General features: G+C 72.3%; 50 protein-coding genes and 1 riboswitch (2 of these 51 only partly in view). Of the genes, 19 read left to right on the top strand and 31 right to left on the bottom strand.

Annotated features, from left to right (window positions below):
- The 5 genes from D3P35_RS12235 to D3P35_RS12215 all read right to left on the bottom strand — a co-directional run.
- A protein-coding gene (locus D3P35_RS12235) for an HWE histidine kinase domain-containing protein (RefSeq protein ID WP_118135017.1) crosses the window boundary here: on the bottom strand, positions 1-2162 show its 5' portion. The gene continues 406 nt to the left of window position 1, outside the view; 2162 of the gene's 2568 nt are visible here — the first part of the coding sequence; the start codon lies at positions 2160-2162; its stop codon lies off the left edge, out of view.
- Positions 2159-2716, bottom strand: a complete 558-nt coding sequence (locus tag D3P35_RS12230) for a biliverdin-producing heme oxygenase (RefSeq protein WP_118135016.1) — start codon at positions 2714-2716, stop codon at positions 2159-2161. Before D3P35_RS12230 ends, D3P35_RS12235 begins: the two co-directional genes overlap by 4 nt.
- Before the next feature lie 217 nt (positions 2717-2933).
- Positions 2934-3668: a Crp/Fnr family transcriptional regulator gene (locus D3P35_RS12225; protein WP_118135015.1), complete on the bottom strand. Its 735-nt coding sequence runs from the start codon at positions 3666-3668 to the stop codon at positions 2934-2936.
- Between the two features lie 133 nt (positions 3669-3801).
- Entirely contained in the window at positions 3802-4224 is a 423-nt protein-coding gene (locus D3P35_RS12220; RefSeq protein ID WP_118135014.1) for a heme-binding protein, read from the bottom strand.
- Between the two features lie 145 nt (positions 4225-4369).
- Positions 4370-6940, bottom strand: a complete 2571-nt coding sequence (locus D3P35_RS12215; protein WP_198670598.1) for an EAL domain-containing protein — start codon at positions 6938-6940, stop codon at positions 4370-4372.
- 307 nt (positions 6941-7247) lie between these two features.
- Here D3P35_RS12215 and D3P35_RS12210 point away from each other — a divergent pair, with 307 nt between their 5' ends.
- From D3P35_RS12210 to D3P35_RS12200, 3 genes are all read left to right on the top strand, one after another.
- Positions 7248-9917 (top strand): cation:proton antiporter, encoded by a 2670-nt coding sequence (locus D3P35_RS12210; RefSeq protein WP_118135012.1) that lies wholly within the window; start codon positions 7248-7250, stop codon positions 9915-9917.
- Between the two features lie 134 nt (positions 9918-10051).
- On the top strand, positions 10052-11626 hold the full coding sequence (locus D3P35_RS12205; protein WP_198670597.1) for a DUF3300 domain-containing protein: 1575 nt from the start codon (positions 10052-10054) through the stop codon (positions 11624-11626).
- A complete protein-coding gene (locus D3P35_RS12200) occupies positions 11623-12642 on the top strand; it encodes a DUF2950 family protein (protein WP_198670596.1) in 1020 nt (339 codons plus the stop codon). Before D3P35_RS12205 ends, D3P35_RS12200 begins: the two co-directional genes overlap by 4 nt.
- Positions 12643-12861: 219 nt before the next feature.
- On the opposite strand, the gene D3P35_RS12195 is transcribed toward D3P35_RS12200, so the two are convergent.
- From D3P35_RS12195 to D3P35_RS12170, 6 genes are all read right to left on the bottom strand, one after another.
- Positions 12862-15120 (bottom strand): mechanosensitive ion channel family protein, encoded by a 2259-nt coding sequence (locus D3P35_RS12195; RefSeq protein WP_118135009.1) that lies wholly within the window; start codon positions 15118-15120, stop codon positions 12862-12864.
- Positions 15121-15181: 61 nt separating this feature from the next.
- Positions 15182-15445, bottom strand: coding sequence for a glycine zipper family protein (locus D3P35_RS12190; protein ID WP_118135008.1), 264 nt, complete (start codon positions 15443-15445; stop codon positions 15182-15184).
- 14 nt (positions 15446-15459) lie between these two features.
- Positions 15460-15879, bottom strand: a complete 420-nt coding sequence (locus D3P35_RS12185) for a Rap1a/Tai family immunity protein (protein WP_157982123.1) — start codon at positions 15877-15879, stop codon at positions 15460-15462.
- Between the two features lie 260 nt (positions 15880-16139).
- Positions 16140-16553: a Rieske 2Fe-2S domain-containing protein gene (locus tag D3P35_RS12180; protein WP_118135006.1), complete on the bottom strand. Its 414-nt coding sequence runs from the start codon at positions 16551-16553 to the stop codon at positions 16140-16142.
- Complete coding sequence (locus D3P35_RS12175; RefSeq protein WP_118135005.1) at positions 16550-17647, bottom strand: amidohydrolase family protein; 1098 nt, start codon at positions 17645-17647, stop codon at positions 16550-16552. Before D3P35_RS12175 ends, D3P35_RS12180 begins: the two co-directional genes overlap by 4 nt.
- Positions 17647-18726: an amidohydrolase family protein gene (locus D3P35_RS12170; protein WP_118135004.1), complete on the bottom strand. Its 1080-nt coding sequence runs from the start codon at positions 18724-18726 to the stop codon at positions 17647-17649. The genes D3P35_RS12175 and D3P35_RS12170 overlap by 1 nt, the downstream gene beginning before the upstream one ends.
- Positions 18727-19100: 374 nt before the next feature.
- On the opposite strand from D3P35_RS12170, the gene D3P35_RS12165 reads away from it, so the two are divergent.
- The 5 genes from D3P35_RS12165 to D3P35_RS12145 all read left to right on the top strand — a co-directional run bounded on the left by D3P35_RS12165 (position 19101) and on the right by D3P35_RS12145 (position 23840).
- Positions 19101-20213, top strand: coding sequence for a C4-dicarboxylate TRAP transporter substrate-binding protein (locus D3P35_RS12165; RefSeq protein ID WP_118135003.1), 1113 nt, complete (start codon positions 19101-19103; stop codon positions 20211-20213).
- Between the two features lie 71 nt (positions 20214-20284).
- Entirely contained in the window at positions 20285-20908 is a 624-nt protein-coding gene (locus tag D3P35_RS12160; protein WP_157982122.1) for a TRAP transporter small permease, read from the top strand.
- Positions 20905-22224, top strand: a complete 1320-nt coding sequence (locus D3P35_RS12155) for a TRAP transporter large permease (RefSeq protein ID WP_118135001.1) — start codon at positions 20905-20907, stop codon at positions 22222-22224. The genes D3P35_RS12160 and D3P35_RS12155 overlap by 4 nt, the downstream gene beginning before the upstream one ends.
- A 132-nt stretch (positions 22225-22356) precedes the next feature.
- Positions 22357-22935 carry a helix-turn-helix domain-containing protein gene (locus tag D3P35_RS12150; RefSeq protein ID WP_118135000.1) on the top strand — a complete coding sequence of 193 codons (579 nt, stop codon included), beginning with the start codon at positions 22357-22359 and terminating at the stop codon, positions 22933-22935.
- 329 nt (positions 22936-23264) lie between these two features.
- On the top strand, positions 23265-23840 hold the full coding sequence (locus tag D3P35_RS12145; RefSeq protein WP_118134999.1) for an HD domain-containing protein: 576 nt from the start codon (positions 23265-23267) through the stop codon (positions 23838-23840).
- A gap of 339 nt (positions 23841-24179) precedes the next feature.
- Here D3P35_RS12145 and D3P35_RS12140 read toward each other — a convergent pair whose 3' ends face one another.
- From D3P35_RS12140 to D3P35_RS12120, 5 genes are all read right to left on the bottom strand, one after another.
- Positions 24180-24593 carry an aconitase X swivel domain-containing protein gene (locus D3P35_RS12140; protein WP_232830481.1) on the bottom strand — a complete coding sequence of 138 codons (414 nt, stop codon included), beginning with the start codon at positions 24591-24593 and terminating at the stop codon, positions 24180-24182.
- On the bottom strand, positions 24590-25864 hold the full coding sequence (locus D3P35_RS12135) for an aconitase X catalytic domain-containing protein (protein ID WP_118134997.1): 1275 nt from the start codon (positions 25862-25864) through the stop codon (positions 24590-24592). The genes D3P35_RS12140 and D3P35_RS12135 overlap by 4 nt, the downstream gene beginning before the upstream one ends.
- Positions 25861-27174, bottom strand: a complete 1314-nt coding sequence (locus tag D3P35_RS12130) for an FAD-dependent oxidoreductase (protein WP_198670594.1) — start codon at positions 27172-27174, stop codon at positions 25861-25863. Before D3P35_RS12130 ends, D3P35_RS12135 begins: the two co-directional genes overlap by 4 nt.
- 12 nt (positions 27175-27186) lie before the next feature.
- Positions 27187-28878, bottom strand: a complete 1692-nt coding sequence (locus tag D3P35_RS12125) for a dihydroxy-acid dehydratase (protein WP_198670593.1) — start codon at positions 28876-28878, stop codon at positions 27187-27189.
- Between the two features lie 153 nt (positions 28879-29031).
- Positions 29032-29940, bottom strand: a complete 909-nt coding sequence (locus D3P35_RS12120; RefSeq protein ID WP_118134995.1) for a LysR family transcriptional regulator — start codon at positions 29938-29940, stop codon at positions 29032-29034.
- 89 nt (positions 29941-30029) lie between these two features.
- Positions 30030-30218, top strand: a riboswitch (cobalamin riboswitch).
- 49 nt (positions 30219-30267) lie between these two features.
- Here D3P35_RS12120 and bluB point away from each other — a divergent pair.
- The gene (gene bluB, locus D3P35_RS12115; protein WP_118134994.1) at positions 30268-30981 is read left to right on the top strand and encodes a 5,6-dimethylbenzimidazole synthase; all 714 of its coding nucleotides are present in this window, start codon (positions 30268-30270) and stop codon (positions 30979-30981) included.
- Positions 30982-30988: 7 nt separating this feature from the next.
- On the opposite strand, the gene queF is transcribed toward bluB, so the two are convergent.
- The gene (gene queF / locus D3P35_RS12110) at positions 30989-31456 is read right to left on the bottom strand and encodes a preQ(1) synthase (RefSeq protein ID WP_118134993.1); all 468 of its coding nucleotides are present in this window, start codon (positions 31454-31456) and stop codon (positions 30989-30991) included.
- Positions 31457-31854: 398 nt separating this feature from the next.
- On the opposite strand from queF, the gene D3P35_RS12105 reads away from it, so the two are divergent.
- Positions 31855-32622 carry a fumarylacetoacetate hydrolase family protein gene (locus D3P35_RS12105; RefSeq protein ID WP_118134992.1) on the top strand — a complete coding sequence of 256 codons (768 nt, stop codon included), beginning with the start codon at positions 31855-31857 and terminating at the stop codon, positions 32620-32622.
- Positions 32623-33085: 463 nt separating this feature from the next.
- On the opposite strand, the gene D3P35_RS12100 is transcribed toward D3P35_RS12105, so the two are convergent.
- A complete protein-coding gene (locus tag D3P35_RS12100; protein ID WP_118134991.1) occupies positions 33086-34057 on the bottom strand; it encodes a homocysteine S-methyltransferase family protein in 972 nt (323 codons plus the stop codon).
- A 409-nt stretch (positions 34058-34466) separates the two neighbouring features.
- Here D3P35_RS12100 and D3P35_RS12095 point away from each other — a divergent pair, with 409 nt between their 5' ends.
- From D3P35_RS12095 to D3P35_RS12085, 3 genes are read left to right on the top strand one after another with little or no spacing between them, the layout of a single operon-like run.
- A complete protein-coding gene (locus D3P35_RS12095; protein WP_118134990.1) occupies positions 34467-35144 on the top strand; it encodes a Crp/Fnr family transcriptional regulator in 678 nt (225 codons plus the stop codon).
- Positions 35141-35716 carry a FecR family protein gene (locus D3P35_RS12090; protein WP_118134989.1) on the top strand — a complete coding sequence of 192 codons (576 nt, stop codon included), beginning with the start codon at positions 35141-35143 and terminating at the stop codon, positions 35714-35716. The genes D3P35_RS12095 and D3P35_RS12090 overlap by 4 nt, the downstream gene beginning before the upstream one ends.
- Entirely contained in the window at positions 35713-37602 is a 1890-nt protein-coding gene (locus D3P35_RS12085) for a CHASE2 domain-containing protein (RefSeq protein WP_118134988.1), read from the top strand. The genes D3P35_RS12090 and D3P35_RS12085 overlap by 4 nt, the downstream gene beginning before the upstream one ends.
- A gap of 39 nt (positions 37603-37641) precedes the next feature.
- On the opposite strand, the gene D3P35_RS12080 is transcribed toward D3P35_RS12085, so the two are convergent.
- Entirely contained in the window at positions 37642-38850 is a 1209-nt protein-coding gene (locus tag D3P35_RS12080; protein WP_118134987.1) for an MFS transporter, read from the bottom strand.
- A 117-nt stretch (positions 38851-38967) separates the two neighbouring features.
- Between D3P35_RS12080 and D3P35_RS12075 the strand changes: the two genes are divergently transcribed.
- Positions 38968-39531 carry a TetR/AcrR family transcriptional regulator gene (locus D3P35_RS12075; protein WP_118134986.1) on the top strand — a complete coding sequence of 188 codons (564 nt, stop codon included), beginning with the start codon at positions 38968-38970 and terminating at the stop codon, positions 39529-39531.
- Here the strand turns inward: D3P35_RS12075 and D3P35_RS12070 are convergent.
- Positions 39443-40264 (bottom strand): 4'-phosphopantetheinyl transferase, encoded by an 822-nt coding sequence (locus D3P35_RS12070; protein WP_157982121.1) that lies wholly within the window; start codon positions 40262-40264, stop codon positions 39443-39445. The two genes, D3P35_RS12075 and D3P35_RS12070, sit on opposite strands and share 89 nt — an antisense overlap.
- Before the next feature lie 101 nt (positions 40265-40365).
- Here D3P35_RS12070 and D3P35_RS12065 point away from each other — a divergent pair, with 101 nt between their 5' ends.
- Positions 40366-41136, top strand: a complete 771-nt coding sequence (locus D3P35_RS12065; protein ID WP_118134984.1) for a sulfotransferase family protein — start codon at positions 40366-40368, stop codon at positions 41134-41136.
- Here the strand turns inward: D3P35_RS12065 and D3P35_RS12060 are convergent.
- The 5 genes from D3P35_RS12060 to ytfQ form a co-directional block, all read right to left on the bottom strand.
- On the bottom strand, positions 41118-41903 hold the full coding sequence (locus D3P35_RS12060; protein WP_118134983.1) for a FadR/GntR family transcriptional regulator: 786 nt from the start codon (positions 41901-41903) through the stop codon (positions 41118-41120). The two genes, D3P35_RS12065 and D3P35_RS12060, sit on opposite strands and share 19 nt — an antisense overlap.
- Before the next feature lie 6 nt (positions 41904-41909).
- Complete coding sequence (gene yjfF / locus D3P35_RS12055) at positions 41910-42890, bottom strand: galactofuranose ABC transporter, permease protein YjfF (RefSeq protein ID WP_118134982.1); 981 nt, start codon at positions 42888-42890, stop codon at positions 41910-41912.
- The gene (locus D3P35_RS12050; RefSeq protein WP_118134981.1) at positions 42887-43924 is read right to left on the bottom strand and encodes an ABC transporter permease; all 1038 of its coding nucleotides are present in this window, start codon (positions 43922-43924) and stop codon (positions 42887-42889) included. Before D3P35_RS12050 ends, yjfF begins: the two co-directional genes overlap by 4 nt.
- Positions 43921-45441 carry a sugar ABC transporter ATP-binding protein gene (locus D3P35_RS12045; RefSeq protein ID WP_118134980.1) on the bottom strand — a complete coding sequence of 507 codons (1521 nt, stop codon included), beginning with the start codon at positions 45439-45441 and terminating at the stop codon, positions 43921-43923. Before D3P35_RS12045 ends, D3P35_RS12050 begins: the two co-directional genes overlap by 4 nt.
- Positions 45442-45544: 103 nt before the next feature.
- Positions 45545-46501: a galactofuranose ABC transporter, galactofuranose-binding protein YtfQ gene (ytfQ, locus tag D3P35_RS12040; protein WP_118134979.1), complete on the bottom strand. Its 957-nt coding sequence runs from the start codon at positions 46499-46501 to the stop codon at positions 45545-45547.
- Positions 46502-46681: 180 nt separating this feature from the next.
- Between ytfQ and D3P35_RS12035 the strand changes: the two genes are divergently transcribed.
- Positions 46682-47584 carry a LysR substrate-binding domain-containing protein gene (locus D3P35_RS12035; RefSeq protein ID WP_118135046.1) on the top strand — a complete coding sequence of 301 codons (903 nt, stop codon included), beginning with the start codon at positions 46682-46684 and terminating at the stop codon, positions 47582-47584.
- Positions 47585-47627: 43 nt separating this feature from the next.
- Here the strand turns inward: D3P35_RS12035 and D3P35_RS12030 are convergent, their stop codons facing one another.
- From D3P35_RS12030 to D3P35_RS12005, 6 genes are all read right to left on the bottom strand, one after another.
- Positions 47628-48470 carry a universal stress protein gene (locus tag D3P35_RS12030; protein ID WP_118134978.1) on the bottom strand — a complete coding sequence of 281 codons (843 nt, stop codon included), beginning with the start codon at positions 48468-48470 and terminating at the stop codon, positions 47628-47630.
- Between the two features lie 79 nt (positions 48471-48549).
- A complete protein-coding gene (locus tag D3P35_RS12025; RefSeq protein ID WP_118134977.1) occupies positions 48550-48888 on the bottom strand; it encodes a chaperone modulator CbpM in 339 nt (112 codons plus the stop codon).
- The gene (locus tag D3P35_RS12020; RefSeq protein ID WP_118134976.1) at positions 48888-49808 is read right to left on the bottom strand and encodes a DnaJ C-terminal domain-containing protein; all 921 of its coding nucleotides are present in this window, start codon (positions 49806-49808) and stop codon (positions 48888-48890) included. Before D3P35_RS12020 ends, D3P35_RS12025 begins: the two co-directional genes overlap by 1 nt.
- 430 nt (positions 49809-50238) lie before the next feature.
- On the bottom strand, positions 50239-51321 hold the full coding sequence (locus tag D3P35_RS12015) for a helix-turn-helix domain-containing protein (RefSeq protein ID WP_118134975.1): 1083 nt from the start codon (positions 51319-51321) through the stop codon (positions 50239-50241).
- A 159-nt stretch (positions 51322-51480) separates the two neighbouring features.
- The gene (locus tag D3P35_RS12010) at positions 51481-52632 is read right to left on the bottom strand and encodes a ParB/RepB/Spo0J family partition protein (protein ID WP_118134974.1); all 1152 of its coding nucleotides are present in this window, start codon (positions 52630-52632) and stop codon (positions 51481-51483) included.
- Positions 52629-53945, bottom strand: coding sequence for an AAA family ATPase (locus D3P35_RS12005; RefSeq protein WP_118134973.1), 1317 nt, complete (start codon positions 53943-53945; stop codon positions 52629-52631). The genes D3P35_RS12010 and D3P35_RS12005 overlap by 4 nt, the downstream gene beginning before the upstream one ends.
- A gap of 581 nt (positions 53946-54526) precedes the next feature.
- Here D3P35_RS12005 and D3P35_RS12000 point away from each other — a divergent pair.
- The 3 genes from D3P35_RS12000 to D3P35_RS11990 all read left to right on the top strand — a co-directional run.
- A complete protein-coding gene (locus D3P35_RS12000) occupies positions 54527-55234 on the top strand; it encodes a hypothetical protein (RefSeq protein ID WP_118134972.1) in 708 nt (235 codons plus the stop codon).
- Positions 55235-55484: 250 nt separating this feature from the next.
- The gene (locus D3P35_RS11995; protein ID WP_118134971.1) at positions 55485-55928 is read left to right on the top strand and encodes a PAS domain S-box protein; all 444 of its coding nucleotides are present in this window, start codon (positions 55485-55487) and stop codon (positions 55926-55928) included.
- Between the two features lie 12 nt (positions 55929-55940).
- Positions 55941-56405, top strand: the start of a protein-coding gene (locus D3P35_RS11990) for a bifunctional diguanylate cyclase/phosphodiesterase (RefSeq protein WP_118134970.1). The gene runs 1152 nt beyond the window's last position; only the first 465 of its 1617 coding nucleotides appear in the window; it begins with the start codon at positions 55941-55943; the stop codon falls past the right edge of the window.

Genomic DNA, 56405 nt, shown 5'->3' with positions numbered 1-56405 from the left:
AGCCGGGCCACCTCGCCGGAGGGCAGGCCGGGGCGCACGTGCACGGCCGGGATCCAGAACCGCGCGCAGAGCCCCTCGGGGCGATAGGCCACCTCGGCCTCGCCCTGCAGCTCGAAGGGCACCGAGCGCTCGATGATGGTCGAGCCGAAACCGCGGCGCTCGGGCTCGCGCACCTCGGGGCCGCCGCGCTCGGTCCAGCACAGGATGAGCGCATCGTCCGGGTCGCTCTCGATGGTGAGCTGCACGTCGCCGCCCGGCACCGAGAGGGAGCCGTACTTGGCCGAGTTGGTCATCAGCTCGTGCACCACCAGCGCCACGGCCGAGAAGGCGGTGGGCATCAGCAGCACGTCCGCGCCGGAAACCGCCACCCGGTCCTGCCGGTCGAGCAGGTAGCACTCGGCCTCCACCCGCACCAGCTCGCGCAGCGAGGCGGGGGCCCAGTTGTCGCGGGTGATCTGGTCATGCGCGCGGGCCAGCGCCTGGATGCGGCTCTCGAGCACGGCCACCATCTCGGCGGTGCTGATCTCGGACACCGAGGTCTGCGACACCAGCCCGCGCACCAGCCCGAGAATGTTGCGCACCCGGTGGTTGAGCTCGGAAATCAGCAGCTCCTGCTTCTCGCCGGCGGTCTTGCGCAGGCGCGAGGCCTCGTCGGTGAGGCGCAGCACCACCTCGAGCAGACTCACCCGGAGCTGGCCGGCGATGCGGCGCTGCGCGCGGCTCCACTCGTCGGAGCGGCCGCGCACCTCCTCGGCCCAGGCGGCGAAGCTCTCGCGCGGCGAGAGCTGGCCGCCGGGCAGGCCGGCGGTGGCCGGCTTGTCCGGGTTGCCGGCCCAGGTGACCTTGCGCGGCAGCTCGCGGCGGAAGAACAGGATGTAGTCGCGCGGCAGGCGCGACACCGGGATGGCGAGCAGGCCGGAGGCGACCCCGGCATGCTCCGCGGCCGCCGGCGAGAGGCCGGCGAGATGGTCGGTGACATAGACCTGGCCCGCCGGCGTGCGGTTCAGCGCCCGGGCGAGGGAGAGGATCTCCTCGGTCCCCGGCACGCTGCCACGGGTTTCGACCGCGCCCTCCACCACCACGGCCACGCCGTCGGCCTCCAGCAGCGGCATGAAATCCGCCACGCAGTCGAGCAGCATCCGCGTGACCGGCTGCTCCGAGCTCGCCGCGCGGGCGATGGCGGCGGTGAGGTCGCGCACCTGGTCGTCGTGGCGGCGCTCCTCGTCGATGAGCTTGCTCTGCAGCACCAGCGAGAACATCTGGCCGAAGAGCTGCGCCGCGTTGCGCTTGACCTGGGAAAGCACCAGCGGCGTGCGGTGGTGGCAGGCCACCAGCCCCCAGAGCTTGCCGTCCACGATGATGGAGATCGACATGGAGGCGGCCACGCCCATGTTGCGCAGGTATTGCAGGTGGATGGGCGAGACCGAGCGCAGCACCGAGCCGGAGAGGTCGATGATCCGGCCCATGGGGTCGACCGCGGGGCGGATCGGCACGCCCTCGTCCGAGGAATCGGCGATGAGCCGGATGGTGTTGCGCAGGTAGAGCGCCCGTGCCTGGCGGGGAATGTCGCTCGCCGGGTAGCGCAGGCCCATGTAGCTCTCCATGCCCGGCGCCCGCGCCTCGGCGATCACCTCGCCGGTGCCGTCATCGAGGAAGCGGTAGAACATCACCCGGTCGAAGCCGGTGTCGAGCTGCAGGAAATGCGCCGCATCCTCGAAGAGCCGCCCGGGGCCGGAATACTGCGACACCCGCTCGATGATGCGCCGCACGGTGGTGACCGCGTCGTCCGCGGCGCCGGCCTGGTGCGGCTCGAACTCGAGCACGATCGTCTCGCCCGAGACGTGCAGCGACAGGTCGAACAGGCCGGTCGGCAGCTCGACCCGGGTGATCATCTCCGCGCCATGGCCGGCGCGCAGCATCTGGATGCGGTTGCGCAGCCGGTGCTGCAGCTCCGGGCCCAGAACCTCGGCCGCCGGCTCCGCGATCATCGCGCCCGCATCGGGCGCGCGGCCCAGCATCTGCGCCGCGTTGTCGGAGTGGCAGGACACGATCCAGTCCGAGGTGAGCCCGATCATGCAGCCGAAGGACTGGACCCTTCCCAGCAGGTGGATCGGCTCGCGGTCGCAACTCGTGAGGTCGGCTTGCTGGCTCGGGTCTGTCATCGGTCTGGCACCTCCTGCGCCACGAGGCAGCCCCCGGACACGTTCAGGAATGCCTGAAACGCGCTGCGGGCCGCCTGCGTCGCGACTTCGATTTCGTCTGTGCTCCAGCGTTCCCGCGCAACCCAGGCGAGGAACCCCGCCCAGAGGCGCTCTCCCGCGCCGTGCGACAGGAAGGCCATCGGGGCAGATCCCTGCCCCGCGACCACCTGCCGGGACAGCACGCGCGCCCCGAGCCTGGAGCCTTCCAGTACATAAGCTAACCCGAGTCCCGCCCCGCTTTCATTAACGTATGACATAGGCAGGCTCTGCGGCATCGGCCGCCCCAGCGCCGCGAGATCGGCACGCAGGGCCGGCAGGCGCAGCCGGGCCGCGGCATCCGGCAGGCGCGCGAACTCGGGCGAGGCGGCCAGCGCCGCCTCCAGCCCGGGCAGCACGCGGGCATGATCCTGCAGGAAGTCGGCATAGTCCTCGCGCCGCGAGAGATCGTAGCGGGAGAAGCCCGCGTCGACCGCTTCATGCAGGCCGGACGTCGCCCGGCGCAGATGATCACGCACCCCTGTTTCCGTCATTCTCCGGCCACGCCCCCCGATCGGCTCACGCACGCATCACCCGGCGACCGCGCCGCCCGGCCTGCACCTATCACGCAGCCGCGGCGGCGGAAACCGACGCTGCCGCGGAAAAGCCCGGATGCCGCCGCGCGCCCTTCGAGCTGGCTGGGGAAGCGGATGCGGTCAGGGAGAGGGGGAGGGGCGGACATCCGGGGCAGGGCTTTCAGATCAGCGGTCTCGGTTCGGCGGCGGCGTCGGTGTCCTCCAGGTGGGCGAGCTCGCGCAGCTTCGCCTCGTCGAGGATCTTCAGCACACCATCCTGCCACGACGCGATCTGGCGGTCACGCAGCCTCTTGATCGTCTTGTTCGTATGCACCAGCGACAGGCCGAGCGCATCGGCCAGGTCCTGCTGGCGGAAGGGCACCTTGCACTCGCCGTTGCGGGTCATCAACAGCGCGGCGGCGCGGGAATGGAAGCGGTGGAAGCTCCAGGCCACCCGTTCCAGCGCCGAGCGCCGCCCCAGCGTGGTGAGCGCGTCGCCGAGGAAATGCTCCTCCAGCGCCGCGAGCCAGGCGAGATCGTAGGCGCGGCGCGGAAAGCTGCGGAACAGGCTCCAGAGGTCGGAGCGCTTGAACACGCAGAGCGTCATCGCCGTGGTGGCCTCGACGGAGTGCTTCATCTCGCCCATCACGCCGGCCTGCAACCCGATGAAGTCTCCCGGCATGACGAAGCTCACCACCTGGCGGCGCCCGTCGGACAGCCCCTTGTACCGCACGCCCATACCGTGCAGCACGGTGAAGAGCTGCGGGCTGTTGGACCCCTCCATCAGCAGCACGGTGCCCGGCTCGACCGTAAGCTCGCCGGACTTGAACCGCCGCATGAAATCGAGCTCCTCGTCGCTCATCGCGGTGAAGAGCTGGCGCTTGCGCAGGGGGCAATTCTTGCAATCCGTGGCCAAGGGGTAGGGTGTCCTGACTTAATACGGTCGTGAACGCCCCGCGCACGCCGAAGGTTCCCGCCGTGCGAGCGGATATGTGAAATTTTGCAGATGCCGGCCGGCGCGCCGGCTTCCCCCGGGCCCCGCGCCCGGCTCAGAGCGTGGCGAGGAAGGCGGCGATGCCGGCCTCGGCGCAGGCGCGGTCCTGGTCGGGGGTGCCCGAGCTCAGCCCGATGCCGCCCACGACCTCGCCCTCCACCACCACGGGCAGGCCGCCGCCCACCACCATCAGCCGGCCCGCGATGGCCGAGTTGATGCCGTAGGTCGGGTTGCCCGGCTGGCTTGCGGCGCCGTATTCATGCGTCGCCTTCTTCGCGCCCGCGGCGGTGAAGGCCTTGTCGATGGCGATGGTGGTGCTGGTCACCTTGCCGCCGTCCATGCGCTCGAAGGCAACGAGCTGGCCGGCCTCGTCCGTGACGGCGATGCACATGGGCACGCCGATCTCCCGCGCCTTCGCCCGCGCCCCGTCGATGAGAATGCGCGCATCCGCGATGTCGATCCGCCGCAAAGTGATCATGTCCGGCTCCTTGCCCTGGTTTGCACTGTCCCCGGCGGCCGCGCGGCCGCCGCTGGCCTTCCGCCTAGCACGCGGGCGGCCGGCCCGCGACAGGCGCGGCGCCACCGCGGGAGGCTTTTCCGCCAAGTGGAAACGCGGCGCGGCGTCAGGATGCGTCGCGCATCCAGGAGCGCGCGGCGACATAGGAGGGGATCTCCCCGGCCGGCATCGGGCGCGCGAGCGCATAGCCCTGCAGCACCTGGCAGCCGAGGTCGCGCAGCACCTCGGCGTGGCGCAGGCTCTCGACCCCTTCCGCGATCACGCCGATGCCGAGGGCCCGGCCGATCTCGACCACCGAGGAGACGAGCTTGCGCGCCCGCGCCGACCCGTCCACCGGCATCACCAGGTGGCGGTCGATCTTGAGGAAGCGCGGCGACAGGTTGATGAGGCTGAGGATGGAGGCGTAGCCGGTGCCGAAATCGTCGATCTCGATCTCGATGCCGCTGGCGCGGATCCGGCGGATGTTCTCGGCGATCAGCGGCGAGGCCTCGTCGAAGGAGATGGTCTCCACGAGCTCGAAGGCCAGCGTGCCGGGCTGGAACTCGAGGGCGGCGAGGCGCCCGGCCAGCCCCTCGTCGCCCAGCCGCTGCGCCGAGACGTTGACCGAGAGCCGGGGAATGCGGATGCCGGCCGCGCTCCAGGCGCGGAAATCCTCCAGCGCGCGGCGCAGCACCAGGTCGTCGAGCTCGCTCATCACGTTGAGCATCTCCGCCACGTCGAGGAAATGCTGCGGCGTCAGCAGGCCCTGGCGCGGGTGCTGCCAGCGCACCAGCGCCTCCACCCCGGTGACCTCCAGGCTGCGCGCATCGAACTGCAGCTGGTAGACCGGCAGGAACTCGCGCCGCTCCAGCCCGCGCAGGATGTCGTCGGCCATGCGCTTGGTGTCCATCGCCTCGGCGCGCAGCGTGTCGGTGAAATACTCGATGTGGTTGCGGCCGTGCTTCTTGGCCTCGTGCAGGGCGATATCGGCGTTCAGGAACACGGAGGTGGACTGCTCCGCGCCGGTGCTGCGGGTGGCCGCGCCTATGGTCACCCCCACCCGGTATTCATGCGTGCCCAGGATGACCGGGCGCACCAGCGCGCGCAGGAGGCGGCGGGCGAGGTTGTCCGGGTCCTCGGCCGACACCGCCTCGCGGCTGACGATGACGAACTCGTCGCCCCCCACGCGGGCGACCACGTCATCCGGGCCGGCGGTGCGGGTGAGCACGCCGCCGGTGTGGCGCAGGATGTCGTTGCCGCCCTGGTAGCCGAGCGTGTCGTTGATGTCCTTGAAGCGGTGGAGATCGACGATGATGACCGAGAGCGGGGCGGTGTCCTGCGCATCGGCATCCACGGTGCCGAACAGGGTCTCGAGGGAATTGCGGTTGGGCAGGCCGGTGGTCGTGTCGTGGTTGGCGAGATATTCCAGCCGGTCGCGCGCCGCCTCCAGCAGCCCCGCCCGGCTCTCGGCCTCGCGCGTGGCCTCGCGCAGGTGCTCGTTGAGCCGGATGAACGGCGTCACCTCCCAGTTGGCGCCGATCATCACCGGCCGCTCGCCGGGATCGGCATAGGTGCGCCCGAAGGAGCGCAGGTGGCGCAGCGAGCCGTCGGCCTCCTGCACGCGGTACTCGGCCGAGAAGGTCGTGCCGTTGCGCACCGCCTCGCGGAAGCTCTCGCGCAGGCGCGACTGGTCCTCGGGCAGCACGCGGGAGAGCCATTCCCGCCGCGGCAGGCCCGGCGCGTCCTCGCCGATGGTGTCGAACACCGGGTCCTCCACCCGCTCGCCGCTCAGCGCGTCGCGCTGCCAGATCTGCAGGCCGGCGGTCTCGATGGCCAGCTTCAGCCGCCGGGAGGTGGCCAGCAGGTCGGCCTCGCGGCGCAGCAGCGCCGAGATGCTGGACTGGCGCTGACGCAGCAGCAGCCCGGCCCAGGCCGTGGGGGCCAGGATGAGCAGCCCCGTCGCCGCGAGCAGGGCCCGGAAGCGCCAGAGCTCGCCCGCCGGCACCCGCCAGCCGCCCTCGGGCGCCGCGTGGAGCGCCCAGCCGAGTGTGCCGGCCGGCAGCGCCACAGGCGCGTCGCGCAGCACCTCCGGGTCGCCGAAGAAGGGGGGCCCGTCCGCGCCCGCTTCCCCGGCCGTGATCGCCAGCGAGAGGTCGTGCGGCGAGCCGCTGATGCCGGCCTTCTCCAGCAGCGCCGCGAGGTCGACGCTGGCCGAGACGATGCCCCAGGGCCGGGGCATGCCCTCCGGCCCGGAGCGGCGCAGCGCGTAGCGCATCAGCAGGCCCTTGCCGCCCTGGTAGAGGTCCACCGGGCCGGAGAGCACCACGTCGCCGGCCGCCATCGCGGCCCGCGCGCTCTCCGCCTGGCCGGGCAGCGCGGCGAGGTCCACGCCGATCAGGCTCTCGTTTCCCTCCAGCGGATAGACCATCGACACCGTGAGCCCCGGCGCCAGCGCCACCGCCCGCACGCTGCCGGAATGGGAGAGCAGCCGCCGGGCCCGCGCCGAGAAATCCTCCTGCGACATGCCGGGCTCGTCTTCCAGCGCCACCACCAGGCCGCGGAGGAGCTGCACATCGCCCTCGATCGCGCCCTCGAGCCGCAGCCGCAGGCGCGAGAGCTCCTCCACCGCCTCGACACGCTGGCGCTCGATGGCGATGCCGACGCGCTGCCGGTCGAGCATGACGGCGCCGAATGCCACACCCAGCGCCACCGCAGCGAGGGGAAGGAAGGGCCTAAGAGCCATACGGGGCGCACACTCCAGACATGTCCGGCGACGGGTCCTCGACCACGGAAAGAACGCGGGTATTGTTCGCGGCGATCCGGCCCGCGGTCAAGCCGCATGCCGGGGGGCGGAGCACCGGGCCGCCGCTTTCACGATGCAGCGCAACATACCGCATTCTCCGCGCTTTTCCGGGCGCAGCACCGGCGTGGCAGCTTGACAAGACGCGGGGCCAGCCTGCATTCCGAGGGCTCGCACCCTCTCATTGCGGACACCCGTCGGACGAATGGAACTCATCGGCGTCGTCAGCGTCATTGCCGGCCTCTTCATCGTCATCGGCCTCAGCGAGCCGCTGGCGGCACGGCTGCGGCTGCCCTACAGCGTGATCCTGGCCGGCATGGGCATCCTGGTGGGCGTGGGGGCGGGCTACGCGCTCAGCACCGATCTCACCGACGTGCTGAACCCGGTGGCCGAGGCCATCCTCGGCCTGCCGATCCATTCCTACGTGTTCCTCTACGTCTTCCTGCCCACGCTGCTGTTCCAGGTCTCGCTGGGGCTGAACCTGCGCCGCATGATGGACGACTGGGTGCCCATCCTGCTGCTCGCCGTGGTGGCGGTGATCGTGGCCACCTTCACCATCGGGCTCGCGCTGATGCCGGTGAGCGGGCTGCCGCTCACCGCCTGCCTGCTGATCGGCGCCATCGTCTCCACCACCGACCCCTCGGCGGTGGTCTCCATCTTCCGCGACATCGCGGCCCCCCAGCGCCTCACCCGCATCGTGGAGGGCGAGAGCCTGCTCAACGATGCCGCGGCCATCGCGCTGTTCGGCGTGTTCCTCACCTTCGTGATGAACGGCGTGCCCAACCCCACGCTGGGCACGGCCATCGGCCAGTTTCCCTTCCTCATCATCGGCGGGGCCGGCACCGGCTACCTGGTGGCGCGCTTCGGGGTGATGCTGGTGGCCCTCGTCTCGCGCCACCGGCTGGCGCAGGTCTCGGTCACGGTGGCCATCCCCTACCTCACCTACATCCTCACCGAGCAGGTGCTGGGCGCCTCCGGCGTCACGGCGGTGGTGGTCTCCGGCCTCACGATGAACCTGCTCGGGCCCGGCCGGCTCTCGCCCGGCACCTGGACCTACCTGCGCGAGGTCTGGGACCTGCTGGCGCACTGGGCGGGCTCGCTCATCTTCATCATCGCCGCCCTGCTCATCCCGCGTTTCCTCGAGGGGGTGAACCTCACCGACCTCGGACTGGTGATGGTGGTGGTGGGTGCTGCCGTGGTGGCACGCGCGCTCATGCTCTGGGTGCTGCTGCCGGCGATGACGCTGATACGCCTCTCGCCCCGGGTGGAGCCGCCCTACCGGCTCGCCATCCTCTGGGGCGGCCTGCGCGGCGCGGTCACCCTCGCGCTGGCGCTCGCCGTCACCGAAAACCCGTTCGTGGAGCCGGAGGTGAAACGCGCGGTGGGCATCCTCGCCACCGGCTTCACCCTGTTCACCCTCGTCTTCCAGGGCACGACGCTGCGCTGGATGATCCGGCGCATCGGGCTCGACCGGCTCTCGCCGCTCGACCTGGCACTGTCCAACCAGGTGATCGCGGTCGCGCTGCAGAACGTGCGCGAGGACGCCACCGAGGCCGCGCGCGACCACGGCCTCACCCATGACATCGTGCGCTCCGAGGCCAAGGCCTTCGGCGAGCGGCTCGAGGTGGCGGTGCGCGAGGCCGAGGCCGGCGCCGAGATCCTCGACCGCGACCGCATCACCCTCGGCCTCGTGGCGCTGGCCGGGCGCGAGCGCGACCTGATCCTCGAGCAGTTCAACCAGCAGGTGGTCTCGGCCCGGCTGGTGGACCGCATGCTCTCGGACGTGGACCGGCTGATCGAGCGCACCCGCGGCGGGCGCAGCCAGTACCGGCTCGCGGCCCGGCGCTCGCTGGTCTACAGCCCCGGCTACCGGTTCGCGGTGATGCTGCACAACCGGCTGCACATCTCGCGCCCGCTCGCCGCCATCACCTCCGACCGGTTCGAGATCCTCATCCACCAGCAGTTCATCCTGCGCGACCTGCACGGCTTCATCTCCGCCAAGATCCTGCGCATCCACGGCAAGCGCGTGGCCGAGCTGCTGCACGAGGTGCTCGAGCGCCGGCAGGAGGAGGTGTCCCGCGCGCTCGACGGCCTGCGCCTGCAGTATCCCGGCTATGCCGAGCAGCTCGAGCGCGTGTTCATCCGCCGCACCGTGCTCAGGATGGAGGAGCGCGAGTACGAGGCGCTGTTCGCCGACGGGCTGATCGGCTTCGAGGTGCATGCCACGCTCACCGGCCAGCTCGCCCGCAGCCGCGCCGAGGTGGAGCTGCGCCCGCGCCTCGACATCACGCTGCACAAGCCCACGCTGCTGGCCAGCATGCCGCTGTTCCAGAACATGGAGGAGGGCCACCGCGCCAAGCTGGCGCGCGCGCTGGTCACCGTGTTCGCGGCGCCGGGCAAGGTGATCATCCGCAAGGGCGACGTGGCGCGCAGCGTCTACTTCATCGCCTCCGGCGCGGTGGAGGTGGAATTCGCCGGCCAGAAGCAGCGGCTGGGGCGCGGGCAGATGTTCGGCCAGCTCGGCCTGCTCGCCAAGCGCCGCCGCCGCGCCCAGGTGACCGCCATCACCCCCTGCACCCTGCTCAGCCTCGACGATGCGCGCTTCCGCCGCCTGCTGGAGCGCAACCCCTCGCTGCGCGCCGCGGTGGAGGCGAGCGCCGCCGGCACCCAGGGCCAGATGCGCCCGCCGCCGATGCCCGAGCTGGCACCGGAGGACGCCGGTGCCGAGGCCGTGCGGGCGGTGGTGCGCAACGGGCCGGCAGCCGCCCCCGCCGCACCGGAACCGCGGACCGACGCGCAGACTCAGACGGGCACGGAAACCGGGGCGCAGGAGCCGGCCACTGCCCCGGTCTCCGACGAGGCCGCGCCGCGCTGAAACCCGCGCCGGCCCGCCAAACAAACACATCGCCCGAATCCTGTTTTGATGATAACAATTCGGCAAAACAGAACAGATTCCGATGCTCCGGGTACTGGCCGGGGCATTGGAATCCGAGACGTCGGGGATCTGAAATGACCGCTTTACTGCGCCATCCGACCGCTCTTCTTCTCTCCCTCGCCTTCGGAATGTTTCCCGCCGCACCGCGCATCGCCGGAGCGCAGGACAGCCCGGCCGCCGTGCAGGATGTCTCCGCCACCGCGCCCGCGCCAGAGGAGGCCGGGCTGAGCGAGGAGGAGATGGAGATCCTCGTCGCCCGCATCGCGCTCTACCCCGATGCGCTGGTGGCCGCCATCGCCGCCGCCTCGCTCTACCCGCTGCAGATCGTGGAGGCGGCGCGCTTCCTCGACAGCGCGAAGGAGGGCCAGGAGCCCGACCCGGACTGGGACGGCTCGGTGATCTCGCTGCTCAACACCCCCGAGATCGTGCAGATGATGAGCGAGGATCTCGACTGGACCAGCCAGCTCGGCGACGCGGTGACCTACCAGCAGCAGGACGTGCTGATCGCCATCCAGCAGCTGCGCTCCCAGGCCGTGGCCGACGGGGTGATCCAGACCGACCAGCACACCGAGGTGGTGCAGGAGGGCGACACGATCATCATCCAGCCCGCCGAGCCCGAGAAGGTCTACGTGCCGCAATACCCGCCTGAGATGCTCTACGAGCCCGATTACGTGTGCGCGCCGGTGAGCTACTACCCCCAGCCCTACCCCAACTACTACCTGCCCACCGCCACCTTCTTCACCGGCGTGGTGACCGGCGCCGCCTGGGCCGCCTTCGTGGACTGGGACGACTGGGGCGTGCACGGCGGTCACTGGGGCAACGACGTCGACATCGACTGCAACAACTGCTTCAACAACATCAACGGCAAGGTGAACTGGCGCGACGTGGACTGGAACAAGGTCGACCGCGACAAGATCCACATCGACCGCGACCAGCTTGGCAAGATCGACCGCGGCAAGCTCGGCGACCGACTCGACAACCGCGACCGCATCGGCGCCGGCAACGGCCGCCGCCCCGGCGCGGGTATCGGCACGCGCCCGCGCCCCGGCCTGGCGGGCGACCGCGCCGACCGCTCGCGCGACATCCGCAAGGCGGCGGCCGCCGGCGGGCTGCGCCCCGGCGGCGGAAACACGGCCGCCCTGCGCCCCGGCGGGGGTGACGGGCCCGCGTTGCGCCCCGGTGGGGGCGACAGGCCCGGAGTGCGCCCCGGTGGGGGCGATAGGCCTGCATTGCGCCCCGGTGGGGGCGATAGGCCTGCATTGCGCCCCGGTGGGGGCGACGGGCCTGCATTGCGCCCCGGTGGGGGCGACGGGCCCGCGCTCCGTCCCGGCGGTGACAGGCCGGCCCTGCGGCCCGGCGGGGGCGACAAGCCTGCCCTGCGCCCGGGCGGCGGAGACCGCGCGGCGGTGCAGCCCTCCACGAGACCCGCCCTCGCCCGGCCCGGCGGCGGCGGCGGCAAGCCCGCGCTGAAGCCGGCGGGCAAGCCCCGGCTGGGCGCGAAGCCCTCCGGCGCGCGCCCCCAGTCGGCGCTCGGCGCCGGAGGCGGCGGCGGCACCCGGGCCAAGATGGCCTCGCAGCGCGGCACCGCGGCCCGCGGTGGCGGACGCGGCGGCGGCAAGCCGCATATCGGCGGCGGACGGCGGCGATGACACCCCGTAGCGGCGAGCACAGCATGCACCAGGCGCGTTTCCTCGCCCCCGCCTCCCGGCCCCGGAACCGGACCGCCTCCGGCTGGCGCGGCGCGGGGCTCGCCCTCGCCCTCGCGGCGCTCGTCCTCGCCCCCGGCCCCGCCGCGGCGCAGGAGGAGCAGGAGGCGCCCTTCGCGCGGTTCGTGTCCGCCACGCCCGCGCCGCGCTTCGAGAGCGCCGGCGCGGCGGTGGAGGCCCTGCGCGCCGCCCTCGAGGCCGACGATCTCGAGGACATGGCCGCCCTGCTGGGCCTCGATGCCGCCGCCCTGCGCGAGAGCCCGGACACGATGGAGGCCTATGCGCAGATGCGCGAGGGCATCGCCCGCCGTCTCGTGACCGAGGAGAGCGAGGACCGGGTGCTGATCGACATCGGCTGGCGGCTCTGGCCGCTGCCCTTCCCGGTGGTGCGCGGCGAGGACGGAAGCTGGGCCTTCGACACCGGGGCCGGCATCGACGAGATCGTGAACCGCCAGGTGGGCGCCAACGAGCTCGCCGCCATCGACACGCTGCACGCCTATCTCGACGCGCAGGAGGCCTATGCCGCCGAGGACCGCGACGGCGACGGCGTGCGGGAATACGCCCAGCGGCTGGTGAGCAGCCCCGGCACCACCGACGGGCTCTACTGGCCGGAGACCGCGCAGGATGGCCCCAGCCCGGCGGGCGCCGACATCAGCGAGGCTGAGCTGGACGACGCCGCCGAGGGCCGGGGCTATTTCGGCTACCGCTTCCGCATCCTCACCGGCCAGGGCGACAACATCGCCGGCGGCGCCTATGACTACGTGATCAACGGCAACATGATCGCGGGCTACGCCATCCTCGCCTGGCCGGCGCAGTATGGCGAGACCGGGGTGCACACCTTCCTCGCCAACCATCTCGGCGTGCTCTACGAGGCCGATCTCGGGCCGGACACCGATGTGATCGTGCCCTGGATCGAGCGCTTCAACCCCGGGGACGACTGGGAGCTGGTGCCCGAGTAGCCCCGGGCAAACCGGCCCCGATCCGCCCGCGGGCGGTTTCGCGCAGGGCGGCAGGCTCCGGCCTGCCCGCAGAAGGGTGCGCCTGCGCGGCACCGGTGCCGAGCCTGGCCGCCACCTGCCCGGGGGCGGCCGCCGGCCGGTTCTCCCGCCCATGCGCCATACCGGCGCCCCGTGGCGCCCCGATGGCAGGCGCCCGCGCCGGTATGGCCTGGGCTTGCGCTACGGCTTCTGCTCGCCCTGGGCGGCTTCGGTGGCGATCTCGCCGGCGGCGGCGGCCACGGCCTGCTGGGCGCGGGGGTCGTCGGGCGGCACGGTCCTGTCGTCCTCGTCGAGCACGCGCACCCGCACCTCGCGACCGGCGAACTCGATGCCCTCCTTCGCGAAAGCCTCCGAAATGCGGTGGAACACCGTCTTGCGCAGCACGAACTGCTCGCCCGGGCGGGTCTTGAACTTCACCCGGAAGACGAGGCCGGTGTCGGAGATCTCCAGCACGCCCTGAGACTTCAGCGGCTCGATGAACTTCGGCCCCAGCTCCGGGTCCTCCAGCAGGGCGAGGCCGAGCTTCTTGACGATCTTGCGCACCTTCTCGGGGTCGGTGCCGTAGCGCGCGGCGATGGGCAGCTTCATGATCACCCAGTCGCGCGAGTAGTTGGTGAGCTGGGTGATCTCGCCGAAGGGCACGGTGTGCAGCGGGCCGTTCTGATGGCGCAGCTGCATGGAGCGGATGGAGATGCGCTCCACCGTGCCCTTGGCCGAGCCGGTCTCGATGTACTCGCCCACGCGGAAGGCGTCGTCGATGAGGAAGAACACGCCCGAGAACACGTCGCGCACCAGCGCCTGGGCGCCGAAGCCAACGGCAAAGCCGATCAGCCCGGCCCCGGCGAAGAGCGGCGCCACGTCCACCCCCAGCGAGGACAGCATCACCATGCTCACCAGCACCAGGATGGCGATGAGCACCGCGTTGCGGAACAGCGGCAGCAGCGTGGCGAGGCGCGACTTGCCGGTGCCCATCTCGGACTCGCCGTCCCCCTCGCCCTCGGCGCCGGGGGCGGTGCCCTCCTCCTCGGCGAGGCGGCGGTCGAAGGCGGTTCGGATCGCCTCCCAGCCGATGGAGCCCACCAGCGCCATCAGCAGGATGACCCAGACCGCGTGCACCCGGCCGTCCGGCGTGAGCAGGCCGATGTCCCAGCGGCTCACCAGCCACACCGCCGCGGCCGCGAGCGCCACGTGGTTGAGGCTGCTCAGCGCCCAGCCGCGCCAGGGGTGCGTGACCGGCGGCCCGGGCTCGGCGCCTGCCGCCGACCGGGCGGGGCGGTCGAGGTAGAAGCTCTCGATGGCGATGAGGCCGAGCCCCTTGACCACGAGCCCGATCAGCACCGCGAGGATGGGGGCCGCCACCAGCCCCTCGATGTCGAGGTCGAGCAGCCGGGCGAGCAGGGTGACCACCACGGTGAACACCAGGTAGGTGGTGAAGAGCACGTGCCAGTGCCGGTGCCAGAAGCGCACCGGGCGCAGGTCGGCCTCGGCGAGGCGCACGAAGAGCGGCCGTGCGAGGTAGACCGCCCGGATCAGCCCCGCGGCCACGATGAGGGTGGAGAGGTCGAGCAGCAGGTCGGCGAAACCGTCCGGCCCCTGCATGCGCCGCACCAGCGCCGCCACGCCGGAGAAGAACAGCGCCGACCAGACGGTCAGGCGCATCAGCAGGTGGATGCGCTTCGCCTCGGCATCCTCGAAGGGCAGCACCCGCGAGTCCGGCCGCCAGGGCGCGAGGATGGCGCGGAAGGCGATCATCACCAGCCCGCCGGTGATCGCCACCTCGAGGGTGGAGAGGAACACGCCGCGAAAGCCCGAATCCCGCGTGCCGAGCACCAGTGCCACCAGGGTGGACACCAGCAGGATCACCGCCATCACCAGCAGCGCCACCACCGAACGGCCGAGCAGGAAGCGCAGCCGCGTGCCCAGCAATGCCCCCGGCGCGGGGGGCGGCGGCAGCAGCGAGCGGCGCAGGCGGCGGCCGGCGGCCCAGCCCGCCAGCCCGCCCAGGCCCAGCGAGAACACGGTCAGCAGCGTCGCCCGCCCCAGCCAGAAGGGCGTGAGCGGCGGCGCGGGGTGATAGAGCGTGGTGTCGAGCCAGCCGGGGGTGGCGGCGAGATCGGCCTTCATCGCCTCGGCCCCCAGGGTGAGACGCCGGATCAGCCCGTCGACCTCGGCTTCCGCCTCCTCGGCGGGCGGCACGGGCCCCCCGGCGGCCGCGCCGGTGGCCGGGCGCAGCACCAGGATCTCGAGCCCGGCCTTCTGCGCGGCCTCGACTATCCCGGTCAGGTCCTGTTCCGGCACGGCGTCGGGCGCCTGCTGCTGTGGCGGCGGCGGCCCCGGCAGGTGCTGGGCCAGGGCGGGCGGCGCGAACAGCGCCAGCCACCCCGCGAGCAGCAGAAGGAGGAAGCAGGACAGGGCGGGAACGGGTCTGGCTGGGGTCAAGGGCGGGCGGCCTCGTGTTGGGGCGCGGCAGCCGGGCGGCCGCCGCGCTGCATTCGGGGTGTCAGCGGGTGGCGCGGCCGTCGCGCACGCCCTGCCGGTAGGCTTCGTCCTTGTCGTGTTCGACCTTGTCGTAGACGAGGCCGCCCACCGCGCCGGCACCGGCGCCGATCAGCGCGCCCATCCCGGCATCACCGGCGATGGCGCCGATCACCGCGCCGCTGCCGGCACCGATGATCGTGCCGGTGGCGGCGCGTTGCTGCGTGTCGTTCAGGTCGGAGCAGGCGGTGAGGGCAAGTGCTGCGCAGAGCGCGAGGATACGGGTCATGATACGGGCTCCCATCACTGGCCGGCCGGGCAGGGGAACGCGTCCAGTGCCCATGAAACAAGGCCGTCGATCGGCGAAACTGTGGCAATCCGGGGGTTTTCGGCCACCCAGGCGGCAAAGGCCGCCGCGGCGCCGTTGCGGGTCACCACGCTTTCGGTGGGCAGGCAGTAGAGCTTTTCGTCCATCGCGGCGGCGAGCTGGATATGCACCTGGTCGACCGCCACGATGAACCCCTGGCACATGTGGATGGCCGAGGGGTCCTCCGGGGAGGCGCAGAGGTCGGCGAGGTCGCCCGCGGTGGCGAGCATGTAGTCGCTCTCGTCCGCCGCGCGGCCCGGCGGGGCCTGCATCATCACCAGGGCAATCGCCGCCACGCAGGCGGCCGCGGCCGGTCGGGCCGTCAGGAAGACGGGCGGCGCGGGAAAGGGCTTCATCGTCAGCTCCATTGACAGGACCGGCTCAGGCGAAGGCAGCCCCGCCGCACCGGCAAGAGGGCGCTCCGCGGGCAAGTCACGCCCGGAACAGATGCGCCGGATGCGAGAAGTCCCCGTGGAACAAGAAGGTATTAACCTTCTTTACCAGAAAGTTTCACTTTCGGATTGCATCATGTCAACGCGGATTCGGGAGGGCGCATTATTTTGCCCGGCGAAGCAGGGGCTCGCCGGGGGGAGCGCCGGGGCGCGGGCCCGGCCGGTCAGATCTCGATCACCAGATAGGCGCCCTCGCGGGTGATCTCCAGCCGCTCGGCCACGTAGGGGCCCTTCACCAGCTCGGCTCCGGCCTCCACCGCCGCGGGCAGGCTGCGCACCCGCGTGGCGCGGGGGTCGGACCAGCTCTGCCCGGTGCGGATGTCGAACTCCCAGCCATGCCAGGGGCAGCGCACCATCTCGCCCTGCCGGCACAGCCGGTATTCGCCGGGCGCGGAGGCGGTGACGATGCCGCAGAGCCGCCCGGCGGAGAGGGCGGCGCCCTCGTGCGGGCAGCGGTCCACCAGCGCGTGGAAGCTGCCGTCGAGGTTGAACACGCAGACCGGCCGGCCCCCGGCCGTCACCCGCTTCATCTCGCCGGGCGCGATCTCGGCCGCCGCGGCCACCACGTGCCGGGTCATGCGTCGAGCCCGTAGAGCGCGCGGGCATTGCCGCCGAACACCGCCTGCCGCCGCTCCGGGCTGAGGGGGAAGCGGAACACGAAGCGCGGGTCGTCGTAGTCCCAGTGCGGATAGTCGGAGGAGTAGAGCAGCCGGTCCCAGCCGATCCAGTCGACGATCTCCTCGATCTCGCGGCCGTTTTTCGGCTCCTCGATGGGCTGTGTGGCCCACCAGACATGCTCGCGCATGTATTCCGAGGGCGGGCGCGTGAGCTCGGGCACCTCGGCGCGCCAGTGCGCCCAGGCCCGGTCCATCCGCCAGCCGAGCGCCGGGGCCCAGGAGAAGCCGCCCTCGATGATCGCCACGCGCAGTCGCGGGAAGGCGGCGAAGACGCCGTTGAGCACCAGGCTGGAGACGAGCCCCTCCGCCCCGGGCAGGAAGGTGTAATGCTCGTGGAAATAATAGCTCGGCCAGCCCGAGCCGGTGGAGGGGTGGCCGCCCGAGTAGCCGGCGGGGTGCAGGCCGATCGGCAGGCCCGCCTCCTGTGCGGCCTCATAGATCGGCCAATAGCGCCGGGCGCCCAGCGGCTCGGCGGCGCGGGTGGAGAGGATGACCTGGGCGAAGCGCCGGTCTCCCGCCCGGGCGCGGATCTCGGCCACCGCGGCCTCCGGATGGTCCTGCGCCACCACCAGCCCGGCGCGCAGGCGCGGCTCGGGCGCCACCAGCGCATGAATCTGCCAGTCGTTCACCGCGCGCGACATGGCGGCGGCCAGCCCGGGGTGGCGCTCCTCCATGCCGCCGCGCCCGAGGCAGATCAGCATGCCGATGTCCACGCCCAGCGGGTCGAGGTGCTGGGCGCGCAGCATCTCCAGCGAGGAGCCGGCCGGCCCGTCCTCGGGCTCGGCATCGGCGCGCATGCCGTTCGCGGTCATCCGCGGATAGGCAAGCTGCCCCACCAGCGGCTGGCGGAAGAAGCTGCCGAAACTCTCCAGGTGCTCCACCCAGCGCCGCTCGAGGAAGGGGTAGAGGTCGGACGGGCGCTTCTGGGTCATGTGGATGTCGCAATCCACCAGTTTCAGGCGCTGGTCCAGCGCGGGGTCGGCGAGGCGGTTCATCACGAGGTCTCCACGGGTGCGGGGGCGAGGCGCGGGCAGGCGCGCGCGGCGTTGCCGGAGAGGATGGCGGGAAGGCTCTCCTCCGGCAGGCCGGCGGGCAGGGCCGCGTCGCCCTCGAAATGGCGGTGGGGAAAGTCGGTCGAGAACAGCAGCAGGTCGGTGCCGCCGGCGGGGGCGAGGTGGCGCAGCACGGCGGAAAGCTCGGCGGGGCCCGGCGGGTCGCAGGGGCGCAGGCCGAGGAACAGCCGCCCGCGCAGGATCTCGCTCGGCGGCCTGTCGAGCCAGGGCACCTCGGCGCGGGTGCCGCGCCAGGTCTTGTCGCAGCGCCAGAGCAGCGTGGGCAACCAGGCGAAACCGCTCTCGAGAAACACCAGCTTCAGCGCCGGGAATTTCTGAAACACCCCCTCGGCGAGGAAGGAGACGAGGGTGTTCTCGAAGGCGAAGGAGTGCTGCACGTGGTCCTCCACCTGGTAGGTGGTCCAGCCGCCGGAGCCGGGGGCATGACGGTAATGACTGCCCGCGTGCACTGCCACGGCAAGCCCGTGCCGCTCGGCCGCGGCGTAGATCGGCCAATAGGCGCGGTGGCCCAGCGGGCGCTCGTGCATCACCAGCAGCAGCACCTGCACGAAGCGGCCGTCGGGCGCCAGCCGCTCGATCTCGCGCACCGCGAGGTCGGTGTCGTCGACCGGAACGAGGATGGAGCCGCGCAGCCGGGGCTCCTTCGCCAGCCACTCCGCGGCCAGCCAGTCGTTCACCGCGGCGCAGAGGGCGGCGGCCATGTCCTGGTTGTGCAGGGTCACCGCGCCGTGCAGCACCGAGCACACGGCCAGGCCGAGGCCGAAACGGTCGAGCAGCCTCTCCCGCAGCCAGGGCAGGCCGCCGCCGGGGGCGCGCCAGTCTTCCCGGCAGGAATAGGGCGCCTGCGCGGGATAGCTGGTGAGGGTGAAGGGCGCGCGGTCGATGTTGCGGGCCGTCACCTGCTCGGCCCAGTAGGCGTCGAGCCAGGGCAGCAGCGCCGAGACCGGCGGCGGCGGCACATGGACATCGCAATCGGTGGCACCGGCAACGGGCTGGGACATGCGGTTTCCTCCCCTGGTGTTTTGCCCGAGGGTACGCTCCGCCGCCCCGGCAGGGTATCCGGCAGGATCAGGTTTGAGTTTTCCCGATTCGAGAAAGATACTCCCGCAAAAAACGGGATACCCTCACGGATCAAGTTGGCCTACCGTTGGCGCAAATCAGCAGGCCAGCCCCCGAAGCAGGGGCGGCCACGGGAGGAAGACCGCCATGGCGGACACCGATCACCACAGACGCTCCGGGCGCGCGCTCCGGCTGCGCCTGCCCCTTCCCTCCCCTGCCCAGATGTCCGCGCGGTCCCCGCGCTGACCCCGCCACCGGCCCCACCCGGACGGCAGATCCGGGGGCGGCCGGCCCAAGCCAAGGGAGGAAGCAAGACATGATACGCAACCTGCTCACCGGTGCCGCCGCGCTGGCGCTGCTCGCGGGGGCGGCGCAGGGAAAGGAGCTGATCTTCGGCTCCTGGCTCAGCGCCACCAACGCCACCAACACCGTGGCGATGGAGCCCTATTTCGAGGCCATAAAGGAGGCCACGGGCGGCGAGATCGCCTGGAAGATGGTCGCCGGCGCCCAGCTCGCAAACGGCCCCGGCACGCCCGACGCGGTGAAGTCCAACCTCATCGACGCCGGCATCACCATGGCGCCCTACGTGCCCAAGATGCTGCCCTCGATGAACATGATCTTCAGCCAGTCGCTGATCGGAGACGACATCATGGCCGCCACCGCGGCGATGAACGAGGTGCTGATGCTGGGCTGCCCGCAGTGCCGGGCGGAGTTCGAGCATGCCGGCGCCGTGGGTTTCGGCGGCTACTCGGTCTCGCCCTACCTGCTGATGTGCCGGGGCGAGCCGAAGGGGCTGGCCGACGTGAAGGGGCTCAAGGTGCGCGCCTCCGGCGGCGGCGTGGGCATCATGCAGCTCGCCGGCGCCACCCCGGTGGCCATGCCGCCGAACGAGGCCACCACCGCCATCGAGCGCGGCGCGCTCGACTGCGTGCTGGGCTCGGTGCAATGGCTGCGCAGCTTCGGCTACATGGACGTGGTCGACACCGTGCTCGACGCGCCGCTGGGCATGGGCGGCCCCCCGGTGCTGATGTACGTGAACCGCGATGTCTGGGACGATTTCACCCCCGAGCAGCGCCGCATCCACCTCGACCTCATGGTCGACGCCGTGGTGCGCGAGACCTTCGAGGCCCAGATGGCCGAGGATGCCGACGTGATCGCCGCCGCGCGGGAGAAGGGCATCACCTTCGTCGATGCCGAGGCCGAGTTCGCCCCGGTGATGGCCGAGCGCGACACCCAGCAATACGCCGAGAACGTGGCAAACGCGAAGGCCGCCGGCGTGGAGAACCCCGAGGCGGTGCTCGACTACTACCTCGCCGCCTACGCGAAATGGCAGAAGATCACCGCCGAGGAAGTGGGCGAGGACCCCGCGAAGTTCCGCGACGCGCTGAAGCGCGAGATCTACGACAAGGTCGACGCCGAGGCGCTCTGAGCGCCCCCTGCCCCGCCTCCGGGCGGGGCCCGTCCTCCCTCCTCCCCCCCGTACCCCGGAAAGGGATGCGCATGCACGCTCTTCGGTACCTGCTCGACCGGATCACCGGTCTCTTCACCCTCGTCGCCGCCCTGCTCACCCTCGCGATGATGCTCCATGTCTCCGCCGACGTGATCGGGCGCACGGTGTTCCACCGCCCGCTGGTGGGCACGATCGAGATCGTCTCGGCCTATTACATGGCCGCCCTCGCCTTCCTGCCGCTCGCGCTCATCACCCGCGAGCGCGGGCATATCATCGTGGAGCTGTTCACCGGCTGGATGTCCTGGCGGCCGCGCAAGTGGATGGACGCCTTCGCCGCGGTGCTGAGCGTGGTCTATGTCACCGTCTTCACCTGGCAGGCGGTGATCGTGGCGGTGGAGATGACCGGGATGCGCGAGGCGCGCGAGGCCGGCGGCGGCTTCATCGAGGTCTGGCCCTCGCGCTGGGTGGTGCCCATCGGCTTCGGGCTGATGGCGGTCTACCTCGTCATCCACCTCGTGCGCGACACCCGCGCCGCGGCGCGCAACATGGCCGACGCCGACGACCCGGCCCGCGACGCCCCGCGCGCGGAGGCGCCCCTGAAAGAGGAGGCGCAGGAAGATGCCGCGGCGGCCCCCGATGCCCGCCCCGCCACCGCACCGGAGCGGCCGGAATGAGCGGCGCGGAACTCGGCTTCGCCATCCTCGGCCTCGTGCTGGTGCTGATCGCCATCCGGGTGCCCATCGGCGTGGCGCTCGGGGTCGCGGCCTTCATCGGGCTCTGGGCGCAGCGCAACATCAACGTGGCCTTCGGGGTGATGCAGAACACCCCCTTCGAGGTGGCGGCGAACTGGGGGCTCTCGGCCATCCCGATGTTCATCCTCATGGGGGCGGTGGCGCACAACACCGGCATCTCGGCGGCGCTGTTCAACGCGGCGCGCTACTGGTTCTCCGGCCTGCCGGGGGGGCTGGCGGTGGCCACCAACATGGCCTCGGCGGGCTTTGCCGCCGCCTCCGGCTCCTCCGTCGCCACGGCCGCCACCATGAGCCGCCTCGCCATCCCGGAGATGCTGAAACAGGGCTACGCCCCCTCGCTCGCCTGCGGGGTGGTGGCCTCGGCCGGCACGCTCGGCGCGCTCATCCCGCCCTCGATCATGTTCGTGATCTACGGGGTGTTCGCCGAGGTCTCGATCACCAAGCTGCTCATCGCGGGCGTGCTGCCCGGGCTGCTCACCGCGGCGGTCTACACCGCGATGATCGTCGGCCGCGCCTGGTGGAACCCCGCCATCGCCCCGCGCGTCACCCTGCAGATGGACCGGGCCGAGCTCTGGCGCCAGCGCTGGCGCTCGCTCGGGCCGGTCTGGCCGCTGCTGGTGCTGATCGCCGGCATCATCGGCGGGCTCTACGGCGGCGTCTTCACCCCCACCGAGGCCGGGGCCGGCGGCGCGCTGCTCGCCTGCGTGGTGGCCGCGGCACAGCGCCGCCTCACCCTCGCGGTGCTGCGCGACAGCGTGCTCGAGGCGGTGAAGACCTCCGCCCAGCTCTTCTTCGTCGCCTACGGCGCGGTGATGTTCACCAAGTTCCTCGCCCTGGTCGGCATTCCCGGCATCATGGGCGGGCTCATCGGCTCCTGGGCGCTCGACCCGGTGCTGCTGGTGGTCGCGGTGTCGATCATCTACCTCATCCTGGGCATGTTCCTCGACCCGCTGGGCGTGCTGCTGCTCACCCTCCCCATCGTGCAGCCGATGTTCAAGGCGCTGGGGCTCGACGAGATCTGGCTCGGCGTGATCGTGGTGAAATACATCGAGATCGGCCTGCTCACCCCGCCGGTGGGCTTCAACGCCTACGTGGTGAAATCGGTGGTGGGCGAGAAGGTGCCGCTCGAGACCATCTTCCGCGGCATCGGCTGGTTCCTCGCCTGCGAAGCGGTCATCATGGTGCTGCTGATCGGCTTCCCGGAGATCTCGCTCTTCCTGCCGAACTCGATGAACTGACCCCCCGCCCCGCCCGCACCGGCCCCGCGCCCGGTGCGGGCGGGGCGGGGCGGGCGGGTGGGCGCCCCGGTCGTGCCGGGCGCGGGGCCGGGGCGCCTTTTCCGGCGCGGCGCACGGCGCTAGACTTCCCCCATGCGCAGCGACACCGACACGCCCGCCCTCCCCGAAGCCGCCCTCCTGGGCCGGGCCCTGCGGCGCTGGCGGCTGCTCAACCGGGTGAAACAGGCCGCCCTGGCCGAGGACCTCGGCCTGTCGCAATCCGGCCTCTCGCGCTGGGAGGCCGGGCGGCTCACCCCCGGGTCCCGCGCCCTGGGCTTGGCGCGGGCCCTGCTCAGCGCCCGGCCCGCCTCGGCCTCCGACCGCGCGCTGCTCGGGCTGGTGCGCGGCGCGGCCGAGCCGGTGCACCTGGTCTGCGACCTCACCCACCGGCTGCTCGCCGCCTCGCCCGCAAGGGTGGCGGACTGGCGGGTGTCGGAGGCGGACCTGCGCGGCCGCTCGCTCTGGCGCTTCGCCTCGCCCGAGATCGTGGCCTGCGAGGCCGGGCTCGCCGAGCGGGGCTGGTACGCGCCGCTGGCCGAGGAGTTCACCCTCGTCACCGGCCGGGTCGAGCACCCGGAAATGCTGATCCGCGAAGGCGAGATCCGCTACACGCGCCTCGCCCTCTCCGACGGCAGCTTCGCCCGCCTCGCGCGCGACGGCGCGCGGCCTTAAAGATCCACGCGACCGCGCGCGGCCTTAAAGATCCACGCGACGGCGTGCGGCCTTAAATACCTGCGCGACGGCGCGCGGCCTTAGGGCCATGCGCGACGGCCCGCACCTTCAGGGCTATGCTCGACGGGGTGCGGCCTCAAGGCCAGGCGCGACGTCATGCGGTTCCGGAGCTATGCGCGACGCTGCGCGGTCCAGAAAATTCGCGCGCGGGCCCGTGCGTCCGCGCGACGTCTGCGGGAACCCCCGGGCGTGGCCTGCATAAGATATTCAGCGCCTGCCCCCCTGCGCCGGGCCGCGCTATCCTGCGCGCGCATCAGGAGGGACACGCGATGGACACCGCACGCCTTGAGGGCATCACCGCCTTCATCCAGTCCGCCGAGGCGCTGAAGGACACGCTGCGCAGCGGCCACAGCGCGAAGGGCCGGCCCGAGAGCACCGCCGAGCACAGCTGGCGGCTGTGCCTGCTCGCCCTCGTGCTGGCGGAGGAGTTCACCGGCATCGACCGGCTGCGCCTCCTCGAGCTGTGCATCCTCCACGACCTCGGCGAGGCGGTCTCCGGCGACATTCCGGCCACAGAGCAGTGCCCCGATGCCGACAAGGCGGCGCGCGAACGGGCCGATCTCGAGGCCCTCGCCGCCCCGCTGCCGCCCGATATCCGCGCCCGCCTGCTCGCCCTGCAGGACGAGTATGACGCCGCCGCCACCCCGGAGGCGGTGCTGGCCAAGGGGCTCGACAAGATCGAGACCGTTCTGCAGCACGCGAAGGGCGCGAACCCGCCGGGCTTCGACCTCGGCTTCAACCTGCCCTACGGCCGGGCACGCACCGACGCCCACCCCCTGCTCGCCGCACTGCGCGCCATTGCCGACCGCGAGACCCGCGCCGCAATGGCCCGCCCCGCGCCCTGACCCCCCGGCCGGCTCGCGGGGTGTCAGCGCCTCGGGGGGCATCGAGCCCCCGCTCGGCGCTCGCCGCGCCCGTGAGGCGCGGCCCCGGCGGCTCCGTGGGCTCTGCGATGAGGCGAGGCGGGAGGCGGCGTCCCGGTCACGGGGTGCGCCACCCCGACCCGGTGTCACGGGGAGATGCGTGCGGACCACCCGGGGCCCGGGCATCCGTCGGGCCGGGGGGCCGGCGCGGAGTGCTCCGGGACGATGGCCCGGAGGGGGTCGCGGAGCAGTTCGAGACGCCTCGACGTCGGGGCCAACACCACCCGCGGGTCAGGCCGGCGATGGCACGGGCCCGGACGTTCAGGGCCGGGTGACGGTGACGAGGCCTGCGTCGGCATCGACGCGGACATGGTCGCCGGGGCGGATCAGCTCGAAGGGGTCACGGTCGAAATCGGTCATCGCCGGAACACGGGTGACGACACAGCCGAGGGCGGCCTTCGCGGTCATCCGGGTGAAGAGCTGGGCCACGGGCGCGGTGCCGTTCACCCGGCACAGGTGGAAGAAATGCGAGTAGCCCGACGAGCCCTTCGCGCCGGGAAACAGCAGCACCTTGCCGGCGAAACTCTGCCCGCGCATCGGGTGGCGCATCTCCACGATGGTGCCGGTGCGGCTGTCGATGCCGCCCCAGCCGGAGATGGTCTCGGGCGAGACGAAGGCCGCGCCCTCGGCCACGCCCGGCACCACGCAGCGCCCGCGGATCTCGACCACGCTCACGCGAGCCCCCCGCGCCAGCGCCCGGTGATCGCCGCCTCCACGCATTGCGCGACCGAGCCGAAATGGCAGCCCACGCCCATGATCGCCGGCAGGTAATGCGCCTGCTTCGCACTGTCGGTGGCGACCGTGCGCGTGCCCTTCGGCACCACGCGGCCGATGGCGGGGCAGGTGTCGGACAGCAGGTGCCCGCCGGCGCGCTCGATGACCTCGGTGTAGCCGTTGAGATCGGCCGTGTCCTTCAGCGCGCGGGGGGTGAAGATCCACAGCTCGGTGTTCTCGTGCACCCGCCGGCCGTCGAGCAGCTTCGCCGCGGTCCAGACCTGCTCGATGGCGTTGTGCGGACAGCCGAGCATCACGAAGTCCACGTCGTCGGAACTGGCGGAGTGGTTGAGGTTCTCCCAGGCGCGCTGCCGGTCCGCGGCGGTGTAGACGAGGCGCTCGTGCGCGCCGGGGCGCAGGGCGGCCTCCAGGCCGGGCGCCTCCGGCGTGGTGCCGGGGATGTGGTACATCTCGATGCCGCCGGAGGAAGCCCCGGCGGCGCCGAAATGCTTCAGGTCGATCAGCCCGGGCTGGTGCAGCCGGCCGGTGAGCACGGGGATGTCCTCGCCCACCGCCTCGCCGGCGTGGTAGCCGAAGAGCCCCCATTCCATGATGCCGCGCACCTCCGGCTCGGCCTCCAGCACATGGGTGCCGAGCCGGTTCTCGGGCACGTGGAACCCCCAGTAGGGGATGCGGCCGGTGAGCGAGGCGGCACCGGTGCTCTCGCGCCCCTCGGTGTTGGTGCGCGCGCCCAGCACGGCGTTGCAATAGACCACGGCCGAGCTCTCCATCCAGGCGCAATGCTCGCCCTTCACCGGCACGTTGCCCACCTGGTAGGGGGTGCAGGTGTTGAACATCGACACGCCGCGGCGGCCGAAGAAGGCCTCGGCCCGGCGCTGGTAGTCCGCCGCCTCGTCCGGCACGCCCATCAGGCGGTTGTTGCGGGTGTCGATGCCGTGGATGAGTTGGCAGGTGTAGACCTCGGCCTGCGGGGTCTCCACCACCTCGTCGCTGTCGAGATTGAACTTGGAGAACAGCCTGTCCATGCTCTCGTCGGCGTAGGGGCGCAGGGCGGGGGAGCCGGCGTTCCAGGTGCCGGCGACATTGCGCACCTCCACCAGCCGCTCGGCGCCGAGCGCGCGGCCGTAGCGCAGCAGCAGGTCCATCGCCCTTGCCTTTGCCGGGCCGTGGTCTCCCTGCAGCATGGCCTGCTCGTGGTCCGTCAGCTTCATGGCGCCACTCCGTCGGTGCGGGTGAGATTGTCCGAGAGCCGGTCCTGCAGCGCGCCGATGTCGATCTGGTGCACCGAGCCGGAGCCCGCGAGGTCGAGCGCATGCGCCGCCGCCGCCCCCATCGCCATGCAGGGCCCCATCACCCGCACGGAGGAAAGCGCCGCCGGATCGCCGTCGATGCAGCGGCCCACGGCGACGATGTTGTCCGCCTCGGGCGAGAGCATCGCGCCCAGCGGCACGTAATGCACGTGGTTTTCGTCGAACACCTCCCACACGAACCCCTCCGGCGCGTTGTGCAGCTCGATGGGCCAGGCGGTGCGGGCGATGGCGTCGGGGAATTTCACGCTGCCGGTCACCTCCGGCACGGTGATGTGATGCGCGCCGCGGATCCAGCGGGTCTGGCGGATGCCGGGAAAGCCGTAGGCGCGCACCGAGATGTTGCCGAAGGCCTCGGGGAAGGCGTCGCGCAGCAGGCGCACGCCGCGGTCGACCTGCTCCTTGCCCAGGATCCCCATGCGGCTGGCGGCCACCGGCTCGAGCGGGGTCTCGACATGGGTCATGTTCAGCACGCCGATGTCCTTGCCGGGGAAGTTGAAGATCAGCCCGCCGCGGCGCAGGAGGCCGTAGTCGGCAGCCTTCTCGGCGATGCAGGCGGTGAGGGTCTCGCGGTCGGGCTGGGCATCGGTGTTGATGCCCTGGATGACGGCCTGCTGCGAGCCGAAGACCTTCTCGTCGGGCTCGCGGCACTCGAGCCCGGCGCGGTAGGCCAGTGCGGCGTCGCCCGAGCAATCGGCCCAGGCCTCGGCGCGGATCTCCACGTCGCCGTAGCGGGTGACGAACTGCGCCGCCTCGATGCGCCGCCCTTCGCGGCTGACCCGGCGCAGCGTGGCGCCGACGATGGGGGTGACGCCGGCGGCGTCGATCGCCTTCTCCACCCAGCGCGACAGCACGATCTCGTTGTAATGCGCCACCGTGGTCATCGGCCCGTGGCGGTAGTAGACGGCATCCTCCGCCTCCAGCGCCGCCAGCATCTCGTCCACCACGCCGAAGGTGAAGCGGTGGCCGTGCGTGCCGTTGGCGAAGAGGCCGCAGAAGGTGCCGATGATCGAGTTCACCGCCTGCCCGCCGAGCGCCGGCAGGCTGTCGACGATCACCACCCGGCGGCCGAGCTTCGCCGCCTCGAGTGCCGTGGCGATACCGGAAATGCCGGCGCCCACCACGCAGAGATCGGCCTCGATCACGTGCACGGGGTCGGTGCCGGAGAAGCGCACGAGGGTGGTGCCGGGGTTGATCGGGCGTCCGTGGGACATGGGCATTCTCCTTCAGCGCCTGCGCGCGGTCTCGATCAGCGAGGCCCCGCGCGACAGCGGCGAGACGGTACGCTCGTAGATGGACAGCCAGCCGGAATCGCTGCAGGGCTCCGGCGGGGTGAAACGGGCGGCGCGGGCGGCGAGCGTCTCGGCCGCCACCTCCAGGTCGAGCCGCTTCGCGGTGACGTCGATGGCGATCATGTCGCCGTCCTCGACGAGGGCGAGGGGCCCGCCCTCCGCCGCCTCGGGCTGCACCTCGCCCACCACGAGCCCCTTGTTCACGAGGCCGGAGAGCTGGCCATCGGTGACCACGGCGCAATCGGTGCCCATGCCTGCACCCTCGAGCGCGAAGACGAGCCGCGAGGCCCCGCCCATGCCCGGGCCGCCGCGCACCCCCTGCCCGCGCAGCACGATCACCGCGCCGGGGGCGATGGCGCCCGCCTTCAGCGCCGCCTCGGCGGAGGCGCTGTCCCCGAACACCCGGGCGGGGCCGCGGAAGGCGAGGTTGCGCTCGGCCGTGCGCAGCCCCACCTTCACCACCCCGCTCTGCGGCGCGAGCGAGCCGCGCAGCAGCACGATGGGCGCCTCATGGCCCCAGGGGTCGGTGAGCGGGCGGATGACATGGTCGTCGGCGACGGTGACACCCGCGAGGTTTTCCGCCAGCGCGCGCCCGGTGCAGGTGAGCACCGACGTGTCGATCAGGGGCGCAAGCCGCGCCTGCACGCCCCGCGCGCCGCCCGCCGCCTCGAACGCCTCGATGGAGAGCGGGCCGATGGGCCGCACGGCGGTGAGCACGGGCACCCGGTCTCCGGCCGCATCGAACGCCTCCGCCATGTCGATCTCCACCCCGGCCTCCAGCGCGATGGCCTGCAGATGCTTGATGCAGTTGATCGATCCGGCCTGGGCCTGCACCTGTGCGGCGGCGTTGCGGAAGGCGTCGGCGGTGAGGATGGCGCGGGGCCTGAGGTCTTCCTCCACCATCTCCACGATGCGGCGGCCCGAGGCCTCGACATGCGCCCACATCCGCGCGGAGAGTGCCGCCACCGGGGCGGCACCGGGCAGGCACATCCCCAGCGCCTCGGTGACCGAGTGCATGGAATTCGCCGTGCCCATGCCCGAGCACACGCCGGGCGAGCGGATGGCCTGCTCGCTCATCTCGGTGAGGCGTTCGAGCGAGGTCGCCCCCTGCGCGTGGTAGCCCGCGTGCAGGAACACCTCCTCGATGTCGACATGCTCGGCCCCGATATGGCCCGAGGCCTGGTAGCCGCAGATCACCATCAGCGCGGGGATGTCCAGCCGCGCGGCGGCCATGAGCTGGCCCGGCACGGTCTTGTCGCAGGACGTGAGCAGCAGCATGCCGTCAAGCTGCGCGCCCTCCACCTGCACCTCGATGTCATTGGCGATGAGGTCGCGCGTGGGCAGGATGTAGGTGGCGCGCCGCCCGGCGGAGATGATGAAATCGGAGGGTGCCGCGGTGCGGATCTCGAAGGGCAGGCCGCCGGCGGCGCGGATCGCCTCCTTCGCCTTCGCCGCGATACCGTCGAGATGCGAGAAGCAGATCGCCATCTCCGAGGAGGTGTTGACCACCGCGATCTTGGGCTTCTCCATGTCGGCGTCGGTAAGGCCGAGGGCGCGCCACTGCGCCCGGCGCACCGCCCAGCGGGAGCTTCCCGGCTCGAAATTCGATCTCAGCGGGCGGCTCACGGGGTGAGCCTCCGCATGCTGTCGCGGTGGGACATGTGTTTCCTCCCCCTGCCGGGTTTCTCCCGGTCATCGGTCCGGGGAGGAGGGTCGGCTATCGTGCTTTCCTGCACAATACGCAAATTCACGCGACCAGCTTTTGCGAGTCGTGAAAGATCAGCCGGTGAGCGCGCCATTCTCCCAGGGCGGGATGGGGCCCATGTGGCGTTGCAGGTGCTCGACGAGGGCGCGCACCGCGGGGCGGTTGCGCTTGATGCGCGGCACCAGCGCCTTCAGCCACAGGGTGGAGACCGGGTAGTCCTGCATCTGCGCCACCAGCCGGCCGGCCGCGAGGTCTTCCTGGCACAGGAACACCGGCAGGGTGGCGAGGCCGAGGCCCCGGCGCGCGGCGGTGAGCAGCACCCGGCTGTCGTTCACGTTGAACTTCGGGTGCACCTCGACGTTCATCGGCCCCTGCGGGCTGTCGAAGGTCCAGGTGTTGCCGGTGACGAGATAGGTGAGGCAATCGTGCTCGATGAGGTCGGTCGGGTGCACCGGCCGGCCGCGGGCCTCGAGATAGGCGGGTGCGGCGCAGAGGATGCGGCGGTAGGGGCAGAGCGGCTCGTCGATCACGTTCACGTAAGAGGCGGGCAGCGCGCCGATCGACACGTCGAAGCCCTCCTCCAGCGGGTTCACCGAGCGGTCGACCATGTGGATGTCGAGCGTCAGCCGCGGGTTCGCCACCTGGAAATCGGCCAGCAGCGCGCCGAGGAACTGCGCGGTGACCGTGGGCATCTTGATGCGCAGGTTGCCCTCTACCGTGCCGTCGGGCGGGCCGGCGCCCTTGAACACCTCGTCGATCTCGCCCAGCAGCAGCTGCAGGCGCGGGCGCACCCGCTCGCCGAGCGCGGTGAGGGTGAGCGAGCGGGTGGAGCGCAGGAACAGCCGCCCGCCCATCTGCTCCTCCAGCCGGCCGACGCGCTTGGTCATCACCGATGGCGCGAGCCCCAGCTCGCGTCCTGCCGCGGAAAAGCTGCCCAGCCGTGCCGTGACGAGAAAGGCACGGATATCGACGAGTTCGGCCATTGCGGACCCCCCCAGACGTACCAGAGTAGCGGGGCGGGCCCGCGGCGGGCAAGCGAAACCGCAGGCTGGCCCCGGCGCCGTCCGCGTGGCAGAAGGGGGCTCCGTGCGGTGCCGCGGCCCGCGAGGGCGCGGAGAATCGGGAACGCGGTGCAAACCCGCGACGTGCCCAACGCTGTGAGGCGGATGGCGGAGCAGGTGCCACTGGCCTTCGGGCCGGGAAGGCGCTCCGGCCAGTCGATGCCCGAGTCAGAAGACCGGCCGGACGGACAGAGCAGGCCCCCGCGCGGACGGCGGGCGCCCGCGCGCGTGCATCGAAGGGGACCGAAGATGCTCAAGCCACCGGGCGGCCTTGCCGCCGCCGGGCCGTTCAGCGCCGACGAGCGCGCGGCCGTCTACCGCGCCATCCACACCCGCCGCGACGTGCGCAGCCAGTTCCTGCCCGAGCCCTTGCCGCCCGCGCTGGTGCAGCGGCTGCTGATGGCCGCCCATCACGCGCCCTCGGTGGGGCTGATGCAGCCGTGGAACTTCATCCTGCTGCGCGATGCGGCCACCCGCGCCCGGCTCCTCGCCGCCTTCGAGCGCGCCAATGCCGCCGCCGCCGCGCAATACGAGGGCCCGCGCCGCGCGCTCTACGACAGTCTCAAGCTGCAGGGCATCGCCGAGGCGCCGCTCAACCTCTGTGTCACCTGCGACCGCTCGCGCGGCGGCCCTTCGGTGCTGGGCCGCGCCCAGACGCGGGACACCGACCTCTACAGCACCGCCTGCGCGGTGCAGAACCTCTGGCTCGCCGCCCGGGCCGAAGGCGTGGGCGTGGGCTGGGTGAGCATCGTGGAGGAGGAGGACCTGCGCGAAATGCTCGGCCTGCCGCCGGAAGTGGTGCCGGTGGCCTGGCTCTGCCTCGGCTATGTCGCCGAGCTGCACGAGGGCCCGGAACTGGAGGCGCGCGGCTGGGCCCGGCGCCGCGCCCTCGCCCCGCTGGTGTTCGAGGAGCGCTGGGGCGCGCCGGCCGGCCCGGAATTCACCGAAGCGCCGGAGGGCTGAGCCCGGCTCAGCCGCGCCCGCGGTAGGGGGCCACCCCCTGCTCGGGGATCCACACGCCCCCGGGCGCGGCGCCGGTCTGCCAGAACACGTCGATGGGGATGCCGCCGCGCGGATACCAGTAGCCGCCGATGCGCAGCCATGCGGGGGCGAGCAGCTCCACCAGCCGCCGGCCGATGGACACGGTGCAATCCTCGTGGAAGGCGCCGTGGTTGCGGAACGACCCGAGGTAGAGCTTGAGCGACTTGCTCTCCACCAGCCACTCTCCCGGCACGTAGTCGATCACCAGGTGGGCGAAGTCGGGCTGGCCGGTGATCGGGCAGAGCGAGGTGAACTCGGGGGCCGCGAAGCGCACGCAATAGGCGGTGTCGGCCTGCGGGTTGGGCACGCGCTCGAGCACGGCCTCCTCCGGGCTCGCGGGCAGCGCGGTGGCGCCGCCGAGCTGGGTGAGCCCCGCGTAGATGTCCTTCTCGGTCATGTCTGCCTCCTGTGGCCGCGAAATCGCCCCTCCCATATGCCGGGCGGGCGGGGGCGTCAAACGCGCGCAGGGCGGCCCGGTGCCCGCGGGCCGCCGGCGTGGCCTTCGCGCCGATCCGCCCGCCCTCACCCTTTCGCGCGCGAAACGCCGGGCGTGCGGCACCTTGCCCGCACAGCCCTCCGCGACATGCGGGGCGCCTCCAGGGCGGTGGGGATGCGCCGCGGCCGCACGCCTTCGGGCCCCCGGGCGCGGGGCGGCCGCCCGGCGCTCCATCCCCCCGGGGACGGTCAGCGCGCCGTCGGCGGGCCGGTCCGGTGCACCTGCACCTCCGGCGGGCTGGCGGCGCGCGCCCGCGCCTGCTACGCCGGTGGCAGCCGACAGGAAACGGAGACCCCCGCGTGACCCAGAACACCACCCGCCTCTCGCCCGACGCCATCGCCGAGCGCCTCATCGCCGCCCGCCGCGACGGCACCCGCCTCAGCCCGGAGAGTTTCGGCGACGCCCCCGCCAGCCGCGACGAGGCGCTGGCCGTGCAGGCCCGGGTGCTGGAGGCCTTCGGCCCCGCGGGCGGCTTCAAGACCGGGCGCATCGAGGGCGCGCCGCCGATGATCGCCCCCATTCTCGCCGCCGAGGTGCAGCCCTCGCCCGCGGTGCTGGCGCCCACGCCCTCGGGCAAGCTCGCCATCGAGCTGGAGATCGGCTTCCTCGTCACCGCGCCGCTGCCCGCGGCGGATGACCCGGAGCTGGAGGAGAAGGCCCGCGCCTGCGTGGCGCTGATCCCGGTGCTGGAGATCGTCGACACCCGGCTCACCGATCACGATGCCGCCACGCCGCTGCTCAAGCTCGCGGACAACCAGCTCAACGGCGGGCTCGTCACCGGCACGCCGCTGGCCGACTGGCAGGAATTCGACTTCGATGCCATCACCGCGCGGCTGGAGCTGGGCGACGAGACCGTTCTCGATGGCCCGGCCACCGTGCCGGGCGGCGATGCCTGGGCCACGTTCTGTGCGCTGGTGCGCGGCATCGGCAGCCATTGCGGCGGCCTGCGCGAGGGGCAGATCGTGATCTCCGGCTCGCTCAACGGCATGCCCTTCATCGCGCCGGGCACGAAGGTGCGCGCCGAGATCGCAGGGCTGGGCCGGCTGGAGGCCGACTACCCGGCCTGAGGCCGGAGGCCGATCACCCGGCCCGAGGCCGGAGGCCGATCACTCGCCTTCAGGCCGGAGGCCGATCTCTCGTCTTCAGGCCGAAGACCGCTCCCCCGGCCCGGGGTCGGGGGAGCGGCGGCGGCCGGCAAGCAGCCGCGGCCCGGCGCCCGGCCGCGCGGACGGCCGGTCCCGCAGGCGCCGGCCGCAGCGCCGCGCCGGACATGCCCGCGCGGCCCGGCGAGCCGGGCTTTCTTCGTGGCGGCGCGGCGGAAGGATGCAGCCATGCCGCCCGGCGCCGGGGTCGAACAGGGCGATGGGCCGGGCAGGCACGCCCTCGGGCGTGCGCCCTGCCCTGCCCTGCACGAGGCACGGCGCCGGGCGCCCGGGCGCGGCGCGCCGTGACGGACCGGTTTCGGGCACGGTGGCCGGGGCGGGCCTGTCACCCGCCCCCGGCAGCGCAGCCGACGCAGGCTGCGGCGCCTCATGCCGGGGCGTGGACATGCGCACCGCGCCGGCAGGCCCGGGCGATCTCGCGCACATGGTCATGGTCGGTGCCGCAGCAGCCGCCCACCACGCTCAGGCGCGGCAGCAGCAGCATCAGCCCCGCGTAGAGATCGGCGAGCTCGGCCCGGTCGCCCTGGTCGAGGGTCTCGCAGCAATCGAGCTCGGCGTGGCTGAGGCGCGAGGCATTGGCCCGCACGCCGCGGATGCGTGCCGCGGTCTCGCCCGCACTGTCGAGCACGGCGGCGAAATGGTCCGGGTGGGCGCAGTTGACCATGTAGTAGGCCGGGGGCACGTCGCAGGCCGCGTCCACCGCGCGGATGGCGGCCACGAGCCCCTCACCGCTGGGCAGGCGGCCATCGGTCTCCACCGTGAAGCTGATCACGCAGGGCACCCCGGCACGACCGGCGGCGCGGGCGATGCCGGTGGCCTCCGCCGCGCTGGTGATGGTGATGGCCGAGACCATGTCCACCCCGGTGGTGGCGAAGACGCCCACCTGGAAGGCATGCGCGTCCTCCGCCGCCTCGGCGGTGACCGGCGCGCCCGCGTCGTAGCCATCGCCGCGCGGGCCGATGTTGCCGGAGATCACCACCGGCACGCCGGGGGCGGCCTCGCGCGCGAGATCGGTCACGAAGCGCACCGCGTCGCGGTTGATCCGGGTGAGGGCGGCGGCGGAGTAGCCCAGCTCGGCGCCCCAGTCCGCGCCGGAGCGCCAGGTGGGGGTCTCGAGCACGAAGCCGTGGCCGGTGTCGCGTGCCATCTCGAGGAAAGGCAGGTAGTAGGCCCGCAGGGCGGCGCGGCCGGTATCGCTCTCCAGCAGCTCGAAGGCGGCGAAGCTGCGCAGCGGCACGCCGTGCTGGAAGATCAGCCAGGTCTCCAGCCCGGCATCGGTGAGGAACAGCGCGTCGCCACCGGTATGGGGCAGGCGGGCGGAGGTGTGCGATCTGGACATGGTCTTCGGGTCTCCTGGTGTTGCGGCCGGCGGCCGGGGGACGGCGCGCGGCAGGGCGGGTTTCGGACGACCCGTCTCACGGGCGGGCCGAAGGGCTGCGGGCGGCTGTCGCCCCGTTCGATGTGCAGGCGGCACTTGCCGCAGCGAAATGCGCACGCGACACTTGCCGCGATACCGCCGGATGTCGCACAATTCCGGACGGGTGTTCTGTGACGGATCGCATAGTGCACTCCCCGGTCCGCGGGCGAGGGTAGGCCGCGGGATCCGCCGCGCGTCGCGGCCCGACGGGCTGCGACGGTGCCGGACCGGCATCGCATTTCCGTATTCCGCGCCGCGCGTCCGATTTCGCGGCAGACCAGTTTTCCGGGGCAGCCCCCCGACCGCCACACCGCCAGACCGGAGACCGACCGTGACACCGCCGACAGGGCTGATGCCGATGCTTGCCGCGAACCCGTTCTTCGCCGGCCTCTCTCCCGCCGCGCGCGAGAAGATCGCCGCCATCGGGGCGCTGCGCCGCCCGTCGGCCGGAGAGACGCTGTTCCTCAAGGGCGATGCGGCCGACGGGCTGTACCTCGTGCGGCGCGGCCAGATCGCCATTTCCGTGACCGACGAGGCCGGCCGCCGCATGACCCTCAACATGCTGGGCAGCGGCGATGTCTTCGGCGAGATCGCGCTGCTCGACGGCCAGGCCCGCACCGCCGACGCCGTGGTGACGGAGGACGCGGAGCTGTTCCTCGTGCCCCGCGCCGCCTTCCTGCGCCTGCTCTCGGGCGATTCGAGCCTCGCGATGCAGGTGATAGAGCTGCTCTGCGCCCGCCTGCGCGACGTGTCCGCCCGGATGGAGGACCGCGGTTTCCTCACCCTGCCGGCGCGGCTCGCGCGGCGCATGGCGGTGCTGGTGGAGGATTACGGCGCCGAGATCACCATCTCGCAGGAGGAACTGGCGCTGCTCGCCGGCGCCACCCGCGAGACGGTGAACCGCCAGCTCCGCCGCTGGCAGGCCGAGGGGCACATCAGCCTCGGGCGCCGGCGCATCACCGTTCACGACCCCGACTTCCTGACCCGCATAGAGGAGCTGTCACGATGACAATCCAGGGCCATTCCCCCTCCCCCCTCCGCTTCCCGCGCGGCACCGCCGCCGCCCTGCTGGCACTGCTCGCCGCCGGGCTGGCCCCGGCCGCGGCACTGGCCCAGGGGGCGCCGGGCGCGACGACCGTCGGCCCCTGCACCACCCGGGTTCTGGAGGAGCCGGCACGGCGCGCCTTCGCCTGTACCGGCGGACTGGTGTTCGAGGCCGAGGCGGCGGCATCGCTCGGAATCACCCTCTCCGGCGAGGACGCGCCCCTCGAGGAGATCGGGCTGCGCTCCGGCGCCGCCTGGATCGAGGACGCCCCCGCCCCCGGCCACACCTTCCAGATCCGCACGCCGCACGCCATCGCCTCGGTGCGCGGCACGGTCTGGGCGGTGGACGTGGACAGCGGCGCGACGGCGGTCTTCGTCGCCGAGGGGCAGGTCGCGGTCGCGCATGCCGATGCGCCCTCCCGCCCGGTGCTGCTCGGGCCCGGCGAGGGGGTCGACGTGGTCCCCGGCGCGCCGCTGGAGGTGAAGACCTGGGGCGCCGCGCGGGTCGCGGCCCTGATGGAGCGCTTCGGCCGGTGAGGCGCGGGCCCCGCGCTCCGCGCATCCTGGCGCTCGTCGGGGCGGTGCTGGCTGTCGCCTGGGTGGCGGTGCTGGCGCGGCCGCATCTCGAGGGCTGGCGCGGACCGCTCGACTGGCCCGAGGCGATGCTCACCGACCTGCGCCTGCTGGTGGCCGGGCCCAAGCCGCCGCCGCAGGACGTGGTGATCGTCGCCATCGACGACGCCACGCTGGCGGGAGACGGCGGCACCTACCCCCTGCCCCGCGCCCGGCTGAGCGAGATCGTGAACCGCATCGCGGAGGAAGGCGCGCGGGCGCTCGCGGTGGACGTGCTGCTCGTCGAGCCGACCTATCCCGCCACCGACGCGGTGCTGGCCGAGGCCCTCGGCCGGGTGCCCACCGTGCTCGCCGCCGCCGGCCGCTTCCGCCCGGAGGCCGCCGGCCCCGACGGGCTGCCGGTGATCGAGGAGGCACTGCGGCCGCTGCCGCGCTTCGGTGCCGTCGCGGCCTCGGGGCTGGTGAACATCGTGACCGATGCCTCGGGCACGCCGCGCCACGTGCCGCTGCTCTACCGCGGGCCGGCGGGCATCGAGGCCTCCTTCGTGCTGCAGGCGGCCGCGCTCTGGTCCGGCGCGCCGGCGGAGATCGGCACCGGCGAGATCGGGCTGGGCGGCAGCCGCCGGGCGGTGGACCTCGGCTACCACCTCGCCCTGCGCGCGCCGGGCCCGGCCGGCACGATCCGCACCGTCTCGGCGCGCCACCTGCTCGAGACGCCCCCGGGCCGGGCCCGGCTCGCCGGCAGGCTGGTGGTGGTGGGCTACACCGCCACCGCGGTGGGCGACCGCTTCTCCACCCCCTTCGACCCGGTGACCCCCGGCGTGGAGGTGCTGGCCGCCGGCATGGCCACGCTGCTCTCGGGCGAGGGCATGGTGCGCAGTGCCGCCATCCGCCGGGCGGACGTGGCGATCGCGGCCGTGCTCGCGCTCGGCGGGGTGGTGACGGTGGCGCTGCTGCCGCTGGTCTACGGGCTGCCCCTGGTGGCCGGGGCGCTGGCGCTCTGGCTCGGCGCGGTCACGCTGGCCTATGCGCAGGGGCAATGGTTCAGCGCGGCGCTGCCGGCCGCCGCCTGCCTGCCGCCGGTGCTGCTGGTGGCCGCCGCGCGGCACCTGATGGAGCGGCGCGCCGCCCGGGCCAGCGGCCGGGCGGCGCGGGCGCTGAGCCAGTTCCAGCCGCCGCTGCTGGCCGCGCGCATCGCCGCAGACCCGGGCTTTCTCACCGAGCCGCTGGCCATCACCGCCTCCGTGCTGTTCGTCGACCTTTCCGGCTTCACGCGGATGAGCGAGCTCATGGGGCCCGAGGTGACCCGCGAGTTCCTGAAATCGTTCCACGGCTGCATCAGCGGGGTGGTGGACCGGCGGCAGGGGCTGGTGCTGAGCTACATGGGCGACGGGGCGATGGCGGTGTTCGGCCTGCCCGAGCCGGGGCCGGACGACGCGGCAAACGCCCTCGCGGCCGCCTTCGCCCTGGTGCCGGCGGTGCGGAAACTGAGCCTTCCGGGCCTGCCGGGCGTGGCGCTCGACCTCAGGGTGGGGGTGCACCGCGGGCCGGTGGTGGTCTCGCGGCTGGGCCACGAGACCCACCAGCATGTCACCGTGACCGGCGACAGCGTGAACCTGGCCTCGCGCCTGATGGAGGTGGCGAAGGCGGAAGGCGCCGCGATCGCGGTCTCCGCCGATCTCGTCTCCGGGGCGGGGCCGCAGGCGCTCTCCGGCCTGCCGGTGCCCGACACCCGCCGGGTGGTGGCGATCCGCGGCCGCATGGCGGAGGTGGCGGTCTCGCTCTGGCGCTGCCCGCGCGGGGCGGAACCGGCGCTCGACGCCGCCCCTTCCGCGGCCGGCCGGGGCTGAGCCCGCGCCGTTTCAGCCCGCGCCGTTTCAGCCGGCGCCTCAGCCGGTGCAGCGCCGGCGCCGGTTGCCCGCCCGCAGCGCGAGGAAGCCGCCCGCCGCCAGCGCCGCCGAGGCGATGGCGAAGATCTCCACCGTGGCCACGATGCCGATGCGGCTCGCCAGCGCGCCCGCCGCGATGGCCGGCACGCTCATCGACAGGTAGCACTCGACGTAGAAGATCGACAGCAGCTCGGCGCGCTGCTCGGGGCTCGCGAGCGGCAGCAGCGAGTTGAGGCTGCCCTGGAAGATCGAGCCGAAGCCGAAGCCGCCGATGACCGGGGCGAGCAGCAGGAGCGCCACGTTGCCCGTGCGCACCGCCAGCACCAGGATGAGCAGGCCCGGCAGCAGGCAGGCGACACCGGAGGCGATCACCCGCATCGGGTCGCGCCCGCGGTTGGCGAGCACCGAGGTCGCGGCGCTGAGGGTGAGCAGCACCACCACGCCCGCCCCGAGCAGCGGCGAGGTGATGCCGGTCACCCGGCTCACCAGCGTGGGGATGATCGACAGGAAGATGCCGCCCAGGCTCCAGACCGCGACATTCACCGGGGTGACGCCCAGCAGCAGCCGCCCGAGCCCCGCCGGCACCCGCACCCGAGGCCAGAGCGCGTCGAGCGCGCCGGGGCGGCGGCCCATGGTCTCGGGCACCCGGGTGAGCAGCAGCGCGAGCTGCACGAGGTTCAGCCCCAGCAGCACCAGGTACACCAGCCGCAGCGGCGCCGGCGCCCAGGTCACCAGCACCCCGGCGAGCAGCGCGCCGGTGGACATGCCCAGCATCGGCGAGAGCGCGTTGACGAGCGGGCCGCGGCTGCGGCTCACGTCGACCAGCGCGGCACCGATGGCGCTGGCGGCAGCCCCGGTGGCGAGCCCCTGCGCCACCCGGGCGGCGAGCAGCAGGCTCGCGTCCTCGGCCACTGTGAAGAGCAGCATGGCGCCCGCCTGCAGCACCAGCGCCACCGCGATGGCCGGCCGCCGCCCGACATGGTCGGAGATCGAGCCCACCACCAGCAGCGCCGCCAGCAGGCTGAAGGCATAGACCGCGAAGACCAGCGTCACCACCATGGGCGAGAGGCCCCAGAGCTCCTGGTAGAGCCGGTAGAGCGGCGTGGGCGCGGCGGAGGCCGCGTAGAAGGTGAACAGCGTGCCGGCGTGAAACGCCAGCGCGGCGCGGTTCTCGGCCGGCGCGGCAGCGGTATCCTGGAGGCTGGACATGGGCGGAGGATCCATCTAAAGCAAATTCATTGCATTAACCCTCGTGTAGGGCACAATGCCCACAAAAGCAATTCATTTGCTTTTGCAGGACAAGATAAGGGGAAACGGAGCGTCATCATGGAGTTGCGAGGCGGGATACGGCCCGGGGGGCGCAGTGCGCGCGTGCAGGCCTCGGTGCATGCGGCGGTCGGGCGGCTGCTGGCGCGGGAGACTCGCGCCTCCATCACCATCCCGATGATCGCGGCCGAGGCGGGGGTGACCCCCTCGACCATCTACCGCCGCTGGGGCGAACTGCAGGAACTGCTCTCCGACGTCGCGGTGGAACGCTTCCGCGCCGACACCCCGCCGGCCGACACCGGCAGCGGGCGCGGCGACCTCGAGGCCTGGGCCGAGCAATATGTCGAGGAGATGGGCTCCGCCCCCGGTCTCGCGATGATCCGCGACATCATCGCGGCGCAATCGGGCTCGGGCAATGCAACGCGCTGCTGCACCATCACCCGCGCCCAGATCGAGGAGATCGGCGCCCGGGCCTCGGCGCGCGGCGAGCGCTTCCCCGACACCGACGCGGTGATCGACGGCGTGGTGGGCCCGATCATGTATCGCATCCTGTTCTGGGAATCCCCGGACGCGGAGTATGGCCGCGGTCTCGTCGCGCGGCTCTACGCCGGCGAGGCGGGCTGAGTAACTCCCCCTCGGCGGCGAGGCAGAGGCAGGCCCGCGGCCCGAGCGCGTAGCGCAGTGCGAAGGCCCGGCCGGTGACACCCGGGGCGCGCACCGTCTCGTCGAAGGCAAGCTCGATGCGCCCCTCCCCCGGCCAGAGGCCGAGCACCCGGGCCTCGTGGAAATCCACCACCCGGCGCACCCGCGGCCAGACCGCCTTGTAGACCGCCTCCTTGGCGCAGAACACCAGCGTGGTGAAGGCGCCCTCCGCCATGCCGGCGGGGCGGTGATCCGCGTCGCCTTCCGTGAGGATGGTGGGCGCCAGCGGGGCGGCCCGCGCATCCTCCATCACCGGCTCGAAATCGAGCCCGAGGAAGGGATACTCCGCCGCCCGGCCCACCACGGCGAGGGCGCGCGCCCCGGAATGGCTGATGCTGCCGGCCACCCCCCCGGGCCAGACCGGCGCCCGCCCCTCGCCCACCGGCACCGGCGCGGGCGCGCCGGTGAGGGCGCGCAGGGCGGCCATGGCGCAGATCCGCCCGGCGAGGAACTCGGCCCGCCGCCCGGGCACGGCGCGGGCCAGCGCCTGCGGCAGCTCGGCGCGCAGCCCGTCATGCTCGCAGGCCTCCGGCCCGGGGCCGGGCGCCCCGCGCGGCGGCCGGGGAAAGTCGCAGGCGCGGAACACCAGCCCCGGCGGCGCGGGCAGCGGGGCTGCCGCCTCGAGCGCCGCGATCTGCATCGCCTGCCCGTTCACGCCGCCCGCCCCCGCGCCGGTTGCACCGCAGCGAGAGCCGGCCTATTGCTTTGAAACAGCATTCCTTTCGACCGCCTCCCGACCGAGAAGGGGCCTGCAAGATGCCCGAAACGACCCGACTTGACCACGCGCTCGACGACCTCGACTTTCTCACCACCACCAACGGTTTCCAGCACCTCGTCTACGCGATCAACATCTCCGCGCGCCACCGCTACGTGTATTTCGAAACCCCGAAAGTGGCCTGCTCGACCATCAAGCGCTTCCTGATCAAGAACGAGATCGACGGCATCCGCCTGTTCGACCGCTCCGACGTGAGCTACGAGGAATTCGACTTCCTGCACAACCGCGAGTTCTCGCCGCTGCTGAACGTGAAGCAGGTCTACCCGTTCCGCCGCCTGCTGGAGCCGGGCTCCGGTTTCTTCCGCTTCTGCTTCGTGCGCAACCCCTATGACCGGCTGCTCTCGGCCTATCTCGACAAGATCGTGGGCGACAGGCCGCAGGCCGCCCAGGTGAAGGCGGTGCTGGGGCGCAGCGCGGGCTCGGAGGCGGAGATCAGCTTCGCCGAGTTCGTCGACGCCGTCGCCGCCACGCCGCCCGCGCTGATGGACCCGCACTGGCGCCCGCAATACCTGCACAATTGCGTGGACGAGATGGACTACCATTTCATCGGCCGCATGGAGCGCTTCGAGCCCGACATGGCGCATGTCTGCCGCGAGGCGGGGCTCGACGCGCAGCACCTCGCCCGCTTCTCGCCGCACAGCAACGACGCGGGCGACAAGCTTGCCGCCTATTACACCCCCGCTCTGCGCAAGAAGGTCTACCGGGTGTTCGAGCAGGATTTCGAGGCCTTCTCCTACCCCCGCCGGGGCTGAGCCGGGGCGAGCAGCGGCGGCCGGGCGCCGGCCGGGCCGGAGAGCGCGTCGGAGTGCTGCACGTTCTCCCAGCCCACCACGATCACGGCTTCCATCGCGGCGGCGGCGGCCTCGGCATCGCCGGCGGCGAGCGCCTCGGCGATGCGGCGGTGGGCGGTGGCGCTTTCGGCCACGGCGCCGGCCTCGCGGGTGGGCGAGCTCATGCGGAACACGCTCACCAGCGCCGCCTCGATCAGGCTGCCGACCGAGAGCATGAACGGGTTTCCCGAGGCCTCGAGCAGGGTCATGTGGAACTCGAGGTCGGCGATGGCGAAGGCCTCGGAGCTCTGCGCCCCGGCCATGCGGTCGGCCAGCAGGAACAGCCGGGCGAGCTGCGCCGGCCGGGCCCGGCGCGCCGCCAGCCGGGCGGCGGAGGGCTCGAAGGACAGGCGCATGTCGCACAGGTGGCTGAGGAAGGCGCGGTCCACCCCCGCCTCGAAATGCCAGCCCAGCAGCTCGGCGTCGAAGAGGTTCCACTCGGTGCGCCCGGTCACCCGCGTGCCGATGCGCGCGCGCGCCACCAGCATGCCCTTGGCCGCGAGGGTCTTCATCGCCTCGCGCAGCACCGTGCGCGAGACACCGTAGCGCGCCGCGAGCTCGGCATCGCCGGGCAGCAGGCTGCCCTCCTCGAAGTCGCCGCCGACGATCGCGCGCCCGATCTCGTGCACCACATGGGCATGGCTGTTGCGCAGCGCCCGCCCCGATATCGCCGATTTCAGCAGCGGCATTGCCCCTCAGCCCGATCCTGCAAGTCTCCACCTGCGTCCAGTGCTGGCCCAGAGCAGGCCCTTTTGCAACAGGATGAAGGCGAAGAGCAGGATTCCGATGACGATCTTGGTCCACCAGCTCGACAGGGTTCCGTCGAAGATGATGTAGGTCTGGATCAGCCCCATGATGAGCACGCCGATGAAGGTGCCGGCGATGAAGCCGCTGCCGCCGGTGAGCAGCGTGCCGCCGATCACCACCGCGGCGATGGCGTCGAGCTCGACCCCCACGGCGGCGAGCGAGTAGCCCGCCGAGGTGTAGAGCGAGAACACGATGCCGGCGAGCCCGGCCAGCAGCCCGGAGAGCGCGTAGATCCCCACCGTGGTGCGGCCCACGGGCACCCCCATCAGCCGCGCCGCCTGCACCCCGCCGCCGAGGGCGTAGATGTTGGCGCCGAAGCGGGTGCGATGCGCGAGCAGGATGCCGCCCAGCACCACCAGCAGCATCAGCCCGCCGATGAGCGTGAGCCGCCCCTTGCCCGGCATCAGCCAGTAGGCGCCCTGCAACGTGTCGTAGAAGTCATGCGTGACGGGGATCGAGTCGATCGACAGCACATAGGCCATCCCGCGCGCGAGGAACATGCCCGCGAGGGTGACGATGAAGGCCGGCATCTCCAGCAGGTGGATGATCGCCCCCATCGCCGCCCCGAAGGCGGTGGTGAGCACCAGCAGCAGCGCGAAGACCGCGAGCGGGTGCAGCCCGGTGTCGCGCAGCATCACCGCGATGAACACGCCGGAAAAGGCGATGACCGAGCCCACCGAGAGGTCGATGCCGCCCGAGAGGATGACGAAGGTCATCCCCACCGCCACGATGCCGAGAAAGGCGTTGTCGGTCAGCAGGTTGCCCACCACCCGGGTGGAGAGCATGGCCGGGAACTGCGCGTAGCAGGCGGCATAGGCCACGAGGAAGATCAGCAGCGTCGCCGCGAGGGGGAGATGGCGTGAGCTCATGAGGTGACGCGCTCCTTCTTCTCGGCCGCGGAGGCCCCGCGCACCCGCCCGCCGGGGCGGCGCAGCCGGGGGCCGGCGCGCAGCCGGGGCGATTGCAACACCAGGATCACGATAATGATCGCCGCCTTGATGATGAGGTTGAATTCCGGCGGGAAGCCGGAGAGCAGGATGCCGGTGTTCACCGACTGGATGATCATCGCCCCGATCAGCGAGGCCGCGATGGAGAAGCGCCCGCCCAGCAGCGAGGTGCCGCCGATCACCACCGCGAGGATGGCGTCGAGCTCGAGCCAGAGGCCGGCGTTGTTGGCGTCCGCCCCGCGGATGTCGGCGGCCGCGATCACCCCGGCCATGCCCGCGCAGAGCCCCGAGACCATGTAGACCGCGACAATCAGCGCCCCGGCCCCCACGCCCGCCAGCGCGCCTGCGCGCCGGTTGATGCCCACCGCCTCGATGAGCATGCCGAGCGCCGTGCGCCGCACCACGAGGAGCGCCAGCGCCCCCGCCGCGAACCAGATCAGCACCGGCGTGGGCACGCCGAAGACCGCTCCGGAGCCGAGGAAGATCAGCCCCTCGTGGGTGAAGGTGAGGATGGCCCCCTCGGTGACCAGCTGGGCGATGCCCCGGCCCGCCACCATCAGGATGAGCGTCGCCACGATGGGCTGGATGCCGAAGAGCACCACGAGGAGCCCGTTCCACAGCCCGCAGGCCAGCCCCGCCGCCAGCGCCAGCCCCAGCGCCGCCGCCAGCCCGAGGCCCGAGGTGATCGCCGCCGCCGCCACCGCGCCGCAGATCGCCATGATCGCCCCCACCGAGAGGTCGATGCCCCGGGTGGCGATCACCAGCGTCATGCCGATGGCGAGCAGCGCCACCGGCGCGCCGCGGTTGAGGATGTCGATGAGCGAGCCGTAGAGCCGGCCGTTGGCCATGCTCACCTCGAAGAAGCCGGGATAGACCGCCGCGATCAGCCCCAGCACCGCGGCGAGGGTGACGAGCTGCGGCAGGATGCGGCGCAGGAATTCGCGGGTCCGGCTCATGCGGGCGCTCCTTCCGGCTCGGGTGCGGCGATGGCGGAGACGATGCTCTCCACCGTGATGCCGGCGCCCTCGAGGGCTGCCACCTGCGCGCGGTCGCGCAGCACCATCACCCGGTGCGAGTAGCTCACCAGCTCGTCGAGCTCGGAGGAGATGACCAGCAGCGACATGCCGGCCGCGCAGAGCTCCTCGATCAGCCGGATGATCTCGGCATGGGCGCCCACGTCGATGCCGCGGGTGGGCTCGTCGAGGATGAGGAAGCGCGGGTTCGTCGCCAGCCAGCGCGCCAGGATCACCTTCTGCTGGTTGCCGCCCGAGAGCTGGCCGGCGGGCTTTTCCGCGTCCGTCGTGCGGATGTCGAGCCGGGCGATATACTCCTCGGCCAGTGCCGCCTGCTCGCGCCGCGGCACCGGCCGGGCCCAGCCGCGCCGGGCCTGCAGGGCGAGCACGATGTTCTCGCGGATGGTGAGATCGCCCACCAGCGCGTCGGTCTTGCGGTCCTCCGGGCAGAAGCCGAACCCCGCCGCCACCGCCGCGCGCGGCGAGGCGAGCGAGAGCCGGCTGCCGCCGGCCTCCGCCGCACCGCTGTCATGGGGTGTGACGCCGAAGATGGTCTCGGCAAGCTCGGTGCGCCCGGAGCCGAGCAGCCCGGCCACGCCCACCACCTCGCCGCGGCGGATCTCGAGGTCGACCGGCGCGATGCGCCCCGCCCGCCCGAAGCCGCGGAAGGTGAGGGCGGGGGCGCCCTGCGGCCCGTCGGTGCGGCCATGGGCGCGGGTCTCCTCGCTCAGCTCGCGGCCGAGCATCATGTTCACCAGCCCCACCCGGTCGAGCCCTCGCGTGTCCCGCGCGCCCACCAGGCGTCCGTTGCGCAGCACCGTCACCCGGTCGCAGATGCGGAACACCTGGTCGAGAAAATGCGAAATGAACACGATGCCGAGGCCGCGCGCCCGCAGCCCCTCGATGACACCGAAGAGCATCTCCACCTCCCGCGCGTCGAGGCTCGCGGTCGGCTCGTCGAGGATCAGCACCTTGCCCGAGAGCGAGACCGCCCGCGCGATGGCCACCACCTGGCGGATGGCGACGGGGTAGCTGCCCAGCGTGCGGCCCACGTCGATGTCGAGCCCGTAGCCCGCCAGCATCTCGCGCGCCGCCGCCCGCGTGGCGCCGGGCGAGACGAGGCCCATGCGCCTCGGCTGCCGGCCCAGCAGCAGGTTTTCCGCCACGGTGAGGTTTTCCAGAAGGTTTACCTCCTGGTATACGGTGCCGATGCCGAGCTCCTGCGCGGCTTGCGTGTCGCGCGGGTCTATCGGCCGGCCGTCGAGCAGAATGTCGCCGCCGTCGCGCCGGTAGGCCCCGGTGAGGCATTTGACCAGCGTCGACTTGCCGGCCCCGTTCTCGCCCAGCAGCGCGTGCACCTCGCCGCGCCTCAGGGTGAAATCGACCCCGTCGAGCGCCAGCGCGCCCGGAAAGGCCTTGGTGACGCCCTGCGCGCGCAGCAGCGGCTCGCGATCTTCCATGCTGTCCTCCCCCTGCTCCCGGGGGCCTCCGCGGCCCCCGCCTCGCCTGCGATGTCGCGATGGCGGGGCCCCGAGCGGCTCGGGGCGCCCGCCGGCGGCAGGGTCAGTAGCCCAGGCCCTTCTTCTGCTCGTACACCGCCATGGGGTCGTCCTCCTGGGTGTAGAGCTTCGATTCGGTCTGGATCCACTTCGGCGGGGTGGTGCCGTTGGTCATGTAGGCGGCCAGCGCGTCGAAGGCGGGGCCGGCCATGTTGGGCGTGAGCTCGACGGTGGCATTCGCCTCGCCCTCGGCCATCGCCTTGAAGATGTCGGGCACCGCGTCGATGGACACCACGAGGATGTCGTCGCCCGGCTTCAGCCCGGCTTCCTTGATGGCCTGGATGGCGCCCACGGCCATGTCGTCGTTATGGGCGTAGAGGGCGCAGATGTTGCGGCCGCCGTCCTCGGCCTTGAGGAAGCTCTCCATCACCTCCTTGCCCTTGGTGCGGGTGAAATCGCCGGTCTGGCTGCGGATGATCTTCACGTTGTCATGCCCGGCGATCGCCTCCTCGAAGCCCGCCTTGCGGTCGATCGCGGGGGAGGAGCCGGTGGTGCCCTGCAGCTCGACCACGTTGCACGGCTCGCCCGCCACCGCGTCCACCAGCCACTGCCCGGCCACGTTGCCCTCGTGCACGAGGTCGGAGGTGACGGCGGTGAGGTAGAGGTCCTCCGGCGCGTCGACCGTGCGGTCGAGCAGCACCACGGGGATCTCGGCCTCCTTGGCCTCCTCGAGCACCGATTCCCAGCCGGTGGCCACCACGGGGGCGAGCAGGATCGCGTCGACCCCCTGGGCGATGAACGAGCGCAGGGCCTTGATCTGGTTTTCCTGCTTCTGCTGGGCGTCGGCGAACTTGAGGTCGATGCCCCGTTCCTCGGCTTGCTGGTGGGTGAGCGTGGTTTCGGCCGCGCGCCAGCCCGATTCCGAGCCGATCTGCGAGAATCCGATGGTCTGGGCCAGCGAGGGCGCCGCGAGAACCAGCGAAGCAAACGCCGCCGTTCCCCAGAATGTCTTCCGAAGCATGATTTCCTCCCATGAGTCTTTTCTTGTCGGGCCGCAGCCACGGGAAGAAAAAATCATACAATACGACTTTTGTAAATGAATTCGCGGATTGGTCCGCGCGGCGCGGCGCGCGCGGATCCGCTCTGGCATCGCGTCCGCCGATCGGGGAAGCATGGGGGGAATTGTCCGGGGATGCGCACGATGAATCAGCCCAGCCTGTCCGACCTGGAAGCCTTCGCCGCCGTGGCGCGGGCGCGCGGCTTTCGCGCCGCCGCCGCGCGGCGCGGCGAGGCACCCTCCACGCTCTCGGACGCGGTGCGCCGGCTTGAAGCCCGGCTGGGCCACCGGCTGCTGCACCGCTCCACCCGCTCCGTCACCCCGACCGAGGCGGGGGCGGCGCTGCTGGAGCGCATCGCGCCGGCGCTCTCCGATCTCGCCGGGGCGCTGGAGGCCGCGGGCACCCCCGGGAGCGGGCCCAGCGGCACCCTGCGCCTGCAGGTGCCCGAGGCCGTGGCGCGCTTCCTGCTGCCGGAGATCACCACGGCCTTCCTCGCCGCCCATCCCGGCATCACGCTGGAGGTGACGGCCGAGAACCGGCTGCTGGACATCATCGCCGAGGGCATGGACGCCGGCATCCGCTACGAGGAGCACCTGGCGCAGGACATGATCGCCGTGCCGCTGCTGCCGCGCCCGCAGCGCTACGTGCTGGCCGCCGCGCCGGCGTATCTCGCCCGTCACGGCACGCCCGCCCACCCGCGCGACCTGCTCGCCCACAGGGTGCTGCGCCACCGCTTCCTCAGCGGCAACACCCGGCCGCTGGAGTTCGAGCGCGGCGAGGAGGTGCTGCGCATCGACCCGCCGGCGCGGCTGGTGACCAATTCGCTCGACATCCTGCTGGCGGCCTGCCTCGCCGGCGAGGGGCTGTTCGAGACCTTCGAGGAAGTGCTGGCCCCCGCGCTGGCCGACGGCCGGCTGGTGAGCGTGCTGGACGACTGGGCGCCGCGCTTCCCGGGCCCGTTCCTCTACTACGCGAGCAGCCGGCTGGTGCCGGCGCCGCTGCGCGCCTTCATCGATTTCCTGCGCGCCGGGCGCAGCCGCGGCTGAGCGGGCGTGTCCCGCTTCCGGTGGCCGGAAGCGGGAGGCAGCATCAGTGGGCCATCAGCACCGGGATGCTCATGTCGGCGAGCATGTCGCGGGTGGCACCGCCCAGAAGGTACTCGCGCAGGCGCGAATGGCCGTAGGCGCCCATCACCAGCAGGTCGGCGCCCAGATCGGTCGCGTGCTCGCGCACCACCTCGGCCGGGGCCCGGCCGGACGAAGGCTTCGGCGTCACGCTCACCTCCAGCCCCTGGCGGGCGAGCATGAGGGCGAGCAGGCTGCCCGGCTCCTCGCCCGTGAGCTCGGTGTCCGGCTCGGGGTCGATGATCACGATGTCGATGCGCTTTGCCTGCATCAGGAAGGGCATGGCGCCGCGCACGGCGCGCAGGCCCTCCTGGCTGCTGTTCCAGGCGATCACCACCGTGTCACCCGGCACCGGCGCGCCGGCCGCGCGCGGCGGGCAGAGCAGCACGGTGGCGTCGCCGTCGAAGAGCGCGCCCTCCAGCAGCCGCTCGGCCACCGTGTCCTCGCTGTCCTTCGGCTTGGCCACCACCACGAGATCGGCGTAGCGGGCGAAGGCACCGAAGCGGGCCTGCAGCCGGTCGTAGCTGCACACCAGCTCGCGCACGTTGCTGCGCAGGCCGGTCTTGTCGAGCTCGGCCGACGCGGCGGTGGCCAGCGCATGCGCCCGGCCCTTCGCCTTCTCGCTCATCTCCGCGATCAGCCCCGCATCCACCCCGTCATAGGCGTAGAGCGTGAGCTCGGGCTCCAGCCCGCAGGCGATCAGCTCCAGGTGCGCGTCGAACCGCCCGGCCAGCGCCACGGCGAGCTCGTATTCGGCAGACACCGGCCCCGCCTCGGCGCAGGCACTCAGGATGGTCTTGTAGCTCATGGGTTTCTCCCCCTCCTGCCGGGCCCGGTCCTGCCCCTGCCGCGCCCGGCGGCGACAGGGTGGGGCTGGGGGCGCCGCTTCAGCGCCCGCCCGGCCCGGAATAACGCTCGAGGATCTGCCGGCGCACCGGCTCGGGCTGGGCCTCGACAGCGCGGCCCAGCCGCATCAGCTCGGCGCGCAGCCCGTGGATCTGGTCGACCAGCGAGAGCATGGTGCCCATCGTCTCCGCGTCCAGCGCCATGTCCCGCTCGAGGCTGAGCAGGAAGGCGGCGCGGGCGGCATCGGCGGCGGTGAAGCGCGGCGCGCCCTCCCCCTCCGCCACCACCGGCCGGATCCAGCCGGCGGAGATCCAGACATCGATGCGGGCGGTCTCGACATGCAGCTCCTCGCAGAGCTGGCGACGGGTGATCGTGGGCATCACGCGCCTCCCCAGTTGCGGCGCGGATCGGGGCGGGCGCGCTTGCGCCAGGCCTCCAGCGCCTCGACGAGTTCGTCATCCACCGCCTCCGGCGCGGCGATGCGCAGGCGCACGAGCTGGTCGCCGCCCGGGCGGATGCCCTTGCCGCGCAGGCGCAGCACCTTGGCGCCCGCGCCCCGCGGGATGGTGAGCTTCACCGTGCCGTCGAGCGTGGGTACGTCGATGCGCGCGCCGGTCACCACCTCGTCGATCGACACCGGCACCTCGATGAGGATGTCGCGGCCCTCGCGGCGGAACAGCGGGTCGGGGCGGATGGCGATCTCCACCAGCGCGTCGCCCGAGGGGCCGCCGCCCGCGCCCGGCCGGCCGAGCCCGGCGAGGCGGATCACCTGCCCCTCCTCGCAGCCCTCCGGCACGGAGAGGTCGAAGCCCGCGCCCTCGGCATTGGAGAGCCGCACCTTGCCGCCGCGCGCGGCGGTGCGGAAATCCACCTCCACGCGGTAATGCATGTCCGCGCCGCGCATCTTCATGCCGCTGCCTCCCCGCGCACCGGCGCGCCGGCCGAACATGTCGGCGAAGAACTCGGAAGCATCGGCGAAATCGTCGAACCCGGCGGAGGAGCGGTAGGCCCCGGCGTCCGCCCCTTCCGCGTGGTCGCGCCAGAAGCCCGAGCGGCCGGTCTCGTGGCCCTCGGCGTCGAGCTCGCCACGGTCGAAGCGCACGCGCTTCTCGGGGTCGGAGAGGATGTCGTTGGCGGCGGAGATGGCCTTGAACCGCTCGGCGGCGTCGGCATCGCCCGGGTGCAGGTCCGGGTGATTTTCCTTCACCTTGCGGCGGTAGGCCTTGCGGATCTCCTCCTGCGAGGCGCCACGCGCCACGCCGAGGAGCTTGTAGGGATCTGTCGTCTCGGTCCTGGCCATTGCACTGCTGCCCTTCCCCGGCCGGGCCGGAGATCCGGTCCCGCGACTCGGGTGGTCGGGTACGAAACTACACCCCCTGGCCGTGGTTTGAACAGTTTTCCGAAGGACATCTGGCCGCACCCGCCCCGGCGCCGCCCGCGCCCCGGCACGACGCCCGCGCACCGTGGCGAGGGCGCCGGCGGCAGAGGCACCGGAGCGCTCGTCCGCCGCCGCACCGGCCCGGTGCCGTGAGCGGAACATCGGCCCGTACCGGCGCAGGCAGGTGCCCGTGCTGCCGATCAGCGCCCCCGCGATGACGGCCCTGCCCGGCATGCGCGCTCGCACCCGGCGTCGAAGCCCCTCAGCCCGGGCACAAGGGGTCGGCGTGCCCCCCCCCGGGAGACCGCGGTTCCCGGGGCGCTGGCGGTGCGACCGCGCAGGCGCGGCCGCCTCAGGCCCGCACGGTCCAGAAGCGGAAGCGCTCCTGCCCGGTCACCTCGCGCACCAGCCCGCGCTCCTCGAAGAGCGCGAGGTTGCGCGCCGCGGCGGAGAAGGACACCCCCACCGTGGCCGCCGCCATCTCGGCCGAAAGCACCGGGGCGGCGAGCAGGGCCGCCACCAGCGCCGGCGGCGTGCGGCCGGAGAGGTCGGAGAGGGTTTCGGAGGCGCGGCGCTGCCACTCGGTGAGCCGGTCGAGCTCCATGTAGCCGCGCAGGCAGGCGGTCTCGATGCCGCGATACCAGCCGGCGAGCCGCTCCTCCGGGCTGCCGCCGCCGGCACGCAGCGCGTTGCGCTCACCGATGGCGAGCGGCAGGAAGGTGAGGGCCCGGCCCTCGCCGCCGCCGAGCCGCGCCGCCACCACCGCGGGCTCCAGCACCGCGCCCGCGCCGGACAGCCCGAAGCTGCGCCAGGCGGCGAAGGCGCAGCCGGCGCGGCTGATCGGGTGCAGCGCCTCGCCGCGCTCCAGCACCGCGCGCCAGTCCTCCGCCAGCCCGTCGAAGGCAGGGCCCACCGGGCGCTGGCTGAAATCGAGCAGCCCGTCGGCCGGGGCGGGCCTGCGGCCGAGGAAATCGTGCAGCCCCTCCAGCGGCCCCGGCCCGCCGAGCAGCCGGCGGAACGCCCAGCCGGCGAGGGCGAGCTCCCGGTCGCCCTCCGCCGGGGCGCCGGCGCGCAGGTTCACGTAGAGCGCCAGCCGCTCGGGCGCGATGCGCACGCCCTCGGACCAGAGCAGGTCGGAGACATCCATGAGCGCGAGCCGGCGCACCAGCCCCTCGGGCCCGGCGCGCAGCCGCTCGTCGAGCCGGGCGAAGGCAACGGCGGCGGCGGTGAGCGCCCTGCCCTGCGCGCGCTCCGCCTTCAGCCAGTCCTCGGGGTCGAGCAGCGGCCGGCGGTCCGCCGTCTCCCACGGCAGCGCGGCGGCCCCGCGCGGCCGCGGCCCGCCCTCTTCCTCCTCCGTGGCGGGGAGAAACCACAGGTCCTGCTCCTCCGGCTCGGTATCATAGGGGGAGCGGAACGGATCTTCGGGCTTGGGCATAGCGGCGGTGTCCCAGAATCGGCAGGATTATAACGCGCATTATGAGGGCATTTTGCGCGGCACTCAAGGGCTTCCCGATCTCTATGCCAAAACGCCCTGCCCCGCCAGCGCGAAATCGCCCGCGGGCGCACCTTCCCCGCGGGGAAGATGCGCGCACACTCAGGCGTCGAGCGTGCGGAAGAAGGCGGCGACGGCAGCCTCCAGCCGCCGGCGCTCGACCTCGGAGAAATCGCGGTCGAGCCGCAGCTCCAGCCGCCCGCGCGAGGCGGTGCAGCGCGCCTCGCCCTCGGGCAGCTCCAGCCGGAAGGTGGTGCGCGCCGGGCGCGGCACGGCGCCGCCCTTGGCCACCTTCCCCGCGGGGAAGCTCTCCTGCGGCTCGGCACCGCCGGCGGCGTAGCGGCGCAGCACGGCGAGCTCCTCCTCCGCCGTGCAGTCTCCGAGCCGGCCGAGCTCACGCCGCAGGGCGCCGACCACGCCCTCCACCTCCTCGATCCGCTTGCGCAGCGCGAGGCCGAGGCTGCGCGGGATCGCCTCCGGGTGGTGCAGCGCGTCGCCCAGCAGGTCGAGCAGCTGGGCGAAGGCGCGGATGTAGCTGCGCTTCTGGTAGGAGGCGGAGCGGAACAGCACCGGCACCGCGGCGTCGACATCCTCCACCCCGTTGCGCGGGTCGGCGGCATAGACGCGGGCGAGCTCGGCCATCTCGGCGAAGGAGATGTCCTTGCGCACCATGTTCTCGTCGACCATCCGGCGGTAGAGCGCCGGCAGGTCCTCACCGCGCGGCACGAAGCCGGCGGGGATGCGCGCCCAGGCCGCGTCGCCGGTCTCCTCCAGCAGCGCCTTGTAGGCGGAGAGGCGGCGGAAGCCCTGGATGAGCTCGAAGCTGCCGTCCTCGCCCTGCTCCACCCGGATCGGGTTCGACAGGCCGACGGCGCGGATGCTCTCCTTTAGCTCCTCCAGTTCCGGGTCCGCACCGGCGCGGCGGTCACGCATCAACTTGGAGACGCGGATCGCCTCCAGCGGCACGAGATCGGTGATCAGCCCGGCGCGCTTGAGCCGCACGTGCTCGGCGGCGAGCGCATCGTTTTCGGCGCGGATCTTCGCTTCCTGGCCGCGGCGCTCGGCGAGGGCCTCGGCGGTCTCGCGCACCGCACTTGCCATCGGGCCGCGGCGCGGGGCGGCGGGCGCTTCCGGTTCGGGCTCGGGCTCCGGCGCGGGCGGCGGCGGAGCCTCGGGCTCGACCTTCCCCGCGGGGAAGGTCTCCTCCGGCTCGTCGGGAAGGTCGATGTGGAATACCCTGCGCTTCCGGCTCATGCCGCGTCCTCCCGGCCGGCATCGACCTTGTCCCAGGCCGAGCAGAAGGAGGCGCGAAACTCGTCATAGGCCTGGTCGAAGGTGGCGCGGGCGCGCCGCCATGTCTCGCGGGTCATGTCCCGGTAGTCGATCTCGTAGACCGAGCACAGGAAGCGGCCGGACTGCTCCACCGCCCGGGTGAGCTCGATCGGGTGCTCGGTGACATGCGCGCCGAACACCTTGCGGAAGGCGTCGCGCATCGCCCGGTGCAGCTCGTTGCCGGGCTCGTAGCGGGTGAGCAGGAAGCGCAGCTCGAGAAAGGCCTTGGGCAGCGCCACCTTCCCCGCGGGGAAGGTCTCGAACCCGGCGGCGAGGTCCTCCAGCGCCTCGGCGAGCTGGCCGATGAAACTGGTGGTGGAATCGTATTCCCAGTAGCCGGGGCCGGAGGGGATGTAGAGCATGTCGGCCGCGAAGACCGCGTTCATCGACTGGTAGCCGATGGCCGGCGGGCAGTCGAACAGGATGAGGTCGTAGGCATCGTCCGGGATGCCCTCGAGGTAGCGCGCCACGCAGGCGAAGAACGACCAGTCCGGGTTCAGGTGCCGGTACTGCGCGGAGGCGAACTCCACGAAGGCCGCGTTGGCGCAGGACGGGATGATGTCGATCGTGGGCCAGGAAGTGGGCTTGATGAAATCGGTCGCCCGCAGGCCCGAGAGGCCGAGGTCGCGGATCGAGGCGGGAAGCTGGCGGCGGGGCAGGGCGGTGCCGCTCTCGGCCCCCACCGAGGCCGCGTTCATCCGGTCGGTCTCGCGCACCAGGTCGCGGGCCATGATGCCCCAGACGGTGTGGTCCTCGTCGACGTCGGTCATGCCCATGGCGTGGGAGAGGGTGGCCTGGGGGTCGAAGTCGATCAGCAGCACGCGGTAGCCGTCGAGTGCTGCGGCATGGGCGAAGTGCAGCGCCACGGTCGACTTGCCGGCCCCGCCCTTGAAGTTGGCGATGGCGGCGCGGATGGCGCGCTTGCCGGCCGGGCGGTAGGGCAGCAGCGAGCGGCGGTTCACCTTCATGCGGCGGCGCAGCTCGTTGATCTCGTCGAGGGAATACCAGCGCTGCCGGCCCTCCTCCTCCACCTCGCCGTCGGGCAGCGAGGGGTCGGCCGCCAGCCGGCCGCGGAAGGTGGACTGGTTCACCTTCAGGATCAGCTCCGCCACCTCCCAGGAGGAGAAGCGCCGCAGCGTCTTCTCCATCTCCGGCGAGAAGGTCTGCTTGCGGATCCAGGTCTGCATCCGCAGCGATTGCGCCTGCAGCGCGGCCAGGTCTTCATGGGTGTACATCCGCTCTCCTTCCCCGGGGGAACCTTCCCCGCGGGGAAGATGCGCCTCCGGTGCTCTGTGATGCTCTTGCCTGTCGGTCTCGTTGTTTCGCGCACCTTGCGGGACGCAAATTCCTGCCGTTCCCGAAACTACGTTGATTTGCGCCGGATTGCAAAACCGAATAACATCCGGATACCGCCAGCCGCGGCCCGCCAAAACCCAGCGCGGGCAGGCTGTTGCACCGGAGAGTTCACGCCCGGCCGATTCGGCGCCATCCGGCGGAACCCGCGCCCCGACGCGCTCGGATATGGGGGACGGAAACTGCGGCGCCACCAGAGTTAGGGGGACATGATGGCCCATATGGGGGTCACATGGCATGTCCCCCATAACCATATTCACCGTTTTTTTCTTATCAGATCAGGCTGGAAGGCTGGCGGTGCCGGGCCGGGGCTTGACAGCACCGGGGCAACCGGACGTAAATTGACAGCGTCCGGAGAAAAGCGTTGCCTGCACCAGCCGACGGACCGATAAACAGCCCTGAGCCAGGGCACCGAGCAGCATATCCCGGAGGCAGGACCGGGACCACCCGGGGAGCGCCGCGCATGATTGCCGGACGCGCAGTCGGACGCGGTGCCGCGTCCCGGAAGTACGACCTGCTGAGCGCGCTCTCCAGCCATGCGCTCTCGGGCCCGTCTTCGCAGCAGCGCCTTGCCCTGAGGCTCATCGCTCTCGTGACCGCGCGCTACAACTGGGCGACGGACCGGCTCAGCATCGGCCGGGCCGACATCGCCCGGCTCTGGCATGTCGACGAGCGCACGGTGAAGCGCGAGATGGCGAAGCTGCGCGCCATGGGCTGGATCGTGGTGCACCTGCCGGCGGTGCGGGGGAGGGTGACGGTCTATGGTCTCGGAATCGAGGCCATCCTCGCCGCAACCCGGCCGGCCTGGGAAGCGGTGGGCCCGGACCTCGTCGAGCGGCTCACCGGCGCGCCGGAGACCATGGCCGAAGAGGCGCCCACAGTGGTGCCCTTTCCCGATCGCGGTGCAGCGGTGCTCCGGCCCGAGCCCCCGGGGCTCTGGGCGGAGGCGCGCGCCAGGCTGGCCGAGATCGACCCCGCGCGCAGCCGCGCCTGGTACGGGCGCCTCACCGGGGCGGGACAGGCGGGCGACCTGCTGATGCTGCAGGCGCCGAACGGTTTCGTGGCCGGCTATGTGGAGGCACAGCTCTCCGCGCAGATCCTCGCCGTGGTGCGCAGGCTGGATCCCGGGATCACCCGGCTCAGGGTGAGCGCCCCGGAACAGGGGGCATGAGGCGCCCGGAAATGTCCGGGCCGGAATTGCGCGATTGACTGCACTGCCAGCGCATCTATTGTCGAAAATTGTGCCGGGCGTCCGAAACGGGTGCCCGGCACGGCCGGGTCGAAATGCCTCCCCCGGTCGCTTTCAGACGTATGATTCCGATCCTGTAGCCATTTGACCAATTGATGTGTTTCAACCGCGGCGGCGCAAGTTTCCCTCCCCCCGCGCGTGATCCGAGCGTTCCGGAGCCCGACCCCCCAAGATGCCCCCTTCCCGCAGCACCACTCTCCCCGGCGACCGGATCGACCAGCTGCTGATCGACTCGATCCACGACTACTCCATCGCCATGCTCGACGCGGAAGGACGCTTCCTGCGCTGGAACACCGGCGCGGAGCAGCTCAAGGGATACGACCGCAACGAGATGCTCGGCCGGCACTATGCCTGCCTGTTCACCGAGGAGGACCGCGCCGCCGGGGCGCCCGAGCGCGCGCTGCAGGCGGCACGGCGCCACGGGCGCTACACGGTCGAGGGCTGGCGGCTGCACAAGAACGGCAGCCGCATCCGCGTGCTCGCCTCGCTCGGGGCGGTGCTGGTCGACGGCACGCTGGTGGGGTTTTCCAAGATCGCGCGGGATGCCGGCCGGGGCGGAGCCGAGGGCGAGGCCCTCGCCGGCCTCGGCCGCCGGCTGGGCTTCGCCGTCACCTAGATCCGCCAGCCGGTGACGGTGTTCGATGCGCAGGAGCGGCTGCTCCTGGCCAACGACGCCTTCCGCCTGCTGTTCCGGCTGCCCGCCGAGGCGCTCTGGCCGGGCATGCATGTGCGCGAGTTGCTGGCCTCGGTCGGCCGGCAGGTCAACGGCCGCGAGGACGCCGACTGGCTGGAACAGGTCTACGAGAGGCACCGCGGCCTGGTCGAGGACGGACGGTCCCATGGCGGGCTGGTGGAGCAGGCCCTCAGCATCGGCGAGGGCCTGCGCCTCGCCCGCACCGTGCTGCCCGACTGCTCGTGGATCTCGATCTACGAGAACCTCTCCGAGCAGCGCCGCATCAGGGAACATGTCGACTACGTGCTGCGCCACGACGTGCTCACCGGCCTGCCCAACCGCGCCGCACATGCCGACCATCTGCGCGAGGAGGTGGAGCGCGCCCGGCGCGACGGCGCGCGGCTCGCGGTCATCGCCATC

The organism is Oceanicella sp. SM1341, assembly GCF_003448965.1.
GTDB lineage: Bacteria > Pseudomonadota > Alphaproteobacteria > Rhodobacterales > Rhodobacteraceae > Paroceanicella.
The sequence above is the reverse complement of the archived record's forward strand: the minus strand, read 5'-3'. Positions and strand labels throughout refer to the sequence as shown.

Excerpts from the sequence above, each read along its gene's own strand:
- D3P35_RS12220 (WP_118135014.1), bottom strand. The coding sequence starts at position 4,224 with ATGATCACTTTGCGGCGGATCGACATCGCGGATGCGCGCATTCTCATC.
- D3P35_RS12210 (WP_118135012.1), top strand. The coding sequence starts at position 7,248 with ATGGAACTCATCGGCGTCGTCAGCGTCATTGCCGGCCTCTTCATCGTC.
- D3P35_RS12205 (WP_198670597.1), top strand. The coding sequence starts at position 10,052 with ATGACCGCTTTACTGCGCCATCCGACCGCTCTTCTTCTCTCCCTCGCC.
- D3P35_RS12200 (WP_198670596.1), top strand. The coding sequence starts at position 11,623 with ATGACACCCCGTAGCGGCGAGCACAGCATGCACCAGGCGCGTTTCCTC.
- D3P35_RS12190 (WP_118135008.1), bottom strand. The coding sequence starts at position 15,445 with ATGACCCGTATCCTCGCGCTCTGCGCAGCACTTGCCCTCACCGCCTGC.
- D3P35_RS12185 (WP_157982123.1), bottom strand. The coding sequence starts at position 15,879 with ATGAAGCCCTTTCCCGCGCCGCCCGTCTTCCTGACGGCCCGACCGGCC.
- D3P35_RS12180 (WP_118135006.1), bottom strand. The coding sequence starts at position 16,553 with ATGACCCGGCACGTGGTGGCCGCGGCGGCCGAGATCGCGCCCGGCGAG.
- D3P35_RS12175 (WP_118135005.1), bottom strand. The coding sequence starts at position 17,647 with ATGAACCGCCTCGCCGACCCCGCGCTGGACCAGCGCCTGAAACTGGTG.
- D3P35_RS12170 (WP_118135004.1), bottom strand. The coding sequence starts at position 18,726 with ATGTCCCAGCCCGTTGCCGGTGCCACCGATTGCGATGTCCATGTGCCG.
- D3P35_RS12165 (WP_118135003.1), top strand. The coding sequence starts at position 19,101 with ATGATACGCAACCTGCTCACCGGTGCCGCCGCGCTGGCGCTGCTCGCG.
- D3P35_RS12160 (WP_157982122.1), top strand. The coding sequence starts at position 20,285 with ATGCACGCTCTTCGGTACCTGCTCGACCGGATCACCGGTCTCTTCACC.
- D3P35_RS12155 (WP_118135001.1), top strand. The coding sequence starts at position 20,905 with ATGAGCGGCGCGGAACTCGGCTTCGCCATCCTCGGCCTCGTGCTGGTG.
- D3P35_RS12150 (WP_118135000.1), top strand. The coding sequence starts at position 22,357 with ATGCGCAGCGACACCGACACGCCCGCCCTCCCCGAAGCCGCCCTCCTG.
- D3P35_RS12145 (WP_118134999.1), top strand. The coding sequence starts at position 23,265 with ATGGACACCGCACGCCTTGAGGGCATCACCGCCTTCATCCAGTCCGCC.
- D3P35_RS12135 (WP_118134997.1), bottom strand. The coding sequence starts at position 25,864 with ATGAAGCTGACGGACCACGAGCAGGCCATGCTGCAGGGAGACCACGGC.
- D3P35_RS12130 (WP_198670594.1), bottom strand. The coding sequence starts at position 27,174 with ATGTCCCACGGACGCCCGATCAACCCCGGCACCACCCTCGTGCGCTTC.
- D3P35_RS12120 (WP_118134995.1), bottom strand. The coding sequence starts at position 29,940 with ATGGCCGAACTCGTCGATATCCGTGCCTTTCTCGTCACGGCACGGCTG.
- bluB (WP_118134994.1), top strand. The coding sequence starts at position 30,268 with ATGCTCAAGCCACCGGGCGGCCTTGCCGCCGCCGGGCCGTTCAGCGCC.
- queF (WP_118134993.1), bottom strand. The coding sequence starts at position 31,456 with ATGACCGAGAAGGACATCTACGCGGGGCTCACCCAGCTCGGCGGCGCC.
- D3P35_RS12100 (WP_118134991.1), bottom strand. The coding sequence starts at position 34,057 with ATGTCCAGATCGCACACCTCCGCCCGCCTGCCCCATACCGGTGGCGAC.
- D3P35_RS12090 (WP_118134989.1), top strand. The coding sequence starts at position 35,141 with ATGACAATCCAGGGCCATTCCCCCTCCCCCCTCCGCTTCCCGCGCGGC.
- D3P35_RS12080 (WP_118134987.1), bottom strand. The coding sequence starts at position 38,850 with ATGTCCAGCCTCCAGGATACCGCTGCCGCGCCGGCCGAGAACCGCGCC.
- D3P35_RS12075 (WP_118134986.1), top strand. The coding sequence starts at position 38,968 with ATGGAGTTGCGAGGCGGGATACGGCCCGGGGGGCGCAGTGCGCGCGTG.
- D3P35_RS12065 (WP_118134984.1), top strand. The coding sequence starts at position 40,366 with ATGCCCGAAACGACCCGACTTGACCACGCGCTCGACGACCTCGACTTT.
- D3P35_RS12060 (WP_118134983.1), bottom strand. The coding sequence starts at position 41,903 with ATGCCGCTGCTGAAATCGGCGATATCGGGGCGGGCGCTGCGCAACAGC.
- yjfF (WP_118134982.1), bottom strand. The coding sequence starts at position 42,890 with ATGAGCTCACGCCATCTCCCCCTCGCGGCGACGCTGCTGATCTTCCTC.
- D3P35_RS12050 (WP_118134981.1), bottom strand. The coding sequence starts at position 43,924 with ATGAGCCGGACCCGCGAATTCCTGCGCCGCATCCTGCCGCAGCTCGTC.
- D3P35_RS12045 (WP_118134980.1), bottom strand. The coding sequence starts at position 45,441 with ATGGAAGATCGCGAGCCGCTGCTGCGCGCGCAGGGCGTCACCAAGGCC.
- ytfQ (WP_118134979.1), bottom strand. The coding sequence starts at position 46,501 with ATGCTTCGGAAGACATTCTGGGGAACGGCGGCGTTTGCTTCGCTGGTT.
- D3P35_RS12035 (WP_118135046.1), top strand. The coding sequence starts at position 46,682 with ATGAATCAGCCCAGCCTGTCCGACCTGGAAGCCTTCGCCGCCGTGGCG.
- D3P35_RS12030 (WP_118134978.1), bottom strand. The coding sequence starts at position 48,470 with ATGAGCTACAAGACCATCCTGAGTGCCTGCGCCGAGGCGGGGCCGGTG.
- D3P35_RS12025 (WP_118134977.1), bottom strand. The coding sequence starts at position 48,888 with ATGCCCACGATCACCCGTCGCCAGCTCTGCGAGGAGCTGCATGTCGAG.
- D3P35_RS12020 (WP_118134976.1), bottom strand. The coding sequence starts at position 49,808 with ATGGCCAGGACCGAGACGACAGATCCCTACAAGCTCCTCGGCGTGGCG.
- D3P35_RS12015 (WP_118134975.1), bottom strand. The coding sequence starts at position 51,321 with ATGCCCAAGCCCGAAGATCCGTTCCGCTCCCCCTATGATACCGAGCCG.
- D3P35_RS12010 (WP_118134974.1), bottom strand. The coding sequence starts at position 52,632 with ATGAGCCGGAAGCGCAGGGTATTCCACATCGACCTTCCCGACGAGCCG.
- D3P35_RS12005 (WP_118134973.1), bottom strand. The coding sequence starts at position 53,945 with ATGTACACCCATGAAGACCTGGCCGCGCTGCAGGCGCAATCGCTGCGG.
- D3P35_RS12000 (WP_118134972.1), top strand. The coding sequence starts at position 54,527 with ATGATTGCCGGACGCGCAGTCGGACGCGGTGCCGCGTCCCGGAAGTAC.
- D3P35_RS11995 (WP_118134971.1), top strand. The coding sequence starts at position 55,485 with ATGCCCCCTTCCCGCAGCACCACTCTCCCCGGCGACCGGATCGACCAG.